The sequence below is a fragment of the Enterococcus sp. DIV0008 genome (assembly GCF_050542615.1).
Lineage (GTDB): Bacteria > Bacillota > Bacilli > Lactobacillales > Enterococcaceae > Enterococcus_D > Enterococcus_D innesii.
The window spans coordinates 2,805,910-2,863,580 of the sequence record NZ_CP172937.1 but is presented as its reverse complement, the minus strand read 5'-3'; the positions used below and the strand labels follow the sequence as shown (position 1 = coordinate 2,863,580).

The following is a 57,671-nucleotide window of genomic DNA, read 5'->3' as shown; positions in this document are numbered from 1 at the left end:
ATGGGATCAGTAACACCTATATTATCAATGATGAGTACCAGTTATTAGCCAGTACCACCAATGATGAGTTAGCGCGCTTTTTAAATCATCCCGAACGCATGAAAAAAGGCATTCAAACAGGACGAATGCGGTTTGAACAATCGACGTATTTTGTTCAAGCGATTGCCAACAAAGAATTGAATATTTCGGTCGTAGCTGTCGCCAATCCGAATCAAGCATTGGCTTCAGTCAACCGTGTCCAAGAGCAGTTCGTCCTAGTATTTATTGCCATATTGTTTACGGGGATCACCGCAGTCGTGATGCTTGGTTTACGCAGTTATCGGCCGATTCGCAAAATCGAAAATCTAGTTCAGGAGTTTCATCGGGACCCCAAAATGACCCTTCATTCGATGGATGATGTCCATAATACCTTGGCGGCATTTTTGGTTGAGCACCAAGAACTGCATCAGGAAGTCCGCCTGCAAACACCTCATGCCAGAGAGCAAGTGTTGCGCAAATTAATGAGCGGACGTTTTCGGTCCGAGCAAGAATTGGGTCTGCTTTTGGAAGCAGTTCATGTCTGCTTTCCTAAGTCAAACTACTTTGTGATCGCCATTGATACGAAAACTGTGGATTCCAAAGCCAAGCAAGGAGATAAAAAATTTCTGATCGATTATATCGAGGAAATCAAAGAGGCAGATTATACGGCATATGCGACGGAAATTTTATCCAAAGAAATGCTAGCGTTGACCGTAGGGTTTGTTGATGGCAAAGAACAAAAAGAAATTGTGGATGCCATTGCGGAAAAAATAACCCATGCGATCTCCCTAACACCCACAATGGGTGTCGGTATGACGGTGGATCAACTAACGGCTATTAATGAATCGTATATCGAAGGATTGGCGGCACTGGAAAATCAAGGAAGTCAAGGGAAACAAATCAGCTACTATGCGGAGCTTTCCAAAGAGACCAATCATTTGCCAATCAATTATCCAGACAATCAAAAATTAAAATTGATCCAAGCCTTGAATCAAGGAAATATTGAGATTGCCAGTGAAACGATCCAGCGGTTGATCGAAGAAGGCGAGAGTAAACAGACTTCGCCGCGTGTCCAAAAAATGTATGGTTACTACTTGTTGAATACGATCGCACAAGTCGGCGGTGAATTGGTGGGGGCAGAAGTACTGCATACCGCTTCTGAAAGTGCTGATTTCAACAGCTTGAATCAATTGCAGTCTGCCCTGTTAACGATTGCCCAGCAGATTTGCACGAAGGTGCAGAAACAGCCGCTGGATGATGAGTCGGAAATGAATGAGAAAATCTTCAGTTTTATCCAAGAAAATTACCATTCCTCACAGCTCTCCTTGGAATCGGTGGCAGAAGAGGTTGGTGTTTCTGTTTCTTATGTCAGCCGTTTTGTAAAAAAAGAAAGCGGCAAAACCTTCTCCAAATATATTCAAGAACTACGGCTGAAAAAAATCAAAGAGGAACTGATTGAAACAGATTTGCCGATCAAAGAAATTATTCGCAACAATGGGTATTATGATGTTTCCAATTATACGAGAAAGTTCCGAAAAATAGTAGGTGTGACACCAGGGCAATACCGTGAAATGAACCAAAAAATGAGAAATTATTGAAAGTATGAGGGGAAATGAGATGAACAAACAAGTTGATTTAACAGAAGCTCAGCAACGAGCAGCCGTCTTTTTTGAGGAAATAGGTTGGCAGTCGGCGAAAGATCCGTTACCGAAAATAGTGGTCGATCCGCAGCTGGATGCTGATTTTCGATTTGAAAACCAAACAATCAGTGTGTCCTCGCCAGAACATGCCTTTTACGCGTTAACCAAATATGGCCGAGATCAGGCGACGGGTCAATTAGCACAGAAAAGCTATCTAGCAGCGCTTAAAGAACGCTGTCTGATGATCGATATCGGGCGCAAATTCTATTCGCTAGCTGATTTGAAAGCAATCATCCGCAGCATGGCTTGCTTCCAATTCACGCATCTGCAACTTCATTTTTCGGAAAACGAAGGCTTTCGGATTGAATCCCAGCAATTTCCAGAAATTGTTTCGGAAGAATATTTGACCAAGCAGGAGATTCGTGAATTGATTGCGTATGCCCAAAACCATGAAATTGCCATCATCCCTGATTTTGATTCTCCTGGTCATTTGCGGCAAGTATTGGCTCAAAAACCCGAGTGGCAATTACCGACAGCCGATGGCACGCGTGATGATCGAGCACTGAACATTTTGGATTCAGAAGCGGTAGCCTTTATTCAGGAAGTTTATCGGGAATATGCGCAACTGTTTGAAGACAGCACTTATTTTCACATCGGGGCCGATGAGTTTATTGATTTTGACCAGTTAGAAAACTTTCCACAAATGATCGAAGCAGCCCGCGAGCGCTATGGGGAAAAAGCCAGCGGAATCGAAGTCTTTATTGATTATGTCAATGAGCTGGCGGTCTTTGTTGAAAGTCTCGGCTTTGTTGTGCGGGTCTGGAATGATGGTTTTTACCGCTTGAATCGCCAAGAGCAGACAACGTTGACGGAGAATTGCCAAATCTCCTATTGGACCCGTTGGAACCAAAATATGGCGCCGGTGGATGTCTTTTTTGAAAAGGGCTATACCATGATCAATCACAATGATAATTTTTTCTATTATGTCTTAGGAGAAGCGGCAGGGTATACCTATCCAACTTACGAAAAAATCAGCAATGAATTCCAGTTGACGACGTTTGCCAATGGACAACAAGTTGCACAGGAACAGCTTGCCCAAACACAGGCGATCGCCTTATCCGTCTGGGCGGATGTACCTGAGGCTCAGACTAGCCGTGAAGTGATCCAAGCGTTTTTTTGGCTCCAAGCGGCCATTAGCCAAAAAGTTTATAATGAGCCAAACCGACCAAAAGAGACATTTCAAAAGCTTTATGATGGGTGGGAAGCGACATTCAGCTGATTGTTAGAGGAATTGGGTGAAAGGGCGCATCGCTAACGATCACTGTTGCTTTCTTTATGCTGAATAAGTTTAGCGACAAGTGAAACAACAGCCAATAGTATTTTTGATAAAATGAACGTAACTCCGAGTGAGGGGAGAAATGGAGCAAATAAGTGATCATAGATATTCAACCGTTGAAGAGAAAAGATATTCTTGAAATGGATCAAATGTTTTTAAAGCAAGGGTGGCCTTCTCGCCAGCAGCTCTTGATGGAGTATTTAAATGAGTAAGAAGCGGGGGAGAGATACGTTTTGCTTGCCAAAATAAACAACAAAACTGCCGGGTATTTGACTTTGGTCCCTCTAGCAAAGCACGGGCCATTTAAAGGCTTGTATCCAGAAATTGCGGATTTTAATGTTTTTGAATCCTATCAAAAACAAGGGGTAGGCAGTCAGCTTTTAAAAGCAGCCGAAGAAAAGTCACGAGAAATAGCTGCCGTGGTGACTTTGGGGGTAGGTTTACACACTGGTTATGGATCGGCCCAGAGACTGTATGTAAAACAAGGCTATATTCCAGATGGATCTGGTGTTTGGTTCAATAATCAGAATTGTGCGATGAATGCGCCTTGTTGTAACAATGACGATCTTGTTCTTTATTTGTCCAAGAAACTTTGACCCTCCCGTGGTAAGTACCTTTAAGGAAGGAGAAAACACACAGCTTGTTTGCATATTCTCATCACCTGTTCAACAAACTAGTTTGCTACTTTCGTATAAGCGAATTTGGGGAGTTCTTGAAAAAATAGCCATAAAAAATGACTAGAAACGATCAGTTTCTAGTCATTTTTTTGTAAAGAAAGTAAGGACAGTGTTTTTGTATCAATAAAAATATTCATTTAGCACAGTGCAATAGGCGCTTACGTTTCTCTTAAAGTGATTTCGACCACTGGTACCAACACATCTGGTGGGCAGACGGGTAAGCTGAGAACAAGGTCCTCTTTGTTGATGATGGCTTCCGTTGAAGTGAGAACTTCCTCGGGATCAAATCCTCGATAAAACAACTCGGAGCCATCATGTAAGAAACGGATATGCTTCACGCATCCTGCAAGCCCCGGAAGATGCAAGGATTTGTAGGGGTAGGAGAAGAGGTGCAAGTAAAGTTTAATCCCGTTTTGGGTGTAGCGACTGTCAATAGGCGGTTGAAAAGAGCTGGCACCACAGCCGATAATCGCTTGCTGATGATAATGCATCCATGAACCGATGGCTTCTAAATGGCTGCGAGTTGGTAAGTTGATTTCTCCACGAGCAGTCGGGCCGATATTTAAGAGAAAGTTCCCATCTTTTGCTACTGTGTCAATCAGCATTTTGGTCATCATTTCACTGGATTTCCAGTGCTGAGCATCACGATCATAGCCCCACGTTTCGTACATCGTTTGGCACGCTTCCCATATTAAAGGCAATCCATCCGCTTCTAATGGTTTGTCTGGTTGGAATTGCTCAGGGGTGGTAATCCCGCGGCCCAAATCCAAACGGTCATTCAGCAGCATGTTCGGTTGCAGGTTTCGACAAATTTTTTCGATCCGTTCGCTATCCCAATCGGCGGCACCTTTGCCTTTTGACCAGCCCCAATCTCTATGACTATATGGAAAATCAAACCACATATAATCAATGGTCCCATAATTGGTCAATAGTTCGGTGACTTGACCAGCCAAAAAATCTTGATAACGGCGCATGTCCCGCTGGTCATTGGTTTGACGGGCTTGAATAGTCTCTCGTTGCGGATGCAGGCCGTCGGGCGTGAAATCTGGATGATACCAATCGATCAGCGAATGATACAGTCCGACCTTAATGCCGACCTTGCGAAATGCCGGCAGCAGTTCTGCTAAGAGGTCTCGCTTGAATGGGGTGTTGGTTACTTTGTAGTCGCTGAGCGCGGTGTCCCAAAGGGCAAAGCCTTCATGATGTTTCGTCGTGAAGACCATGTATTGAAAACCGGCCTTCTTTGCGGTTTGAGCCCATTCCTCCGCGTTGAAAAGATCAGGATCAAACTGAGAAAAATAGTTCTCGCGATAGGTGGTAGGTTCAATTTTTTCTGTCGTCATAAACCATTCGTGTCGAGCGCCAATACTGAATAGGCCGAAATGGATGAATAAGCCAAACCGATCATGGAGAAACCAGTTTGGGTCAGGGTAGTTGGCAGGCCAATTCCTATACGTTCTCATTAAAAATCACTCCTTTTTCACTCACTTAAAGAAATTCTGTATTCATCATGACTGTTTCTTGAATTTTCCAGCCATCTGCTTCCTTAACGAAAGTATGGTAAGCCTCTGTGATGTGATCACGGTAGGAAGAATCTTTTGGGCTGATCGTTTTCTGTTGCGCCGCGACCAGCATGGATTCTGTCTCTTGTTTAACGACTTCAAAAGAAAGCAGCGTGTGCTGCAGCTGTTCTTCTGCAAAAAAAGCAGCCAATTCTTGGGTCGTCTCTGCTCGCGCCGCTGCCACGAGCGTGGCGGCATAAGCTGTCGCGTCTTGGTCAGAGGCTGCTTGTAAATTTTCTTTCAGCACTGCCAAACAAGCCTCCGCCGCTGCTTGATTTGTAATATTACCTGTCATCTCCAGTTTTTCTGAAGGTTGGGCATGAACTGGAGCAGAAGAATCGGTTGTTAGAAAATAGAGAAAGAATAGGCTAACAACAGCCAGCAAACTCACGAGGATGGTTCGGCGCAGCAAGGATGTTTTCATAATTTCTCACTCCTTCTTTTAAACATCAGAAATTTTCCCCGCACTATAGATTCCATGAAATAAATTGCGACCCACAGAAGTGTTGCCGCTGAAAGGGGTCACCATTGGTAAGGACGGTTGAGTCAATTCTTCCAAAGTATCGAGCTCCCCGTCCAAGAAGGCAGTAAGCCGCCAGAGTGTCGTGTCGCAGCGCATCAGCAAGGCGCCGTAGCGCAGATCGATACTCTCAAAACCGAAAGGTCGATTCCAGTCAAACCAGACTTGACGATGGGCTTCATAAAGGGATTGCAAGGCGGATTTATAGACACTGAGCTCATCGACTGCTTGGCGCAATTCCGTGAAGTCCTTGCTTTTATAGGCACTGGTGATTTGGTCGGTAATACAAGCTTTTTGTGCCAAAACATCAGCCAGCTGCTGATAAAAGGCAAACATCGTTTGTGTGTCCCGTGTTGCTTTCACAGCGGCCAACTCTTGAGCCAATGCTTGATAGTGGGATGCTAAAGAAAGATCGGTTAAGTTTTCCTGATACAAACCATACAGCAAGTCTTGGTAGAGCAGCAGCTTGCTGGGGTTTTCTCCGTGAGGATTGTTTTCTGGTACACCTGCAGTTTGATCAAAGCGATCAAGCAGTAAAAAATCGCTGGCTATTGATTGGTGAAAGAACTGAAATTTTTTAGTTAAATTCTCTAACGAAAGGTCGTTTCCAAACTGCGCTTCACTGAAATATTGTAAACCTAGTAGCGCAGCAATCAACGGTGTTTCAGCTCCGTCGTCGCCCCAAAGTGTGGCATAGACTTCCTGAACATCGTTTTCTTTGGCGGCTTGCAAGGCATGACGCATGGTGGCGAAACTTTTGCCATAGTTCGGCGCCAAACCGTTCCAAGTCCAGATACCTCCAGCAAAGACGATTGGCTGTTTTAATTCCCGATGTTTCGCAAACATTCGCTGATAAGAGGCATGATCATGGTGGTAATAATCCCAGTAAACCATTTTGACAGCAGGAAGGTCAGCAAACAATTCTGTTGGAAAGCACACGTCTGGATCGTAATAATCACTAGTAGGTGCACCGATCCTAAAAAACATATCGCTCCACATCATCGGCTTAAAACCCACGTTTTGACAAAGCACAGCTACCCGCTGCAGATGTTCGGCCATAATCGAGAAACGGTCTTTTAAACCGTGCAATACCAAATATTTTCCTTTCCCCAATTGGTGTGCTTCATCCATGCCAATGTGTAGCTGATCCGTCGTAAAACACGAACGGATCGAACGGATCGCTGCTTCCAAAAAGGTATACGTTTCTTCTTCTCCCACCAGTAAAATATCTTCCGTGTCCCGAATGTTTTTAGCAAATCCCCATTTTAAGGGATTCGTTAAGTGTGCCAATGTTTGAATCGCCGGAATCAAAGTTACACCTATAGATTGCGCATAGCTATCAAGCTTCTTTAACTCAACTTGTGTATAAAGGCCTCGTAAATGACCAAAATAAGGATACTCTGGAATTTCATAAGTGTCTTCCATATAAAGCATGAGGCGATTAAGCCCCATCTTGCTTGTCAATAGAATAACGCGTTGCAGTTTTTCAACGGTCATTACTGCATTGCGGGACAAATCGATCATTGGTCCAATTGCTTCAAAATGAGGGTGTTCCTCCAGGATATAGACAGGGCGGTCCTCATGCAACCACAAGGTCAACGCCCGAAACAAATGGGCTTTTTCTTGATAGTAAATGATTGTTTCTAGCGGACCGTGGCAAATTTTCAGAGAACCGGGCCGTTGAATCAGCTGTAATGGATGCCCTTGCGGTGATTCTCGCAACGCTAGTTCCGGTAGTATGTGACTAAAAAAATCATCAAGATTTTCATTACTTTGGATAAAAATGTCTTTCATTACGAACGCCCCTTCTTAAGTTTCTTTTATCAGCAATGATTCTGAACGTTGGATCGCTTGAAAAGAGAACCAACTATTGGGAAAAAGGAAAAAAGGAACAAAGCCGATGACTAATAAAATCGGTAAAAAAGTCAAAATGATTGTAGTTACTAAGATTCCCAAAATCATCGCAATCGTTTGGGGAACACTGATAACCATCAGTATTACTGCTTGCTTAAAATAGTGAAGAAGGGGCAAGTCATAACGCAAATACACTGGCAGCAGATACAAGCTGATCAAAAGGGCACTGATAAACAACAGCAGCAAAAAAAAGTGAAGCAAGCTATTTTGGATAAAGGTACTAGAGATGCGCAATTCTAGCCATAAGAAAAGCAGCAAACCCACTTGCATGGCTCCTAATTGATTGGCGCGACGGAAATTTTTTTTCACGACAGTTCTGAACCAAGGCTTCAAAGCCGCTGGTCGTCCCTTTTTTTGGAAACTGTCGAAAAAAGCTTGGATGATCGTAGCGGTGGCAGGAAAATTCCCTAAAAATATCCCGTATCGCAAAACCCAATAGAACCAAAGAAACTGCAATTTTAGGCAATGGAGGAGCCATTCACCGACTTGATAGGAAACATGATAAAGACCATTGGATTGTTTCATAAGATCCTCACTTTCTTACGGATAACCATATTGTATCCGCTTTAATTGTTGCCCTTATCGTACCATTGATCCATGGATAGTGGGCATGGATGAAAAAAAACACACATCCCATACAGGAAAAACACAGCAAATATGTTTGACCCGCTTTATTTCTCCTAACGTTTTTATGGAAGGAAGCTTTCTTCATTACAAATTTTGCAAACGCTCTTGCTTGGTTTAACACAGTGAAAAAAGTTACATATTGTTAGATGGACTTTTTTTCGCTTACATTTAGAACAAAGAAAGGAGTGCAAATGCATGACAAAAATTCGCGGCGATATTGAAGAAGCCAAGGAGAGAGAGCAAGCAGCGTGGGTCCCAGAAACAGAAATGCTCAAGCAGCGTCTGGAATGGTTTCAAGACTTGAAATTCGGAGTGATCTTCCATTATGGGCTGTATGCCGAAGCGGGGATCGTTGAATCATGGCAATTATCTGAAAAAGATGAATGGGCTAGAGAAAACCAGCCCTATCGAGAAACTATCGAAGCACTACGTTTGGATTATTGGCAGTTGATCAATCAATTTGAGCCGAAGAAGCTGGATACCCGCAAATGGGCCAAGATCTGTAAGGATGCAGGATTTAAGTACTGTTTGTTCACGACAAAGCATCATGACGGGTTTTCGATGTTTAATACTATGGAATCAGAGTTTAAAATCGGTGGGAAATTAAGTCCCTTTAAACGCGATATATTGCAAGAAGTGTTTACGGCATTTCGAGAAGTAGGGATTGCAACAGGAGCCTACTATTCTAAAGCTGACTGGTATTCTCCTTTTTACTGGTTGGATGATGATACGGTCAAAGGCCGTCATGCCAGCTACGACACCCACCTTCATCCAGAAATTTGGGCGCGCTATGTGTCGTTTGTGCATCGCCAGATTGCAGAGATTACTTCCAATTACGGAACAGTCGATTTTCTTTGGTTAGATGCCGGTTGGTGCGGACAAGGCAAAGAAGACCTACAAATGGATCGTTTAGCTGAGATTGCGCGTGAGAAACAGCCGGAATTGATCATCGTTGATCGGATGATGGGTGGCCGTCATGAAAATTATGTGACACCGGAACGCAAAATTCCTGCATTAGCAGAAATTCCTAAAAAAGTTTGGGAAAGCAATATCCCGATTGGGAATGATTGGGGCTATGTGCCGAATGATACTTTTAAGAGCAGCCAAGAACTGCTGGAAACCTTGATTGATGTAGTCAGTAAAGGGGGAAATTTGATTTTAGGTGTTGGCCCAACACCTGAGGGCGAATTTACATTCGAAGAGACCCAACGCTTAGAAGAAATCGGCCATTGGTTGGCGCTATATGGTGAAGGCATCTATGAAACGCGGGCGAGACCAACAGCTTGGCCAAATGAATGGCATTTGACCTATCAAAAAGACGGCAAGGCTCATTTTGCATTTCGCAGTATCGCGGCAGTGGTTTGCGAACAGATTCCTTTAACAGAGATCGGCGCAACTGAAGAAGACGAGCTAATTGATCTAGCCACTAAAAAAGCGTTACCAGTCTATAAAAATGCTGATGAACCGTATCTCTTATGGTCGGATATCAGCCACCCGAACGTTGGGGCAGTTGGGATTCGCGTTTCGACACATAGGGAAAAAAATACACATTGATTTGAAAGCGAATACAATTCATGATAAGGCTAACACCAAGCAAGGAGGAGGAAGAATGGAAACAGCGCCAATCAGACAAACCGTTTCAGTACCTAAAACAAAGAAACAAGATATAAAAATGAAGATCAAGAAAAATCGGCAATTGTACTTGTTTGTGTTGCCAGCGTTTTTGATTATTTTGATTTTCTCTTATGGACCGATGTATGGAATCATTATTGCATTCAAGGATTATATGCCATCATTAGGGATTTTGGGCAGTCCTTGGGTTGGATTTAAACATTTTCAACGTTTCTTCGATTCCTATTATTTTTGGGAACTCATCAAAAATACTTTAGGAATCAGTATCTATTCATTGGTTGTCGGTTTTCCGCTGCCGATCATCTTGGCATTGGCTTTGAATGAGATCAAAGACGGCCCGTTTAAAAAAATTACCCAAACAGTCACTTATGCCCCAAACTTTATTGCTGTGGTGGTCATGGTTGGTATGGTCATTGCTTTCTTATCTCCCTCAACAGGGATCATCAATCACCTATTAGAATTTTTGGGTTTCGAGCGGATCAGCTTTATGACCAATCCCCGTTGGTTTAAAACGATTTATGTCCTGTCGGGGGTTTGGCAAGGAACGGGATGGGGGTCGGTGATTTATCTGGCAGCTCTATCTGGAGTCGATACGCAACTGCACGAAGCGGCAACGATTGATGGCGCGTCTCGTCTGCAACGCGTTTGGTATATCAATATTCCAACGATCATGCCCACGATGGTGATCTTATTGATCATGAGCTTCGGCAGCTTGATGTCAGTTGGGTTTGAAAAAATCATCTTGATGCAGAATCCTTTGAATATGCAATCCTCGAATGTGATTGCGACCTTTGTTTACCAGCAAGGGCTGTTAGATGCGCAGTACAGTTTTGCTGCGGCAGTCGGCCTATTCAACTCATTGATCAATTCAGTCTTGTTGATCGTAGTCAATCATATCGCCAAACGTTTAAGCAACTCTAGTCTATTGTAGGAGGGAGGACCAAAAGTGAAAACAACTTCTTTAATAAAAGATACCCGTGCTGATAAAATCTTTTTGATCTTTGTTTATGTGTTTTTAGCAATTTCATTGCTGATCGTTTTGTATCCGCTGATCTATATCGTCAGCGCTTCGATCTCAAATCCGCATCTGGTAAACTCAGGTGAAATGTGGCTTTTACCAAAAGGAATCACCTTCGAAGGCTATCGAACATTATTGGGCAACAGCAGTATCTGGCGTGGCTATTTGAACACGATCTACTATACAGTGTTAGGAACATCGATCAATCTATTGGTAACTTTGCCTTGTGCCTATGCGTTATCGCGAGAGGATTTTTATGGGCGACGGGCCTTCACCAATTTTATGCTGGTCACCATGTTCCTGTCTGGTGGCTTGATTCCCAGCTATTTGCTGATTCGCAGCTTAGGCATGCTGAATACCGTTTGGGCATTGGTGATTCCAGGGGCCGTCTCAGTTTACAATGTGGTTGTTACACGAACGTTTTTTCAATCCACAATTCCGCGAGAGATGGAAGAAGCAGCGATTGTGGATGGTTGTTCCGATTTTCGGCTATTCATGCAGATCGTTTTACCATTATCAACGCCGATCATTGCGGTAATGGCTTTGTTCTATGGCGTCGGACATTGGAACAGCTTCTTTAACGCATTGATCTATCTTTCTGATCGATCGATGTACCCGCTGCAGATGATTTTAAGAGAAATTTTGATTCTTCAAGATATGTCTTCAAATACCGTCAGCAATGTGACTTCAGAAATGGCGAACATGCTATACAGCAAACAGCAACTCGCTCAAGTCATCAAGTACGGTGTCATGATCGTTTCTTCGTTACCGGTAATCATCGTCTATCCGTTCTTACAAAAGTATTTTGTCAAGGGCATGATGGTCGGTTCAATTAAAGGATAAAAAAATCAAAGGAGGAAGAAAATGGGATTAAAAAAGAAACTTTTAGGAATGGCGGGTGTCGCTTTATGCAGTACCCTCGTCTTGGGTGCCTGCGGCAATTCTTCAGATGAGGGAACTGGAGAAAAGAAAGAGGTTGCTATCAATCATGACAGCCAATTTCCAATCATCAAAGAAGGCGAAGAGCTGACCTTGAATATCATGGCACCAGGTGTGGGAATGGCCGAGTGGGAAGACATGCCGACGCTACAGGATTACCAAGAAAAAACCGGTATCAAACTGACTTATACGACACCGCCATCGGCTGACTTTAGTACGAAACTGAACTTAGCCTTTGCTTCCGGCGACTTGCCGGATATCGTTTACGGTGCTGGTTCGCAAGCACTGACTGCTTCGATGGAGATCGATTACGGTTCACAAGGGATTTTACTTCCCTTAGAGGAGTATATCACGCCAGAAATCATGCCAAATCTTTATGCACTGACGCAAGAAGATCCTTCTATTTTAAAATCGATCACCACGCCAGATGGGCACATTTACTCCTTACCGATGATCTCGCGGAATGCGACTTCAATCTGGTGGCAAGGCCCGATGTGGTACAACGGCACGTGGCTAGATAATTTAGGGGTATCAGAACTGCCGAAAACCACAGAGGAACTGCAAGAATTGTTGACGCGTTTCAAAGACGAAGATCCTAACGGAAATGGTCAAGCAGACGAGATTCCATTGACGGATGTCGATATGAACTCGACACGTGTTTGGTTGATGGCCGCCTTTGGCTTACGGACTCGCGGGATTCAAGTGGACGATGATGTGGTCTCCTACACACCGACATCAGAAAACTACAAAGCATTCTTGGAATACATGAATACACTGTACGATGAAGGATTACTAGATAAAGAAGTTTATGGACAGTCCGATGAGCAGAAAAAAGCGAAGGGTGAAAACAATCAACTAGGGCTTTTTGCCGACTATTTCAGCTTCTTTACTACTGGCCGCAGTGAGGCAGAGGCAATGAACGATCCAATGTTCCAACCGTTGACCTCTGAATGGGCACCAGAAGCCAAGATTCCTGGCAGTCCACGAATCTCCCGGGGAACTTTTGCATTGACCAATGTCAATCCTTCCCCAGAAGCTTCCATGCGTTGGGTGGATTACTTCTATTCGGAAGAAGGCACAAAATATATTGAACAAGGGCCAGAAGGTGTTCTTTGGGAGTACCAAGAAAATGCGGATGGCGAAAAAGTCCGGGTTTATGTGGATGGCATTGATACAGACAACACGGAAGACGAACGCGGCAAAATCACGCCGGCGTATGGATTGACTACACCAAACATTGTCATTGATACAACAGGTGAATACCATATCCGCAAAACGGCTGATGAAGAACCAGATACTCGTTTTAGTGATTGGGTTGCACAAGAAACGGCAGAAAAGATGGAAGATATCGCTGAAGTACCATTCCCGCTACTGTATTTAACGATTGAAGAAAATGACAAAGTAGCAGCCACTGCCACTGATTTGACAACTTATGTAGAACAAATGGAAGCGAAGTTTATCACAGGTGTCGAGCCATTAGACAATTGGGACGATTATGTGAAAACGATCGAAGCAATGGGCATTGACGAATATGTCGAAGTCTATCAAACGGCCTATGACCGCTGGAAAGCAAACTAATATCATACGATAAGGGAAACGGGTCGAGACAATCAATCTCCACCCGTTTTTTTTCAAAAAATAGATAGAGGAGTCAAAAGAAAAATGAGAGTTATGCAGCCTTACGAGTTTGAACGCATCCGAAAAATTTTCTACAAATTAAAACAGTACCGTGTACGCTACCAACAGCCAATAGACCTGCTTTTTTTAAAGCAAGAGGATTGGGTACCGTATGAACAAGGGAGTTATTTCGGAGAAAAAAACACCTATTATCAGTTGAAAGGCAGCTTTCAAGTTCCCGCTGACTGGGTAGGGAATCCTTGTGTCGTCTTACAAGTCTATTCAAGTCTCTCAGAGTGGGACAACACCACCAATCCCCAAATCAAAATTTATTTGGACGATACCTATGTCCAAGCTATCGATGTCAATCATCGAGAGGTCACTTTGACTGAAGGATATCAACAAAAAGCAGTCAAACTGAAGATTGATCTGTTCTCGGGCCGTTCCGATAAACCATTCCCACTGCATATCAACTTATTGGCATTGGATCCTGTCGTCAATGAACTCTGGTTTGATTTTTATACGCTGTTTGATAGTTGGCGTGCCATTCGTGCGTTTGGCGGTGACGAAGCATTTTATCAACAAGTCCTTGGTCAAGTCGCCAATGTCTTGGATTTTCGTACGCCCTACTCAGCGGCATTCTATGAAAGTCTCGCAAAAGCAAAGCAGCTGCTTGCGTCATGTTACTTACCAGCGCATACACCAAAACAAAAAGTGACGGCTGTCGGCCATACCCACATCGATCTGGCGTGGCTTTGGACGGCACAGCAAGCAATTGAAAAAGGTGAGCGCAGTTTCCAGACGGTCTTGAAATTGATGGAGGAGTATCCAGATTACACGTTTTTTCAAAGCCAACCACAACTGTATCTCTCCATGAAAACACATTATCCTGAACTTTACGCTGCAATCAAAGAAAAAGTTCGAGAAGGAAGATGGGAAGTTGACGGGGCGATGTGGGTGGAAGCCGATTGCAATTTGACTTCAGGGGAATCGCTGGTTCGTCAGATCCTTTATGGCAAACGGTTTATGAAAGAGGAATTTCAAGTCGATAGCCGCATCTTATGGCTACCGGATGTCTTTGGTTATTCAGCCGCCTTGCCGCAAATTTTACGCAAAACAAATACGCCCTACTTTATGACGACGAAGCTGTCATGGAACCAGTTCAATCAAATTCCTTATGATTCCTTCTATTGGCAAGGAATTGATGGCAGCCGCGTTTTGACGCATTTTATTACCACCATCAGTGAAGGATACAGTCCAAGAGATTATTATACGACGTATAATGGATTGCTAGATCCGTATACGATTAAGGGGAGTTTTGAACGTTATCAGCAAAAAGATCAGCACGACGAAATTTTGATTGCCTATGGGTACGGTGACGGTGGCGGAGGCCCGACGAAAGAGATGCTAGAAGTCCAGAAACGGCTGCAAAAGACACTGCCAGATATGCCGACGATTACTGGCAATCATGTGGGGGGCTTTTTTGATCGACTGGCAGATTCTTTTGTGGAAGAACCTGGCCCGGTCTGGTACGGCGAATTGTACTTTGAATACCATCGTGGAACACTGACTTCGATTGGTAAAAACAAGAAGGCCAATCGCCAAGGAGAATTTTTCTTACAGACGATTGAAAAACTTTATAGTATTTGTGCAATCAATCGTTATCCGCAAGCTGAATTAGAACAACTTTGGAAACAGCTGCTATTTAATCAATTCCATGACATTCTGCCGGGAAGCTCGATCAAAGAAGTTTATGATCAGACGGATCAAGAGTATCAACAGCTCTTTGATAAAGGCTGCAAGCTGATCGAAGCTTTGATTCCAGCGGCGCAAGCAGCCGAAGCTACGTCATGGCATGTCTTTAATCCGCTGGGACAAGAGCGGACGGGTCTGGTCTATTTAGACGATCAGACAGGGATCAAAGAAGCTTACCTGACTCAGCGGACCCATGATGACCGGCTCTTAGTCAAAATTCCCGCTATGGCTGGGTTGAGCAGCAAAACATTGACTCCTGTCTCAGCTGTGCCTCAATCAAAGCAAGTGGCAATGCGGCTGGAGGAATCGTTTGAAACGGTTGATTTTAAAGTGATTTTTGACGAACACTTTGACATCATCTCTTTATTTGACAAACGGCAGCAGCGAGAAATCGTGCCAAAAGGCGAGCGGTTGAATCAGTTAGTGGCTTACGAAGATCTGCCAATGGATTATGATGCGTGGGACATTGATATTTATTACCAGAAGAAGCCTTATCCTGTGAAGCAAGTTCTCTCAGCTGAGGTTGTTGAGCAAGGGGAGATTCGCGATACCTTGAAGATCAAACGTCAGTTTGAAGATTCTTTTATTACGCAATGGCTGCATTTTTACCATGGCACCGGAAGAATCGATTTTGAAACAACGGTTGATTGGCACCAGCATCAACTGCTGTTAAAGGCATTGCTGCCGATTGATGTTAACACATTGGAAGCAACGTTTGATATTCAATTCGGGCAGGTAAAACGGCCTGTGCATCAAAACACGACATGGGACCAAGCGCGTTTTGAGAGCTGTGGACAAAAATGGGTAGATCTCTCAGAAGGGAATTATGGGGTTAGTATTTTGACGGATTCGAAATATGGGTTCAATACGGATTATCAAAAAATCGGGCTTTCTTTGATTAAATCGCCGATCGATCCGTATCCTGAAGCGGATCAAGGCCTTCATGAGTTTACCTATTCCTTGTACGCCCACGAAGGAACTTGGCAAGACGCGCAAACGATGGAAGAAGCATTGGCATTAAATGTTCCCGTTCTGACGGTTCCAAGGGTGTCACAACTATCAGGGGATGCTTTTCTAGCAGTCGACCAAAAGAATGTCTTACTGGATACGGTGAAAAAAGCCGAAGATGAAGAGGCACTGATCGTGCGGTTGTATGAATATCACAATCAAACCACCGCCTGTCAAATGCGCTGCCAGAAAAGAATCAAAAAAGCGGTTTTGACGAATCTTTTGGAAGAAACCGTCGCTGAACTGCCGGTCGAGCCGCTGGATGCCCAAAGCATCACAATCCATTTCCAGCCTTTTGAGATCCAGACCATCATGCTTTATTTAGAAGACTAAATAGAAATGGAGAAGCATATGATTGAGACACTTTTACGGCAAATGACATTGAAAGAAAAAATCGGCCAGCTGAATCAGCGTCTGTATGGTTGGGAAGTTTACGAAAAAAACAATGGAAAAATTATTTTAACTGAAACCTTTAAAAAAGAAGTAGCTCGTTTTGACAGTCTTGGCTGGATCTACGGCGTCTTTCGGGCTGATCCTTGGTCAGGTAGAAATCAGCAAACCGGCCTGACGACCACGGAGTCCTATGAGCTATCCCTTATGATTCAAACTTATTTGCAGGAGCACACTCGGCTGGGGATTCCGGCCCTTCTCAGTGAAGAGTGTCCTCACGGTCACCAAGGTTTGGAAGCGACGACGTTTCCGGTCAATTTTAGTGTTGGTTCTAGTTGGAATCCAGAGCTGTATCAAGCGGCCCAAACCATCACTGCTCAAGAGATTCGGGCAAAAGGGGCCCATGTCGGCTTGGTTTCCGCATTGGACATTGCTAGAGATCCTCGTTGGGGGCGAACAGAAGAATGTTTCAGTGAAGATCCGTTTTTGACCAGTAGCTTTACCAAAGCAGCCGTCAGAGGGTTACAAGGATCAAAAGCAACGATTGAAAAACAGAACGTTTTAGCAGTGTTAAAGCACTTTGCTGCCCAAGGTGCAGGAATGGGGGGACACAATGCAGGGCCAGTCGCAATCGGTGATCGGGAATTCCGCGAGATCCATCTGCCACCAATGAAAGCAGGGATTGCTGCCGGAGCTTTGGGGTGTATGGCTGCATACAATGATCTAGATGGTGTTCCTTGCCATGCTAATGCTTATTTGTTACAAGAGGTTTTACGAGAAGAAAGTGGCTTTACGGGAATTGTGATGGCCGATGGGTGCGGGCTGGATCGGATTGCTGACTGGCTGGGGAGCCGCCCGCAAGCGGCCGCCAAATCCTTGACCAGCGGTGTGGATGTTAGTTTATGGGATGAAGTTTTCCCAGTGTTAGAAGAAGCTGTCCTTGAGGGGCTGATTGCGGAAACGGCGATCGATGATGCAGTCCGCCGTGTGCTTCTTTTGAAAGAAAAACTTGGCTTGTTTAAAGAAGCAACGCCCCATGTTTCATTGCCCCGTAAAGAAAAGGCGCAACAAGTTGCCTTGAAATTGGCGGAGGAATCGATTGTTTTACTAGAGAACAATGGCATTTTGCCTTTGAAGAAAACGCGACAAAAGATTGCCGTCATCGGTCCTCACGTTAAACAGCTCTATCATCAGCTGGGGGATTATACGCCATTCAAGGAAGAAACAACATGTACGACCCTTTGGGAAGGTTTGACCAGTTTAAGTACGCATCAAGCTGACTTCTTCTACGAGAAAGGCTGCGAAATCTCTAGTGGCACACTGGCTCAACGAAGGCAAGCCTGTCAAATTGCAGAAACAGCGGATGTCATCTTAGTGACGATCGGCGGCTCCAGTGCCCGTGATTTCACAACGGATTTTGACAAAAACGGTGCCGCCTTAAGGGGATCTCAGGAAATGACCAGTGGAGAAAACATCGACTTGGCTACCCTCGATTTGCCGCAATGCCAGTTGGATTTACTGTTTGCGTTGAAGAAGAGTAAAAAGCCGCTGATTGGGATCGTGATTTCCGGTCGACCACATTGCTTAGCACCTTTGCAAGACTTGTTCGATGGGTTGCTTTACGCTGGCTATCCCGGACAATATGGAGGAGAAGCGATTGCTCGGATCCTTTTTGGTGAAACGGTACCTAGTGGAAAATTAGCAGTTTCTATTCCTGATACGGTTGGACAGTTGCCTGTCTGTTATAATTATCGCAACACAGCGTTTCAAAAAGACTACCTCGATCAAAAAGGCGCACCAGTATATTCTTTTGGTTATGGGCTTAGTTATGCTTCTTTTATTTGCAACTCGGTTTCGGCTGAATATGCAGGAGAAGGCATTATCGTCAGTGGCACACTTGAAAATCATTCTACTGTGTCTGGTAAAGAAGTGATCCAATGCTATCTAAAAGAGTATACAAAAGCATATGTGCCGAGGAAAAAAGTCTTATGCGGCTTTCAAAAAGTATGGGTGCCTAGTCAAGGACAAGCAACTTTTCAACTCGTAATCGGTGAAGTATCATTGCAGCAGCTGGCAATTTCTCTGGAAGAAACAACATCATTTTGTTTAGAAATCGAGGCAGCTGCGCAGCGGTATCAGTTTGCATTTCAACGATCCAACCCTGACCGCACGTGGCAGGTAATTCAGAAAGGAGCAAAAGAATGATTCAATTTCCAAAAAACTTTTTATGGGGAGCGGCCGCGTCAGCACCGCAAACCGAGGGGGCCGCGGCGGTTGACGGCAAAAGTCCCTCTACATGGGACAAATGGTTTGAGTTGGAGCCGTCACGCTTTTACGATGGTGTCGGACCAAGCGACACCTCAAATACCTACTATCAATACCGGGAAGACGTAGCAAACATGAAGGCCATGAACTTGAATTCCTATCGGACATCGATTGCATGGACCCGCTTATTACCAGATGGAAAAACATTGAATCAAACAGCAGTCCGGTTTTATCGGGCATATTTTCAGGAAATGCTGGATCAAGGCATCGAACCGATCATTAATTTGTTTCATTTTGACATGCCTTGGTGGCTGATGGAAAAAGGAGGCTGGGAGGCGCGGGAATCCGTGGACCATTTTGCATTTTATGCAAAAACTGCTTTTGAACAATTCGGCGATCTAGTGAAAAAATGGGCGACCTTTAATGAACCGTTGGTGCATATTGAATGTGGGTATTATGGAGATGCTCATTGGCCGCAAGTGCGTGATTTCAAGCGGGCGATCCAAGTGGGTTATCATACTTTGCTAGCTCATGCGAAGGCGGTTGCTGAGTTTCGTAAACTCGCACTTCCTGATGGAGAAATCTGTATCATCTTAAATTTGTCACCTGTTTATCCAAGAAGCCAAGAAGCGGTTGATCGAGAAGCCGCTGAATGGGCAGATCTCTTGTATATTCGCAGTTTTTTGGACTGTGTCGTTTATGGACAATTTCCTGAAAAGCTAACGAGCTTATTCAAGGAGCATCACTTGTCCCCTGAATATGAAGCAACAGATGCGGAAATTTTTCGTGAAAATACCGTAGATTTTATTGGTTGCAATTATTATCAACCGTTGCGGATCCAAGCACCACTTCCGCAGAAGGCAGCATCCGGTCCCTTTGAGCCGCGTCAGTTATTTCGTGGGTACGATTGGCCAGAGAAAAAAATCAATCCTCATCGCGGCTGGGAAATCTATCCAGAAGGGATTTACGATATTGCGATGCGTCTAAAGAACGATTATCAATTCATGCCATGGTTTGTTTCCGAAAATGGCATGGGGGTATCTGAGGAAGAACGATTCATGGACGCCACGGGGCAGGTCAATGATACGTATCGGATCGCCTTTGTTGAAGACCATTTGCGTCAGCTGCATCATGCAATCGAAGATGGGTCACCTTGTTTCGGCTACCATATGTGGACCTTTATGGATTGCTGGAGCTGGTTGAACGCATATAAAAACCGTTATGGGTTTTATCGAGTGGATTTGAAAAATGACTTCAAGCGTTATCCCAAAGCGTCCAGTTTTTGGTTGGCAGAAGTAGCTGCCAAGAATGCCCTTGATTGATCAAAGTGTCCTTAGAAGAAAAAATACCGCAGGAAAACTTTCCTGCGGACTTCTTTGGCTATGAGTATTTTATAAATACTTCTCACGAAAATAGGCAATGGCTTGGCGTGAGGCATAGATATTGCGTGCCAGCTTTTCATTCTTACTTAAAAAGACATAGAAAAGGACATCGACCGCCAATAGGTGGGCGATAATCGAATTCGTAGCAGCACTACGTTGGTTGGCTTCTTTGGAACGGGACACTTGCAGGGGAACATCCGCCAACTTTGTTAACGGATTACTGCCAAATCGGGTGAGTGACAGAATCGGGACGCCAAGATTTTTAACGATTTCTGCTAAGTGAACCATCTCAGGCGTGTGTCCACTGTTGGAAATGACCCAGAGGAGACTTTTTTTCTCGTTTTTGACGAGTTGCGGCAACAAGAGATTGTAGTCATTTTCAAACACGACGATCTTGCCTAAACGGGTCCATTTTTGTTGGATATCTTGTGCGATCAATGAGGAAGCGCCGATCCCGCAGACAAAGATGCGCTCACGAGTCGCGATCAGTTCAGCGGCAGCCAACATCAGCTGTTCTTCTAACAATTGGGCCGTCTCATTCATAGTCACCTGTGCATTGTGGCTTAATTTAGATGTGATGGCATGAAAGGGCTCATTTAATTCAACATCGGCATAGCCCAAGTGTTCATTGGCATTTTGGCGCAAGCCGGATTCCGCAGATAATTGTATTTTTAAATCTGTCAAACTAGCAAAGCCGGTTTTTTTCGCAAAGCGTACGACAGTCGGCGCACTGATCCCAGTGGCTTCTGCTAATTGACTCGCAGTCATCGACGGCACTTTTTCAGGATTGGCCTCCATGAATGCGAAGAGTTTCTTCTCAGAAAGCGATAATTCATTTTTCATGCTCTCGATTCGGGAAAGAACGCTCATCCTTACACTTCCTTTAGATAGAATAGTATCCTAAGTATAACATAAGTTTTGGAGGAGCTTTCAAAAGAAACGAAAAGAATAGGTAGATAAACTTGCTTTTTTACTTAGAATCAAGTAAAGTAATTACGTGTGAAAAGCACAGTACCTGTTACTTGGTTTAACGAATCACCAACGTTTTACTCAGTCGCAGGGGAAAAAGAAAAAGAGGTGAAAAACATGGCAATTTCAAAAGAACGCAAAAACGAAATCATCAACAAATTTGCACGTCATGAAGGAGATACTGGTTCTCCAGAAGTTCAAATCGCTGTTTTAACAGAAGAAATCAACCATTTGAACGAACATGCACGTATGCACAAAAAAGACCACCATTCATACCGTGGGTTGATGAAAAAAGTTGGACATCGTCGTAACTTATTAGCTTACCTACGTCAAAAAGACGTACAACGTTACCGCGAATTAATCCAAGCTTTAGGATTACGTCGTTAATCAAACAAAGAAAAGTGAGGTTCAACCCGAATCTCACTTTTTTGCTATGAATCACTGCGACTGGGCGGCGCAAGCCGCTCAGAGCAGATGATGAATAGTACTAGGCGAGAGCAGCGAGCGTAGTGACCAAGCAGCGGAATCACTGCGACTGAGCGGCGCAAGCCGCACAGAGCAGATGATGAAACCTACTAGGCGAGAGCAGCGAGCGTAGTGACCAAGCAGCGGAATCACTGCGATTGCATTGTCGGCTAAAACAGCTGATGCAGTCTGACAGGTGATCTCGAGCCATCTAAAAAGTGAAACACCGAAAGAGCGGCCTTTTGACTGGTGAATCAAAAAGCGTAGCTAAAAAGAATTTTGGGTCCTTGTAAGCAGCATCCTACTAACCAAATGAAAGCAGCGGAACGACATTCCGATTTTTTCATTTGTTTAGTAGTGACTTGCTGGGATCCGATGAAAAGGAGCAGAACATGACAGAAAAACAAGTATTCAAAACAACTTGGGGCGGCCGCCCATTAGAAGTAGAAGTTGGCCAATTAGCCAAACAAGCAAACGGAGCTGTATTGGTTCGTTATGGCGATACGGTTGTCCTAAGTGCAGCGGTTGCATCTAAGGAAGCAAAAGATACCGACTTTTTCCCATTAACAATCAATTACGAAGAAAAAATGTATGCCGTAGGGAAAGTACCTGGTGGCTTTATCAAACGTGAAGGACGCCCAAGTACGGAAGCAACCTTGACCGCCCGCTTGATTGACCGTCCGATCCGTCCAATGTTTGCGGAAGGTTTCCGTAACGAAGTACAAGTAACAAACATCGTAATGAGTGTTGAACAAGATTGTACGCCAGCAATGGCGGCAATGTTAGGTTCTTCTTTAGCATTGTCTATTTCAGATATCCCGTTTGACGGACCGATCGCTGGTGTTGATGTTGGTCGGGTCAATGGCGAGTATGTCTTGAATCCAACAGTAGAACAAGCAGAACAAACTGATATCGAATTGACAGTAGCTGGAACGAAAAAAGCTATCAACATGGTTGAATCAGGAGCGAAGGAAGTTTCTGAAGAAGACATGTTAGGTGCGTTATTATTCGGTTTTGATGCTATCAAAGAATTGGTTGCCTTCCAAGAAGAAGTTGTCGCAGCTGTGGGCAAACCAAAAATGGAAGTCAAATTGTTACAAGTAGATGCTGACTTGAAAAAAGAAATCTTCGACGGCTACTACCAAACAATGAAAACTGCTGTTATGACTGAAGAAAAATTGGCTCGTGAAGACGAGATCGATAAAGTCAAAGACACAGTGAAAGAAGTGTATGCAGAAAAATTTGCTGGACATGAAGAGGAAGCACAATTCTTGAAAGAAGTGAAACAAATCGCGGAAGATCTTGAAAAAGATGTGGTTCGCGAATTGATCACCATCGACAAGATTCGTCCGGATGGCCGTCAATTAGACGAAATCCGTCCATTGGCATCAGAAGTTGGCTTATTGCCACGTGTTCATGGTTCTGGTCTATTTACTCGGGGACAAACCCAAGCATTGTCTGCTTGTACATTAGCACCTTTAGGCGAACACCAAATCATTGATGGATTAGGGGTTGAAGAATCAAAACGGTTCATCCACCATTACAACTTCCCTCAATTTTCTGTTGGTTCGACTGGTCGTGCCGGCTCACCAGGACGTCGTGAAATCGGTCATGGTGCATTAGGCGAACGTGCCTTAGCACAAGTGATTCCTGATGAAACAGACTTCCCTTACACAATCCGTCTCGTTGCAGAAGTATTAGAATCAAATGGTTCTTCTTCTCAAGCAAGTATTTGTGCTGGAACTTTAGCATTGATGGATGCAGGGGTACCAATCAAAGCACCAGTTGCAGGTATCGCAATGGGACTTGTATCTGATGGTGAAAACTACACGATCTTAACTGATATTCAAGGCTTAGAAGATCACCTTGGCGATATGGACTTTAAAGTTGCTGGAACCAAAGATGGGATCACTGCGTTACAAATGGATATCAAGATTCAAGGAATCACTGAACAAATCTTGACAGAAGCATTAGATCAAGCGAAAAAAGCACGGATGGAAATCTTAAATGAATTGACATCAACATTGGCTGCTCCTCGTGAAGAGTTAAGCCAATACGCACCGAAGATCGAAATGATCCAAATCGATCCTGCGAAGATCAAAGATGTAATCGGTAAAGGCGGCGACACCATCAATGGCATCATTGATGAAACTGGCGTGAAAATCGATATTGATCAAGACGGAAAAGTTTCGATTGCTTCTGCTGATGCAGAAATGATCCAAAAAGCTATCAAGATCATTGAAGAATTGACGAAAGAAGTAAAAGTTGGCGAAGTGTACCTTGGGAAAGTTGTCCGTGTTGAAAAATTCGGTGCGTTTGTCAACTTGATCAAAGGCAAAGACGGCTTAGTTCACATTTCACAACTTGCGAACGAACGGGTCAACAAAGTAGAAGACGTTGTCAAAGAAGGCGACGAAATCTTAGTGAAGGTCACAGAAATCGACAAACAAGGCCGTGTGAACCTTTCAAGAAAAGCACTATTGAACGAAGATAAAGCAGAACAAAAATAAGCTGCTACTTCTAAATTATCGCATTGAAAAGCAAAGTCTAGGAAACTAGACTTTGCTTTTTTTTGTCTAAGTAGCAGCTCTTCAAAAGGGTCTTACTTGACAGGAGTTATTTTTTGCTTTAGTGCGAAAAATAAGAGATAATTCAGAATATTGTCTTTGCCATGCAAGCAATAATTCTAAGATGTTAAACGCATCTTATTTAGGATAAGGAGTACGATATGAAACAAACATTTCCAACTGATTTTTTATGGGGAGCATCGATTTCCGCTCACCAAACCGAAGGGGCATATCAAACCGACGGCAAGGGGCTGAGTGTCCAAGATACTCGTCCAAGAGACAACCACAAGATCGCGGATTTTACTGTGGCTGTCGACCATTACCACCAGTACAAAGAGGATATCGCCTTGCTAGCAGAAATGGGGATCAAAATTTTCCGTTTTTCGATCGCTTGGTCGCGAATTTTTCCAGAAGGGCGCGGTACTATTAATCAAAAAGGATTGGATCATTACAGCGATGTCATTGATGAATTGCTGAAACACGGCATTCAGCCCTTTGTAACGTTGAACCATTTTGACTTGCCGCAAGCATTGGAAGACGAAGGCGGCTGGACAAAACGCAGCACCGTTGAGGCATTTGCCGCATACGCCAAAACGCTGTTTACAGCCTATGGGGATCGAGTGACGCACTGGCTGACGATCAATGAACCAAATATCATGCTGTTGGTGGATCAAAAAATATTAGGGAAAAAGATTCCATTATCAGAAAAATACCAGCAATTTCATCACCTGATGATTGCTGAAAAATATGCCTTCGAAGCGTGTCATGAAATCGTTCCGAATGGCAAAATCGGACCGGTGCCGAATATTTCGTTGGTCTATGCGGCAACTAGTCGGCCAGAAGACAATCAAGCAGCATTGTATTTCAACAGTGTCCGGAACTGGGCGTACCTTGATTTCGCCTGCTTCGGTCGTTACAATACGGTCTTTCAAGATTATTTGAACCAAAACGGCCTCACGATTGACTTTGGTCCGGAGGATGAGGCGTTGATGAAACGGGCTCTGCCTGACTTTGTCGCAATGAACTTCTACACCACGGTGACAGTGGAGCAGCCGACGGAAACTGGAGACATGAAAAACGGCATCAGTGATCAGCAAAGTGAAGACATTATGGAGCGTGGTTTTTACAAAGGGTTCACCAATACGTTCTTGAAGAAAAATGCCTTCAATTGGACCATCGATCCCTTAGGACTGAAAACGACGTTGCAAACACTTTATGATCGTTACCACTTGCCGATCATCATTACTGAAAACGGCTTAGGGGCCGAAGACCATCTAGAAGCAGATGGCACGGTTCATGATCCGTACCGTATCGATTATTTGTCGCAGCATATCAATCAATGCTTAGCCGCGATCAATGCTGGGGTGGATCTGATCGGATATAGCCCGTGGTCTGCCATTGATTTGATCAGTGTGCATGAAGGGATTCGAAAACGGTATGGTTTTATTTACGTAGATCGCAATGATGCAGAGGAAAAAGAACAAAAACGAGTGAGAAAAGACAGCTTTTATTGGTATCAAAAGCTGATTGAAGAAGGGGCGATCCCTTCGTTGGAGGAGTAACGATGACAAGTGTTTTTACCTTTTTAGAAACGCGTTTGATGCCGCCTTTGAATAAGTTGGCGAATTTACGCTTTATTCGCGCAATCATGCAAGCAGGGATCATTACGGTCCCTTTTACGATCGTCGGATCGATTTTTTTGATCATTAATAATTTACCACAAATCATTCCGCCACTGGCTAGCTTTTTCGAACAAACGATTTTACGATTTTCGCCGCTTTATAGTGTCGTAACTACCATGTCTGTCGGTTCGATTGCTGTTTTTTATTGTTTAGCAACAGGGTATTATTTAACTGAGATTTATCATAAAGAAGAGCATTTGACTATGAGCAGTTTTGTAGGAGCGTTATTAAGTTTGTTTGCCTTTTTAATGACGATCATTCAAGTCGATATCACAGATGGTACTGCACAATTGCTACAATCAGAAAGCGAAACCGCCATTGTTTACAATGGGGTCGCTTTAGGCGGTTGGATCACTCGCTTCAGTGGAGTAGGGATCTTCATCGGGATTATCACCGCAGTAATTGCTACGTCAGTCTATCGTTTTTGTGTAAAAAGAAAGATCACCATCCAGATGCCTGAAGGGGTTCCTGATGGAGTCAGCAAAGCATTTGCGTCATTGATCCCAGCGATTTTGATTGCCTTTTTGATGGTCGTGATCAATGGAGTACTGGCGGCTTTCCACACGGATCTTCACGGATTGCTATCCAAACCCTTTGAATTCGTGAAAGAGTTGACGGGTTCTTGGTTAGGAATCATCGTGATTATGCTTCTTATCCACCTCTTATGGGCAGTGGGGGTTCATGGGACGGCAGTTATTAAAAATAGTTTCATCAATCCCATCCTATTGGTGGCTCTAACGGAAAATATCGATGGTGCCAATAATATTTTTGCTGGGGATTTTGTGAACATGTATATTTTTATGGGCGGAGCAGGAAGTACGCTTGGATTGGTTTTATTGATGCTGTTTGTGGCAAAATCACAACAGCTCAAAGTCTTAGGAAAAGCAGCAATCTTACCGGGGCTTTTTAACATCAATGAACCAGTGATCTTCGGGGCACCGATCGTCTACAATCCGTATTTGATCATCCCCTTTGTCGTAACCCCTTTGATCAACGTGACGATTGCTTACTTTGCTAGCTCGTTTGGCTTTGTCGATAAAGTCATTACGGGAATTCCCTGGATTTCACCAGTCGGAATTGGGGCGTTTTTAGGAACCGGCGGTGATTTCCGAGCCATCCTGATCGCTTTGATCAACTTAGGGGTTTCCATTCTCTGCTATTATCCATTCTTTAAGATGTACGATGGCAAACTCTACACGGAGCAACTTGCCAATCAAGTATAAGTAGAAAAAATACAGTAAAAACGCCCATTGTTGGACTTCTAGTGAAGTGCCAACAATGGGCGTCTTTGCTAGTGCAAATAGTGGTCACGTATGCAAAGACTGTTGATACAAGACACAATCATCGCAATCTTTGTGGGTTGGTTTGGCTTGCTGGGGTGTTTCTTTGTGTAATGGCAAAAGCATACGCAACCCGTTTAAGATAACTAAGATCGTGCTTCCTTCATGACCCACGACCCCTAGAGGCAGCGTGAGAAATTCAAGGAAGTTTGAAGCGATCAGCAACAAGATGACACTGATAGAAAAGACGATGTTTTGTTTGATGATCCGCTGTAATTTCTTAGCCAAACGGTGACTGTCGACCAAACGCAGCAAATCATTTTTCATCAAGACGATGTCCGCCACATCCATTGCGACATCTGTTCCTTCGCCCATCGCGATCCCTACACTTGCGGTCGCTAAGGCTGGAGCATCATTGATCCCATCACCGACCATAGCATTGATTTGGTAGGTTTCTTTCATTTCTTTGATACGAGTGGTTTTCTCATCAGGCAGGCAATCACTTTCGTAGTCAGACAAGCCGATTTCTGCGGCGATCACTTTGGCAGTACCTAAATGATCACCCGTCAGCATCGTCGTGTGAATTCCTTGCTTATTGAAGTAGGCAAGACTTTCACGAGCTTCAGGACGGGGCTGATCCAATAGCGCTAAATATCCTGCTAATACACGGTCACGATTGATATAAATCAAGGTTTTTCCAGCTGCTTTCAATTCTTGGATGCGGGTTTGCTCACTGGCAGCAACAGAGGCTAGATCGACTTCTTTTCCAATCGTCCAATGGGCAGCTTGGTAAGTAGTAGCTAGACCGACCCCCGCTTGTTCTTCCACTGCTAATTCTAATGGTTTTTCATCATGAAAATACGCTAGAATCGCTTCAGCCAATGGGTGATTTGATTGTTTTTCCATCCCGACGATCAGTTGGGGGATAAAGGGTTCATCTAGCAACAGATGAACATCAGTGACAGCAGGTTTGCCGCGAGTCAGCGTCCCCGTTTTGTCAAAAGCGATCGCTTTGACATTGGCAAAGGCATCCAAGGCTTGTCCGCCTTTGCATAAGACGCCCAAACGAGCAGCGTGAGAAATGGCTGCTAACGTCGCAGGAGTAGCAGAGGCAACTAAGGCACAAGGAGATGCCACCACCAGTAAGACCATGCCACGATAAAAACTTTCTTGGAACCCCCAATTCGTGAAAAACGTACACAAAACGATCATTAGTGGGACGGCGATCAAGACGATCGGCACATAGATCCGTTCGATTTTTTCAATCAGGGTCGCCGTTTGACTTGGCATTTGCTGTGCTTCTTCCACCAATTGAATGATTTTTGCAAAGCGGGTGTTTTCACTCGTTTGAGTAACTTCAATGTACAATGGCTGTCCGAGGTTGATGGTTCCGCCAAAGACTTCACTGCCTAAACGTTTCTCGACAGGAATGGATTCGCCACTGATAGCCGCCTCATCGACGCTGCTGTTTCCTTGGATTACGATACCGTCGATCGGGATCGCACTGCCTTTTGCCACCATAATCGTATCTTTTAACTGAAGAGCTTCGACTGGTACTTCGACGAGCTCCCCAGATTCAATCATTTTTAAGGCAGTCGTTGGTTGCAGTGCCATTAATGAACTAATTTCTCGCGTACTTTTGTTGGTCGTATATTCCTCAAGGGCACCGCTCAAACAAAAGATAAAGGTCAGCATCGCCCCTTCAAACCAATGACCAATGATACAGGCACCAATGGCGGCTAACGCCATCAGTAAATCGACGTTCAACCGTTTGTCGTGCACCAATTCTTGCGTGCCTTCCCAGGTTTGTTTCCAACCCCCGGCAAGAATCGCTAACAGATAAGGGACAAAGCTATAAGGAATGGAAAAAGATGCCATAAGAAAGCCAGTTGCCATCAATAGCAAACAAGCGATCGTTGAAAAAACAGCCGACGATTCTGATTTACTCATAAGAAACGCCTCCTTTTGAATGTAGTCTAGGAATGAAAAACCGATCCTTTTCTCAAGAAACAATCGATTATTCCTCTCTCAACTTGAGCATAGCACATTCGAAACCAAGATGGTAAAAAAACAACGTACCTGATAATGAAAGTGATTATCAAGTAGCGATTAAATAACGTTTATGTCCGGATTACAAATGGAGAATCTGTTATTATAGAAAAATAAACACAAAAAAAGCAGTACAATAAAAAACGAATTGTACTACTTTTGCTTGTTCGATGTGGTAGTCAGCGACTGGAGCGCTTAACGCAAACTATACTTTGCTAAGGGAATTTGACGTGCTTCACACCACTCTTTGACAGCACCAGAAAAAATCAGCTGAACCTTGGTAAGGTCTTTGGTGCTTGTCTGTCCTGCCATTGTGTAGAGCAGCTGCAGCTGTTCCTTCCATGATTGTAAGGTGGCGATGGTTTCTTCTTTGCCTTTTGACAAAAGCAGCACGAGGATCGTGGCGGATAGTCCTACGCTATCGGCACCAAGGCAAAGTGCTTTGAAGATATCGTAAGCATCCCGAACTCCGCCTGAAGCGATGCGGGTAAAGGGCTGTTGGATCTCATTTGCTTCCAGCAAGGAAATCACGGTGGATTGACCAAAGGTGTCTAAATACGCCAATTCACGTTTTTTTCGACGAGCATTTTCGATTTGAGTAAAACTTGTGCCGCCGCTGCCAGCAACATCAATCGTTTGTACGCCAATCGCCAGTAACTGCTGGATCGTTTCACGGGACATCCCAAAGCCGACCTCTTTGACGACAACAGGAACGGCAACGGAAGCAATCGTTTTTTCCAATAAGGACAGCCATTGGCTAAATTGACGATCACCTTCGGGCATCACTAATTCTTGCGGTGCATTAAGATGGATCTGCAAGGCATCGGCACCAAACAATTCCACTGCCCGTTGTGCATTTTCAACGGGACTGCCCGCACCAATATTGGCTAATAAGAAGCCGTCAGGATTGGCTTTACGGACGATGCGGAAAGAGTCGGCGACACTTGGGTCTTTTAAGGCAGCCGAAACAGAGCCGGTTGCCATCATCAACTCACAGGCTTGTGCGATCTCTGCTAACTCTTGGTTGATTTTTAAGGTTTTTTCACTGCCGCCCGTCATGGCATTGATGAAAAAAGGGCTGGAAAATGAGCGATCAAAGACAGTTGTCGCAATCGACACATCAGCCACATCAATTTGTGGAAATGATTGGTGGACCAAGCGAACTGCATCAAAATCATTGCTGTGTTCTTTATGGAACGCTTTTGCTAAGGAAACATGTTCATCTTTTCGATTCATGATAGGTCCTCCCGGTAATGGTAAACATGCAGCGGCAATGGGGTGATCTCGGCTTTTTCCCACGCACTCATCAATGGTAAAATACCGGTTTTCTGGTCAACGATCACGATGCCGCAATCGCCGCCGCCGGCACCAGAAGATTTGGCTGCGCCACAATAATTTTCTGCTAGATCACAAAGCTTTTTAAGTGCGGGGGTTTCAATCGGTACACCAGTCAGTGCAGACAACTCCCGCAGCAGCTTTCGATTTTCCGTGATCATTTTTTTGATCGTGCGACTGTCTTCATTTAAGAAGCCGTCGATCAATCGATTGACGCAGTCTTTGCTGGCAGCTAAAAAGGCAGCATAGGCGTTTTCTTTTTCTTCTTTGGATTGATAGACTTGATCCACTAAATCAGAAGTAGAGGCAGGAGAGCCTGTCCAACCAATCAGCAGTCGAAGCGATTTCGGAACAGTCAAGGGACGGATCGATAATCCTGGCCAATCGAAAGCGATCAATTCAGTTAAGGTATGTTCTTTTTGTTTGGCTAAGACCCAATCGTGGTCGAAGGTTGAAAAAGCGATCCAGCCGCCATAACAAGAGGCTGCAATATCACCACACGACCCATTGCCTTGAACAGCGAGATGAGCAAGAGCCGCAATTTTGAATTGGGTCAACCGATCCATTTCCATTTGATAGTACAGATTCAATGCTTTGACCGTGGCAACAGTCACGGCGCCGCTGGAACCAAGGCCATATTTGCGGCCGTTCGAGTTATCCAGTTCACTGGTCACTTTTAAATCGTAAAAGGAAAGGGGGATGCCTTTTTCTTGGGCATATTTTTCCGCCAGACGAATGGCTGCCAAAATATAGTGGAAAGGATTATCCCGATGGTCTAAGACTAATTCGCCTTTGCGACGCGTCCAGCGAATCGGCAGGTCGCTGTATTGGGCAGACTGGATGCTGCCGTTTTTACGGGCCTCTTCCACAGTGACCGTAATAAATTGGTCAACGGCAACGATGATTGCAGGATGACCAGGTTCGACAACGGCGTATTCACCAGCAATAAATAGTTTTCCAGGAACGGATAGTTCAATCATTTCGACACTCCTAATCGATGGCTTCTTAATGGCTTCTTAGTTGATGGCGGAAGATTCTTCCACCGGTAAAAAGGCTAATCCTTTACCCGCATGAGCAGTTACTAATTGTTCTGAGGCAAAGTGAGCACTTAATTCACGTAAAATCGTTTGTTCTTCTTGTTTTTGGCATAAAACTTTGACATTGGGACCAGCATCCATCGTGAAATAGCAAGCCAATCCTTTTTTTCGCAGCATTCGGACACATTCCATAGCTCGTAAAGATTCAGAAGACCAATAAGTAAAAGGTGGTTCGGCGGCTAAGGTCGTTCCATGCATTTTCAAGGCGTTGGCCTCGGTCGTTTCACCTAAAGAAGTAAAGTCTTTCTCGGCAATCGCTTGTTTCATTTTCACGAGATCGGTCGCAGTGGCAGTAAGCCAACCCGGATAAAAGCTCGAGGTTTCAACGGTTCGGCGCATCCCCTCACGACTGGAAACTTCTTTGGCTTGTGCGTTGATTAAAATAAAGATCATACTCAATTCTTCTTCCCAGCCATTCGACGGCACTTGGGTGGCAAAAGAAGTCTCATCGGTGCCTTGATGCCATTCAGCAAAGCCGCCGTAGATACTCCGACAAGCCGAACCAGAACCGCGACGGGCCAAACGTGATAATTCTTGCTCCGAAAAGTTTAAGTCCAGTGCTTCACTACAGGCACCCGCCAATGCCGCTAATCCACTGGCAGAAGAGGCAAGTCCGGCAGCGGTTGGGACGAAGTTTTGACTTTCCACCGTGGCATACCACGGGCAGTCCGCTTTTTTTCGTACCAGATCCAAAAAGTCCGTAACTTTTTTGGTGGCAGCGTCTGTTTGCACCACGCCATCCAGCGTAAAGCGATCCTGCGTAAAATCGGGTGAAAAAGCCACCGTTGTTTCTGTGTAAAAGGCATCGAGGGTCAGGGACAAACTATTGTTCATCGGTAAAATGAAGGTTTCATCTTGTTTTCCCCAATACTTGATCAATGCGATATTCGTGTAGGCGCGAGCCCTTCCCTTATACATGTTCATAAACTCCTAATCCTTGTATCCATGCCGCACGAGCGCCATCGGACAATAAAATACGGCTGATATTCTCAGCCTGTTCCTTCGTTTTGGTTAGTGCGATCATACAGCCGCCCCGGCCCCCGCCGGTCAGCTTTGCCCCGTAAGCCCCGTGTGCCAACGCTAAGGAAACCAACTGATCCAGTTGCTGATTGCTGACCCCTAGCTGCTGCAGGGCCTGATGGGCGTTGTTCATGCTTTCACCCAATGCTTCTAATTGATTGGCTATGATGGCCTCTTTAGCTTTTTTGGTTTCGATCCCTAAACGCTGGATTGCTTGACTAGCCAGCTGCTTGCTGGTTTCAAAAAGATGGGCGACACTTTTGACTGCTTCTCTCGTTTGCCCTTTGATGCCAGTATCAGCGACGAGCAAATAACCGTCGATCGTGAGGGGAAATGAAGTGATGGGATGTCCTTTGATAAAGTAAATGGCATCTGTCCCACTGGCTGCCGCAGCATCGATCCCGCTAGGATTGCCGTGAGCGATTTTTTCAGAAAAGTTGACATAGGTCATCAATTCTTCTTTTGTAAAGTCTTTTTTGATCCAATCAAAAAAAGCGCGAGTCAGTGCAACAGCGACCGCCGCGCTAGAACCCATTCCCCGTTCAGAAGGGATGGTGCTGACGATGGAGGTTGCAAAAGGACCCGTGTGGAAATCTTGTTGCAGACGATGCAGCAAGTCTTTGACATTTTTTAAGTGGCTGGGGACTTCTTCAAGCAGACCGTGATAGTAACTTGAAATCAAGGTGTTTGTTTCATTTGCTGTGATCTCGACTTGTACTTTTGCTCCCGCAAAAGGGAAAGCAATTGCTGGTTCACCGTAAACAACTGAATGTTCACCCATTAAGATGATTTTTCCTGTAGCTATGCCAGTACCAATTGACATTATTTTCCTCATTTCTCTAGGGAGCTTACCCCACATGATTCATTTATCGTTTGTCAGTCAATTGTAACTATCTCCTGACGAAAACACAATTTAATTAAAGATCCTTTCCTATTTTACTAGAAGAAGGCTCTTTCGTTAAGCATTCCGTATGAGATTTCAAAAAAAAGCAAAAATCTTTAAACTTTTATTGAAAAAAATCTTGATCTGTGCTTCGAAAGTTTCAGTTGACGGCACAAGATATAGTATTGTATAGTTGGTATCGCAAAGGCAACATACAATATTTAGTGATGAGTGAGTTGGGGGATATGAGCGTGATCGTATTAGCAGGAACGATTGGTGCCGGTAAATCAAGTTTGACCGCATTGATCGCCAATCATTTTGGCAGTCAAGCCTTTTATGAATCGATCGATGACAATGAAGTGTTACCATTATTTTATGCAGATCCAAATAAATATGCGTTTTTACTGCAAATCTATTTCTTAAATAAACGATTTGAAAGTATCAAGCAAGCCATGAAAGATGACAATAACGTCTTGGACCGTTCCATTTATGAGGATTCACTATTGTTCCATTTAAATGCGGACCTTGGGCGAGCAACCGATACCGAAGTCAAAGTCTATGATGAATTGTTAGCCAATATGTTAGAAGAGCTGCCGTATGCAGCCCACAAAAAGCATCCAGATCTCTTGGTGCATATTCGCGTTTCTTTTGAAACGATGCTGGAGCGTATTGAAAAACGCGGACGGGAATACGAACAATTGACCTTTGATCCTTCGTTATACGACTACTACAAAGAGTTGAACAAACGCTATGATCAGTGGTACGAAGAATACAATGAGAGTCCAAAAATCCAGATCGATGGCGATCAATTCAATTTTGTCGAAGACCCACAAGCGGCACAGGCCGTTTTAACGATGGTGGAAGAGGCCTTGAAAGACGCCCGTAAATAAGTAATAGCCGATACAGCCAGGAAAGTCCTTTGATTGGGCTTCTGGCTGTTTTCTTTTATAATAGAAGAAAGCAAGAGTGGAGGATGGATTGTGGAAAACAAACATGTCTTTTATGACGGAAACTATGAATGGATTCAAGTCGACCAACAAGACGCAAAAAGCGTGATGGCACTGCAAAAACAATATCATTTGTCTGACGAGATGCTTACGTACTCTTTAGATAAAAATGAACGCGCACGGGTCGAATACGATGCCGAAGAAGAAGCACTGCTGCTGGTTTTCAATGTACCTCAGCAAGAAAAGCGTGACAATCATTTTGAGACCAGCCCGATGACGTTTATTTTAAAAAGGAAGCAACTCTTTACTTTTGCATCCCACAATACCCGTTATGTGATTCCAATGATGGAGCGCTTGATCCTGCAAAATCCGCTGCAAACGCCCATTCATTTTTTGTTTCAAAGCTTATTCTTGATTTCTGGCACGTTTTTTCCGCTAGTGGAAGAAGTCAATAGTGAGCGGATTCGCTTGAATCAGCGACTACGGGAAAAAACCACCAATAAAAACCTACTGCAAATGTCTGATTTGGAAGTTGGACTGGTTTTTTTAGTGTCTGCCACGAAACAAAATGCGGTCCTCTTGGAGCAAATCAAAGCATTGTCCATTTATCGTTTGATGGATGATGATGAGCGGGAACAACTGGATGATGCCTTGATCGAAGCCAAACAGGCAGTGGAAATGACCCAACTGGCATTCCAAATTTTGGAACAATTATCTGGTACCTACAATAATCTATTAAACAATAACTTGAATGATACCATGAAGTTTTTGACCGTTTGGTCCCTCTTATTGACTGTGCCTTCCATCGTCACCAGTTTCTTTGGCATGAATGTTCCGCTGCCTTTTACCAATAGTATTTTCGGTTGGGGCATTGCCTTGCTGATTAGTTTAGTATTATCCGTCTGGATGTTGATTGCTTTATGGCGCAGAATTCGTTAGTCGATCACCAAACCTAGACCGGCGGCAATGACCAAGGCTTGTTCTTGATCGACTGTTAGTCCCCGCAATTGTTCAATGGACAACGCGATCTTTTGAAATTGATTGGTCCGAAAATCTAAAGTTGCTAATTTTGTGTGAAACCAGTTGCTATTGTTCAACTGGTTTTCTTGTAGCGTCAAGTGCTTCCAATCCATCTCATAAAACTCACTGTCGTTTAGTTGGCACTGACGAAACAGTATCGTCCGCAAATTGGTATTGCTAAAAGAAGCAAAATTCGCCACGCAATCTTCAAAGGTACAGTCACGGAAATAGCTTTCCGCAAAATTCGTACCAGTCAATTTACACTGTTTAAAGTGAACGCGATGAAAGCTGGCGCCAAAACATTCCAGATTAGAAAAATCGCAGTTCTCAAAGAGAACGTTTTGGCATTCCCATTGACTCAAGCGTGTTTTTTGCATCGTCACTTTCTTGAAATGACATTGCTTCAAGATGAGGTTTTTGCAAGCATCATAGCTATAGTCACCGCCTTCGAAGAAAGCACCTTCGAAAAGCAGTTCTTCTTCTAAATAAAAATCCTGTGGCTCTAATGCCGACAATAAGGGCGGTACTGGCAATACGATTTTTTTCTTCATCAAGATCCCATCCTGTATGTTTTTCTCTCAGTATAACACGGCGAATCGATGCCGCGATAGTTACGAAAAAGCGGTGGGGCATTGTGAAATTTATTCAATCGGTTTGCAGAATGCTTTTATAACAAGGAAAACCTTTGATTTTGAATACATATTTTTTCACAATCTTTTTGCTTGCAAGACGAAAATAATTTTGATATAGAAACTTAACCCGCTGAAAGTGACGTATATCAACGAAAAACTGTCACAAATTTTTAAAATCGCGAAAAAGTTGATAGTTTTCAAATTCACAAGCGAGCTATAATGACAATGTAAACAAAAGGAGGAAATTTTCCATGACAAAAACAGTTATTATCGGTGCAAACCACGCGGGGATTGCTGCTGCCAATACACTATTAGATAACTATAAAGACCAAGAGGTCGTAATGATCGACCGTAATACAAACTTAAGCTACCTAGGTTGTGGGACTGCTTTATGGGTTGGACGTCAAATCGATTCATACGAAGGCTTGTTCTATACAAAACGTGAAGATTTTGAAGCAAAAGGTGCAAAAATCCATATGGAAACTGTGGTTGACCATATCGATTTTGAGAAAAAAGAAGTACACGCTGTGACCAGTGAGGGTGAAACGATCGTTGAATCTTATGACAAAGTTGTCATCGCAACTGGTTCTGTTCCGATCTCACCCAAAGTACCTGGACGTGACTTGAAAAACATCCATTTCTTGAAAAAATTCCAAGACGGACAAACGGTTGATAAAGAGTTAGCCTCAGAAGACGTGAAAAACGTTGCCGTTATCGGTGCTGGTTACATCGGTGTTGAAATTGCTGAAGCAGCAAAACGCCGTGGTAAAAATGTGTTGCTTTTTGATGCAGCGACACGGGCATTGCCAAACTACTACGACAAATGGTTCACAGAAGATATGGACAAAAACTTAGCTGACAATGGCATTGAATTGCATTTCGGTGAATTAGCACGTGAATACAAAGGAACAGAGAAAGTAGAAGCAGTTGTAACAGACAACGGCGAATACCCAGTTGATCTAGTGATCAATGCGATCGGTTTCTTACCAAACAACGAGCTAGGCAAAGATCATTTGGAATTGTTTGCTAACGGCGCGTACTTAGTGGACCGCCATCAACGGACAAGCGATGCAGATGTTTACGCAGTCGGTGACTGTGCAACTGTGTACTCAAATGCTTTGCAACAAACAACGTATATCGCATTAGCAACGAATGCCGTACGTTCAGGGATCGTCGCTGCCCATAATATCGGCGGAACGTCTCTAGAATCAACGGGTGTTCAAGGATCAAACGGGATTTCGATCTTCGGCTACAACATGGTTTCAACTGGCTTGTCAGTCGAAGCTGCCGAACGTAATGGCATGAAAGTGAAATACTCTGATTACGAAGATACCCAAAAACCAGGCTTCATGAAAGAAAATGCGACAGTTAAGATCCGCATCGTCTATGAAGAAGAAACACGCCGCATCGTTGGTGCACAAATGGCGTCACGTACATCTGAAATCGCAATGGGCATCCACATGTTCTCACTAGCGATCGAAGAAGGCGTAACGATCGACAAGATGAAGCTATTAGATATCTTCTTCTTGCCTCACTTCAACCAACCATACAACTACATCACGATGGCTGCGTTGAAAGCAGAATAAGAAACACAAAAGTCGGAGCGTATGCTCCGGCTTTTTTTTTGAAACAATCATGAAAACTGTTGACAATAAGAGGGAAAAGCAGTATACTATAAAAGTTGAGAAATAAAAGCAGAAGCACCCGCTTCTCGCCTGAGTGAAGATATCGCTGGGCAGAATAGGATTCCTACCATTTATTTGTGTGGAGTACGTGCGGGTTCGTGAAGAACTCGTTTTTTTATTGTCTGATTTCGAATCGACAAGCTTTTCTTTCTCTCAAAAAACTCGGAGGTGAATGACCATAGCAAAGGATATGATGGTAAACGACGGCATTCGTGCACGTGAATTGCGTTTGATTGATCAAAACGGCGAACAACTTGGTGTAAAGAGTAAAGCTGAAGCATTGCAAATTGCAGAACGAGCAAACCTTGATGTGGTATTGGTGGCACCAAATGCTAAGCCGCCAGTAGCAAGAATTATGGATTACGGGAAATTCCGCTTTGAGCAACAGAAAAAAGACCGTGAAGCTCGTAAGAAACAAAAAGTAATCAACATTAAAGAGGTTCGTTTAAGTCCAACGATCGACGTCAATGATTTCAACACAAAATTGCGTAATGCACGTAAATTCCTTGAAAAAGGGGACAAAGTGAAAGCTTCGATCCGTTTCAAAGGCCGTGCCATTACCCATAAAGAAATTGGTCAGAAAGTGTTAGATCGTTTGGCGGAAGAAACTGCTGATTTGGCAACTGTTGAGCAAAAGCCAAAAATGGATGGCCGCAGTATGTTCTTAGTATTAGCACCAAAAAACGATAAATAATGACTCACTGAGTTTCAGTTTAAAGTCAGATAACGAAAGATTTTGAGGAGGAAATTAGTTATGCCAAAACAAAAAACACACCGTGGATTAGCAAAACGCGTAAAACGCACTGGCGGCGGCGGATTGAAACGCTTCCGTGCCTTTACCAGTCACCGTTTCCACGGCAAAACAAAAAAACAACGTCGTCAATTGCGTAAAGCTTCAATGGTTTCAGCTGGCGATTACAAACGTATCCGTCAACAACTAGCACGCATGAAATAATTGCGTAACCCAAGCTTCACGTATACAAACAATTATCGATTTTCATATTAGGAGGAATTATACATGGCACGTGTTAAAGGTGGAACAGTAACTCGTAAACGTCGTAAAAAAGTGCTTAAATTAGCAAAAGGTTACTACGGTTCTAAACACACTCTATTTAAAACAGCAAAAGAACAAGTAATGAATTCATACAACTACGCATACCGCGATCGTCGTCAAAAGAAACGCGACTTCCGCAAATTGTGGATCGCTCGTATCAACGCAGCGGCTCGTATGAATGGCTTAAGCTACTCAAAATTGATGCACGGCTTGAAATTAGCTGAAATCGACATCAACCGCAAAATGTTAGCTGACTTGGCTGTAAACGATGCAGCAGCATTTACTGCATTAGCTGACCAAGCAAAAGACGCTTTAAACAAATAATCAGATAACGATTTATCTAATAATGCAAAGGCCGCTCATTCGAGCGGCTTTTTTGTCCTTTATCAATAATAAATGGTCGCTTGTTTTTATTTCAATCGGACCAAGGAATATTATCAGACTGTTGGTACCTCTTCCTGGATTGGGAGAAGTTAAAGCATATCCTAATTGTATTTGTAAAAATTTGAAGATGCCCCTTTAATAAGTAAAAAAAGTAAGTTATCTGATGGCCTCAAAAGAAAATCACACTTTCAAAAGCGCTGGAAAGTAAAATAACCGACCATTCATTCTCGTTCAGTGAGAAGTAGGCACTTAGTTGTATAGAAGCTTTGACAAGTTTTTTGTTGATAGAGCTGTGTTTCCATCGTTCTATCAATATTAGTACATTCCATATTAGTATTTTAGTCGTATATTGCATCAACTAGGTATAGAATTTTAGTGAAAAGCCATTTGAAAAGTAAAAACTCTCTCTTTCCGTATGCTATATTTTTTTTATTGAATCATTTGTTTTTGTTCATCACAATCACGCTCTTTTTTTTTACATTTTTTGAACTAAAAAAAATTGGTTATTCGGTTTGAAAGCGCTTATTATTTACTGAAGGAGGTCTGCAAAATGAGTAATCGTGATCAGGAAATACTTCGACAGCTGATAAAATATCGAAGTTTAAAGGAAGAAGATTTATTAGCTCAGTTTGAAATATCTTCAAGACAATTGGCTTATAGTGTAGAGGCAATTAATGAAAAGTTGCTTGAAAAAAAACTACCTATGATAGAAAGAAGAAATGGCTACTATTATGCAAAGAATGAAGTCGCTGATTATTTAACGATTCATCAATCGGTGCAGGATATTGTTTTCTCAAAAGAAGATCGGGTGTACTTACTACTGATAATGATTTTAACAAGAATTGAAGAACTATCGCTTGATCATCTCTGCATTGAACTTCAAATCAGTAAAAATACTGCCTTAACTGATATAAAAAAGGCGAAGGAATTACTGGGAAAGTACCATTTGAATATAGAATTTTCTCGAAAAAAAGGCTATGTGATTATTGGGGATGAATGGGATAAACGGATTATTCTGTTTCACTCGATCATTCGAATTTATAAAAATTATGGAGATCATGTTACCGTTCAATTGTTAGAAAGCTCGCAAAGATACATGGATCATGTTACCAATGATGTCTTGAAGATAGAGAAGTTTTTAGGTGTTAAGTATACGGATGAAGATTTTTATCCATTGATTTATTTTATTTCTTCCATATTTGTAAGAATTGAACGTGGACAACTAATCGACAGTTGTCGTATTGATGATCGGAAAGAAATCGAGAATACAAAGGAATATCAATCTCTTTCTTATATCACGACAGATTTTCCTGATTTACCAGAAGATGAAAAAGTCTTTATCTCTCTACAATTGTTAAGCTCAAACGTTAGAAACAAAAGAATGGTTTCAGAGAAGGATTTGCCTTTACTGGCTAATTCTTTATGGGAATTCTTGACTGAGTTTGAGATGAATACGCTGTTGGTCCTGTCTGATAAAAAAGATCTGTTAAAAAAATTACTGAATCATTTTAAACCGGCCTATTATCGTATAAAATACGATCTTTCTACAGGAAATGTTCTTTATGATAAAATTCGTTCTGAGTATAGTGTTTTACATGATTTTGTACGACAATCTATTTCACCTCTAGAAGCGTTCTTTCAAACCGAAATAGCGGATGAAGAGATCGCATATATTACCTTATTTGTAGGTGGTCACCTAATCAGTACAGAGCATAGTGACTTGGAAGACAAAATCATCAAGGCGGCTATCTTATGCCCAAATGGAATTTCCATGTCAAAATTGATTGAACAAAAGCTGAAAGAAATCTTCCCAGAATTTCTTTTTTATCCAACAAATTCCCTTCGAGAATACGAAAAATTTTTACTCCCACATGACATTGTTTTTTCTACAGTCCCTGTGAAATCGGATAAGAAAGTTTATGTCATTAACGAAATTTTAAATAGAAGCGATCAGTTGCAATTACGGCAAGATGTAATAAAAGATGTTTTTCAACTTGATTTTGATAGTATAAGATCTTCACAGATTGTGGATGTTTTGAAGCAATATGTCTCAGTTGATAAAAGTATTGAAACAAAGATTATTGAAGATCTAGATTCTTTATTGTTAATCGATCGCAAGTCTGGACAGGAAAACAAGAGCAATTCTAATAGTGAGATAGCTGACATTGTTTGCGAGAAGCATGTCTTGTTTGTAGAAGAGCAACTATCCTGGGAAAACATTCTTGAATTGGCCAGCCAAACGTTGATCAAGGATAATATTGTGACGGATGAATATACGAAGATGCTAAAGAAAGAATATAAGAATCAACCAGCATATATTATGCTTCGACAACGGGTCGTCCTGCCTCACTTAGATCCAATGCGAATGAAACAGAATCTAGGCGTGTGTATTTTAGTATTAAAGCATGGAATCATTTATCAAAGTGAGCGAGTCCATGTTGTCGTTTTATTGACGACACCTGATAAAACGAGTCATTTACCAATTCTTTATCAGATCAATCGTATTGCCAAAGATGCTGAATTCATTGATAGAATAGTTAAATATGGCGATGCCAAAAAGATAACTAAAGCAATACAAAACTTTTCAAGGGAACAAAACGAGGCTTAAAAGTACAATTCTTTTTAATCAGAATGACTTGAAAAGCGAGACAAATCCGATTGTCTTGCTTTTTCTATGTACATCACAATTGAGCCAGATTTATTTACACTTTTTGTGAAAAACAGAAATAGTAAATCTGATTGAAAGCGCTTATGATTTAGTCAAGGAATGAAACACTCACCAAAAAAGTAAAGGAGCTAAATTCATGTTAAATGATTATGTCAAAGAAGAACTAATTATTCTTAATTTAGATAGTGCAGATCGTACAGAATTATTTAAGCAGATGGCTAAAACTTTTAATGATAAAGGTTATGTCAAAGAAAAGTTTTACGACTTCATTGTTGAAAGAGAAGAAAACTATCCGACGGGATTAGATTTAGGAACACACACAGTTGCTATTCCCCATGGTGATCCAGAGTATATCAACCATTCATTTATTTCGGTAGTCACATTAAAACGACCAATTAAAATAAAAAAAATGGAAGATGCAGATGAAGAAATAGATGTTGATTTATTCTTTATTTTAGGGCTAAGTGATGGGACACAGCATTTACAAATCTTGAAACAAGTGATTGGCCTGATTCAACAAGAAGCATTTGTAAAAGCTATTCAGTCAGCAACGTCAGCAAAAGAAGTAATGGAGAAAATATCAGCAGTCGTTGCTGAAAAATAAGAGGAGGAAACAACGATGAAAAAAGTAAATGTTTTAGTAGCTTGTGGAAGTGGTATCGCAACGTCAACCGTAGCAGCAGATGAAGTGAAGGCTTTATGTAAAGAAAACAATATTCATATCAGTTTAAGCAAATGTAGCATGACGGAATTACCGTCCATGAGTCAAAATGCTGATATTGTCTTGACAACAAACAACTATAAGGGCGATCTTGATGTACCAGTGATGAGTATCATGGGATTTGTTACAGGGATTAATGAAGCCAAACTAAAAGCAAATCTGTTAGAAAAACTAAAAGAGATTCAAAACGCTTAAAAAGTATACCAGTTCCGCTTTGGTTTCGAGGCAAAAGCGGAATAGGCATACAATTCTGAAACTGACTTCATAATATCATATTCTACAAAAAATATTCTGGTTGAACATGAAGAAAATAAGAAAAATAGTTTATATAATATCAGATGCTTCAATTTTATGTTCGTTTATTACATTAAAAGGAGAATTGAAATGGATACATTAATTAATATCGTACAAACCATTACGGGTATGGGTGCTTCAGCAATCTTACCGATCATAATCACGATTTTAGGATTAGTCTTCCGAATGAAATTAGGTGATGCTGTAAAAGCTGGTTTAACAGTTGGCGTTGGGTTTATCGGACTAACTTTAGTTGTAGGATTGTTGAATACGTCATTAGATCCAGCAGTTGATTACTATTCAAAAATGGGTTCAGGATTTACGATCACGGATATTGGTTGGCCAGCTGTTGGGGCGGCATCGTGGATGGCACCTTTTGCCGGCTTGGCGATTCCTATCGGTTTAGTTATCAATTTAGTTCTTGTCCGTTTGAAGTTAACTAAAACATTAAATGTTGATATTTGGAATTATATGCATTTTCTAGTACCTGGTGCATTGGCTTACTTTATTTTTGATAACTTCTTTATTGGTCTTGGTGTAACAGTTGCTTTGTCAGTCTTAGCCTTGTTTGTTGGTGACTGGGTAGCACCAATGTGGCAGGAATACTACGGTTTAGAAGGCACGACTTGTACGACGATCATTCATACTGGCTGGACGTTGATCATTGCTTGGTTATTGAATAAGTTGATTGATTTTATTCCTGGTTTAAATAAATTGGATGTTAGCTTAGAAGGCGTAAATAAAAGGATCGGTGTGCTGGGAGAACCGGTGATCATTGGTACGATTGTGGGTGTTCTCTTAGGATTGCTGACGCGTCAAGGAATCACTGAAATCATTCCAATGGGGATGGGCGTTGCAGGTGTAATGGTTCTAATGCCACGAGTAGTAGGCGTGTTGATGGATGGTTTATCGCCAATTGGAAAAGCTGCGAAAGACTTTATGACGAAACAAATGGGTGAAGATGCTGATTTGAATATCGGGATGGACGTAGCACTAGGATTAGGCGACCCGACAACAACGACGACAACTGTTATTTCGATCCCCTTAGTAATGCTTTGTGCATTGGCTTTACCTGGGATCAAAACATTCCCAATCGGAATCTTGATGTCGATTATTTATATGTCCGTCATGACAGTTATGGCGAGCAAAGGAAACTTATTGCGATCGATTATTACAACAGTATTATTTTGTGTCATTGTTATGTACTTGGGAGGTTATGTCGCTCCGGGAGCAACTGAAATGCTGAATGGGGCAGGTGTTGGCCTGCAAGGTCAAGGAACTGACTTTGTATTGACAGGGCCTTGGAGTATCTTCACTTACTGGTTATCGACAATTTTTTAAAAAAATGTTCTAGATAAAAAAAGAAAGAGGCGTATATAAAAATGGCACAAATATTACCATCGATTTTTGGAGCAGATATCATGCATTTACAAGACGATATCCAGTTTTTAGAAGAAGAAAAGACAGAAATTTTACACGTAGACTTGATGGACGGCAATTTCGTTTCTAATATTGCGTTTGGCCCGAATCAGATCGCTGAAATGAAAAAGAATTCAAAAATGGTCTTCGATGTCCATATGATGGTTCAAAATCCTAAAGATCATATTGATGATGTGATTGCTACAGGGGCAGAAATGATCTCTGTTCACTACGAGTCAACACCACATATCCATTCGATTTTGCAAAAAATTCGTAAGGCTAGAAGAAAAGCCGGTGTAGTCATCAATCCTGGCACGCCAGAAGCTATTTTAGAATATTTGCTGGATGACATCGATTATATTTTGATCATGACCATCAATCCTGGACAACCAGGTCAAACATTCATTCGCAAAAGCCTAGAAAAAATTCGTCAGACAAAAGAGCTAATTGGTGATCGCAAGATTCAAATAGAGGTCGATGGTGGTGTAAACAAAGAAATTGCTAAAGAATGTGCCGAAGCTGGGGCAGAAATGATCGTAGTCGGTGGCGCACTATTCTCAGGAGATAAAAAAGCACAATATCAAGCGCTAAGAGAAGCGATTAAATAGCTGATTCTTGATGCGATTCCCACTTTTTGTTTTAAGTGGGAGTCGCTATCATCAACAAAAATAAGAAATGAGGAGAAAGATCAATGGGAAATTTTAAAGGAAAAGTTGCATTAATAACAGGAGCAGCACACGGAATTGGAAAAGGGATTGCCGAAAAATTTGCGGCCGCTGGAGCGAACACAGTGATCGTGGACTATAATCCAGAAACAGGGACGAAAACGGCTGAAGAAATTACTGAAAAATACGTTCAATCATTGTTTGTTCAAGCGGATGTCTCGAATCCGGATGCTTTGGTAGAAGCTCGTGAAAAAGTTTTCAAAGAATTTGGCCGAATTGATTTCTTAGTGTTAAATGCGGGTGTGGCTTTTGCCAATAAAATGAATGATATTTCTTTTGAAGAATGGAATAAAACGTTAAGTATCAATCTTACAGGGTTGTTTAATACAGTCAAAGCTTTCTACAATGATTTTTTGACAAACGAAGGGGCGATCGTCTACATAAGTTCAGGTTCTGCATTGAGCGGAACGGGTGGCGGTGTTTCCTATCCGGCCTCTAAAGCAGGAGGAGAAGGACTAATTCGTGGATTAGCAAAAGAATTAGGACCAAGAGGTGTCAATGTCAATGCGATCGCTCCACGTTTGATCGATACTGGTGAAATGATGCGAGTGAACTACCCAACGCAAGAAAGTTTAGATGCAGTTATTCAAAAAATTCCGGTTCGCCGTTTTGGTACGATCGAAGATGTTGCGAACTTAGCAATCTTTTTAGCTGATCCGGCGAATTCATATATCCAAGGACAAACGATTTTGATGGATGGCGGAAGAACGATCGCTTAGAGGAGAGAATAATCGAATGAAAAACTACACACTGGATATACTGAATGAGCTAACTCAAAATGTGAAGAAAATTGATCTCTCTGAAATTGAAAATTTTGTTCATCAAATCAAAGCCGCGAACCACATCTTTTTAAATGGTGCCGGCCGTTCGGGTATCGCGATTCAAGCTTTTGCAAATCGTTTAATGCACTTAGGGTTTTCTGTTAGCTTAGTTGGAGAAATCAGTTCACCCCATTCAAAACCAGAGGATTTATTAATCATCTGCTCTGGTTCTGGAGAAACTGGCAGCTTGAAGAGTTTGGCGGAAAAAGCCAAACAAAGCGGTGTTGACTTAGCATTGGTTACAATGAAGAAAGAGTCGACAATTGGGAAACTTGCCGATGCTGTATTAGTCTTGCCCGGAACGACGAAAGAAGAAAATGAACGCAGCGAAGATGATTTCGCTCAACCAATGGGTTCAGCTTTTGAGCAGCTAGCGTTTTTGATATTTGATGGCATGGTATTGAATTTAATGGAAGAAACTGGAGAAACATCAGAAAAAATGTTTGGTCGGCATGCGGATTTTGAATAGGTTGTTGAAGGGTGAATCTGTTTTTTTAAACAGTTTCACCTTTTATTTATAAAGAAAACTCAGAATTGTTATAGATTTTATGATAGCTAAAGAGTTGATTTTTTAAATTATACTGCAGAGAAACTTGAAATCGGGCCTGTGAAAGCTTACATTGGTGAAGATGAAAAAACACAGGGTGCAGCTGCTCATTTATGAAAAGCAGCTGCACCCTGTGTTTTTTGTCAGCGCATCAGTAAATACGGCAGTGTACTAAGCAATGCAAGGATGCCAACAATCAAGGCAAAGGCCAAGACGATGACTGTTTTTGAGAGGATATCTTTTTTGATGTCCCGCTTTTTCCTAATGGCATCGAGGTCTTGATTTTCCATGAAGGCAACGATCTCTTTATACGTTTTGATATTTTGGGTTTTCTTGATTTTTTCGATCTTCAATGCGGCATACATGGAGACGAGCCAAAAACATAGAGGCGGGGCAATCCACCAGTGTCCTGGTAAAAAGAGAGCAGGCCCAACAGATAATGCGGCCAACAATGTAAAGACCAACATTATTTTCGTGTAGCGATCCATTGCTGTTTTCTCAATCGTTTCTTTCATTTGTTCAACATCCCCTTTGACTAATTCATCTAAAGAAACATCAAATAGAACACTGAGCAATAATAAGTTGTGAACATCAGGATAACTTTTTTCATTCTCCCAATTTGAGATCGTTTGTCGGGAGACATAGAGTTTTTCTGCCAGCCCTTCCTGAGAGAGACTTAATCGTTCCCGATGTTTTTTTATTTGTTTGCTTAAGTTCATTTTATCCGCTCCTTCTACCATTAGTGTAGGACAATGTCTGCGTTCTAACGATCAAATGTCTTTGACAATGCCTTGAAATCAAGTGTCAAAATGTTTTTACAGTTGGTTTTATGCTGTTTACATAGCACAACAGCATTGATTTTCTTCAACGAAAAAGCGACAGTCAGCTTGCTTATTGTTTTTTATAGAAGAACCTGCTGGTTTCTTAACAAAGAAAATGATGACGAGTCTGTGCTGATTTTTAGTGTTTGTCCTTATCTATTATTCATTAATTTCGCAAAGATGGGAAGAGGAGAAAACAACTAAGCGTGTGAAAGCATCATTTTCCATTAGTGCATCTTTAAAGGTTCCTGTGTGTTGAAATGGAGCCATTCAGAAGACACCTCTGTTTGTTGGTTCCGTTCTAGAAGAAAATCGACTGTTGATAAGCATATCTCCCCCTAAAAACGTCTGCTTTGTGCTATACTGAGGCTTTGTAAAAATAAGTTTGTACAAGCAAGCAGCAACGGTTTTTTCATTGATTGCTTGCAAGAAGGAGCGTATACGCAGTGAAAAAACTAAAGGTTCAAGATTTAATTGCAGTAGGGATCTATACAGCGATCTATTTTCTTTTAATGAGCGTCTGTTTATTGATTTTGCGTTTTGTGATCCCAGGTTTTCATAATTTATTTATTCCAGCAGTCACCGCTTTGTTTTCTGGCATTATCTATCTGATTTTATTGAATAAAGTACCGAAATTTGGCGCAATCACCATTATGGGTACCGTGGTAGGGCTCTTTTTTTTGATTTCAGGACATTTTCCATTGGCCTTTTTGCCCAATATGATTTGTGCCTTAGCAGCTGATTTGATCCAATACAAAACAAAGCTCAAAGAGAACGTTCGCGTACTGGCGAGTTATATCGTTTTTAGTTTTGGCTTGATGGGCCCGATCTTGCCCCTGTGGTTTATGAAGAATGCCTACATTGATTCATTAGTGGCTCGCGGAAAAGATGAAACCTACATTGCCGGCGTGTTTGCTCATACCTCCAATTTGATGTTAGGGCTTTGTGCATTGGCGGTTTTGATTGGTGCGGTGGCTGGTTTAGGTATTGGTAGCCGCTTGATGGAAAAACATTTTCAACCAACGATCCAATCGCATAAAGGGTGAGGAATGTGTCGAAAACAAGGTTTGATCCCCGCAGCAAATTAGCGGTGATTCTCTTTGCTAGTTTTACTATGATGGTGACCATCAGCTGGATCGATGAGTTTGCCTTTGTCACTTTCTTGCTGCTGCTATTTATAGTCAGCGGCTTTTGGAAAAAAGGCTTGCTGCTCTATGGCGTGTTTGTCTTGCTGACACTGGCAGATAGTTTTTTGTTTCGCCAAGGCAACCACATACTAATCGTGTTGCTGGATTTCTTTTCCGTCGGTTATCGCCGCTTATTACCAACGATCATGGCGGCGGCTTTTGCTATTAGCGGGACGAAGAACAGTGAGTGGATGGCGGCGCTGCAAAAAATGCACGTGCCCAATGTATTATTAGTCCCGTTGGCAGTCTTATTTCGTTTTTTCCCCACACTGGTACAAGATTTCAAAAGTATTCGCCAAGCGATGCGCTTTCGCGGCATCTCGCTGTCGGCAGGATCGATCTTGCTTCATCCACTGCAAAGTGCGGAGTATTTTTTGATCCCATTACTGATGTCGGCTGAAAAGACCGCAACCGAACTGTCGGCTACGGCGCTGGTTCGCGGGTTAGCATCAGAAACTCCCCATACCACCGTCCACGAACTGAAGCTGCGCTGGTGGGATGGCTTGGTCTTTTTAGCATTAGGCGGCTTTATCGTGAAAAGGATGTGGCTTGGATGATCACATTAGAACAAGTGTCAGTGAAACGAGAAAATCGAACCGTATTATCTGAGCTCTCTTTGACGGTCGCAGCTGGGGAAGTCATCGTTTTGTGCGGCGCTAGCGGCAGCGGCAAATCGACCCTGCTCAATGTTTTGAATGGCTTGATCCCTGAGCTGTATCCCGCCGAAGTGAAAGGGAAGATCCGTGTCGGAGAAACAGACTTGCCAGTTGCCGATTTCTCCCATTATGCCCAGACGATTGGCGTCGTCTTTCAAAACCCCAAGACTCAATTTTTCACCACGGATGTCTATTCGGAGTTGGCTTTTTCGATGGAAAATGCGGGCGTCGCACCAGAAAACATTCGGCAGCGAATCACCGAAGTAGCACAGCAGTTTTCCCTGACCCCATTGCTTGATGCTAGTGTCTTTGACCTATCTGGTGGGGAGAAGCAGCTGATTGCTCTCGCTGCAGCCACGATGTTGCCCCATGATGTGTTCTTATTGGATGAGCCTTCCAGTAATTTGGATCAAGAAGCGATCCAAAAGTTGACTCAAGGATTGGCTTCTTTAAAACAACAAGGGAAAACCATTGTGATCGCCGAACATCGCTTGGCGTATTTGGCGCCACTGGCAGATCGCTTCTGTCTATTAGAAGCAGGACGATTGCGGGCGTCTTATCCAGCAGCTCAGCTTTTGTCACTGCCCGAGGAGGCAATTCACGAGTTGGGATTGCGAAAAGTAGGCGAGGCGGCATTGGAAACTCAGCACTGCCGAGAATCTTTGCCAGAAAAGTCTGGATTAAGGGCAACGCATCTGCAGATCAAGCAATCAAAACGCTCAGCAAACAGCAGAAATTGGGCGCTTAACTTGCCTGAACTACAATTGCCGACGAAGCAAGCTGTGGGGATCGTTGGACCAAATGGTGCTGGCAAAAGTACGTTGGTGCAAGTCCTGTCAGGATTGAAAAAATGCCCAGAAGCAGTATTTGCCATCAATGGACAAAAGCGGACCCAAAAGCAGCTGCTGCAGGAAAGCTTTCTTGTGATGCAGGATGTTAACTTGCAGCTGTTTTTTGAAACGGTGGAAAAAGAGCTGCTGATCAAAGCCCAAAACCCAGCGCGTTTTGAAGAAATTGTCTCATTGTTGCACTTAAAACCACTCCTTGCCCGACATCCGCAAAGCTTGTCGGGTGGGGAAAAACAACGAGTTGCCATCGGCAGTGCCCTGCTTTCTGGTAAACGCCTGTTGTTTTTCGATGAACCAACGAGTGGGTTAGATTTGCAGCAAATGGAAGAAGTCGCAAAACTGTTGCGAACAGTCGCTAAGGAAGTTGATCTGTTAGCGGTGATCAGTCATGATCGTGAGTTTTTAGCTGAAACATGTCCTTACGTGCTTCAACTCCAACAAGGGGAACTCGTTGGCACGTATCAGCTAGCAAAAAATATGGAATAACGAAAGACGGAGTGGACCTTGGTTCATGCCGTCTTTTTTTGTTGAACATGAAAAAATCTTCATGTTTTTTTTCTTTCAATCAGTTAGGAAGTTTCGAAAAAATCCGTTATGATAGAAGCAAAACCAGAGGAGGAACGCATATGGCTTTGAAGATCTTGCTAGTGGAAGACGAAGAAAGTTTAGCCAGTTTTATCCAGACCGAATTGACTTTTGAGGGATATGACACGGTCTGGGCCAAAGATGGGCAAGAGGCATTGGCCTTATTCAATCAGCAAGCAAATGCTTTTGATCTGATTTTATTGGATTGGATGCTGCCAATCTATGATGGCATCACAGTGGCACGGCGGATACGCAAAGAAAGCGACATCCCGATTTTGATGATGACCGCCAGAAATCAAACCGCCGATGTGGTGACGGGGCTTGATGTCGGACTAGATGATTATTTAACGAAACCTTTTGAAATCGAAGAACTGTTTGCCAGAATTCGGGTGATCGATCGGCGGCTGCAAAGAGAAGCCCAACAACAAAAGAACCAGCAAAACCAATTAGTGGCTGGGGAGTTGATGATGGACATCGCCAAGCACTTGGTTCAAATTGCTGGAGAGACCATCGAATTGACGCCCAAAGAGTTTGGGATTTTATATGAACTAATGAAAGAGCCGGAAGTCGTCAAAACAAGAGATGACCTATTGAATGAGATTTGGGGTTATGAATACGACGGTCAAACGAATGTTGTAGATGTCTATATCCGTACACTGCGGAACAAGCTAGATGTTTGCGGCAAAGGCAAAATGATCGCAACCGTTCGAGGATTAGGCTATGTCTTGAGGACCGACCATGAAGAATAAGTCAGTCAACCAACGTAGAAAAACAGCCCAGTTTCAATTGACGAGCCGCTTTTCCTTGATACTCTTTGGTCTGTTGATTCTCTTCAATCTGCTGTTTATTCTATTGTCCGTAGGTTATTTGTTTGAACATATTGAAAATCGTGCCAGCAACATCCTTGAAGCCATCGAAAAAGGCGAGGCATCAGGGGATGCTTGGGACACTCTCGTCAATGCCTATGTTTCGGCAGATGAAGAAGACGCCCTGCAAGTGATCTTAGCCGATGGCAGTGTCGTTTCATCAGAAGATGCGGAAGAGATTTTTGCCGATATCAATCAAGGACGAGTGCTGCCATTTCTCGAAGACATCGTTTTTACAGAGGATGGCATCTATTACACGAAAACCCAAGAAGTCGATGGGGATCAGGTGACGATCGCTATCAATGGGGAGGATAGTGTGGAATTAGCCTATGGTCTCTTTATGATCAGCAGTTTCTTGAATCTGATCGCTGTTGTGATTGGCAGCCTGCTGATTTATTGGAGTGTCGGGAAATGGAGTCAGAAACTTACCGGCATGGCGCAAGAAATTGCTGCCATTGAGCAAAGTCGAACAGGAGAACTGACGGTTTCTGAAGAGCCCATCGAGATTCGTTCGGTGGCATTGGCCTTTAATAAATTATTGAAAGAACAGCGAGAGACGATCGAACGGGAAAAACGGTTCGTTGCCGATGCTTCCCATGAGCTGCGAACACCTTTAGCTGCGATTCGCGGACATGTCCAATTGATCCAGCGGCGTGGAACCAAACATCCCGAAGTCATTCCTTCCTCAATGGCGTTTATCGACAAAGAGTCGAAGCGTTTGGAAACATTGAGCAATCAATTGTTGGACCTAGAAAAAAATCAATCCCAAGATGAAATGACCCTTGTTGATGTTTCCCAGATCGTCCGAGAAGAGTGTGAAAAACAAGCGACGATCGTTCCGCAATCAATTGAATATTTTGTGGAGAACCAATGTATGAAACGTGGACATAAACGTGACTTCCAGCAAATCATCCAAAACCTATTAGAAAATGCCGCGAAGTATTCACCTGCCGATCAGCCGATTCATGTGACCTTGACGCAAGAGCAAAGGCAGTTGTCTTTAACCGTCGCCGATTTTGGCATTGGGATTCCCGATGATAAGAAAGCCTTGATTTTTGAACGGTTCTATCGGGTAGAAGATTCTCGTTCTAGCCAGATTGCTGGTTCAGGCATCGGGCTTTCATTGGTAAAACAGCTGGCAGACACGTATCATGCCCAAATTACCGTGACAGACAATCAACCGCAAGGCAGTATCTTTAAACTTGCCTTTCCAAGCGATAGAGAAAGATGAAGATTTTTTTAGATTTTCTTCAAGCAATTTTGATTCTTTTTCTTTGGGAACTTGTTATTCTAAATATATAGAAAAAAGGAATACTCAAACAATTGGAGGAATGAAACATGAAAAAAATAACTATTTTATTCGGAATTGCCGCTTTAGGATTATTGGCAGGATGTACACAAAACAACACTGGAAATTCAGAACCTGCGCAAAACAGCAGCTCAAGCACAGCAGTTGCCTCATCAAGTGAAACAACGTCGTCACAAGCAACAGACAGCTCTTCAAGCAGTGCAGCGATCGCCAATGGGGGCTTACCTACGGTGACCGTAGAAGAAGCGATCCAAATATTCCAAGACAAATACCCAGATGCAGCCATCACTTCGATTGATTTGGATACTTCTTTTGGCAATTACTTCTACCAAGTAGAAGGCGTGGATGACACGAATGAGTTTGAATTGAAGATCGATGCAGAAACCAAAGAAACTTCTGAAGAAAGAACGGAAAAATTGGATGCCGATGAACAAAACGGTGTCAAAAAAGATGCCGATCAATTGGACCTAACCAACTTGCTTTCATTGGAAGAAATTTCTGATATCGCCGTGAAAGAAGCTGGCGGTGGTCAAGCAACAGATTGGTCCTTAGACAAAGAAATGAATGTAACCTATTGGGAAGTCAAAGTAGAAGATGGCAACAAACAAACAGATGTGAAAATCAATGCCCAAACAGGTGAAGTACTAGAAACCGAATTAGATGACTAATCCTGTTTCGCAGTAAAAAAGATAAGCCGCTATCGTCTATGCGCAAAAGACGATAACGGCTTATTTCTTTACGTATGCTGTTTGACTTCAGTTAACGGTTTGACGCGACCACCAATTTTATCTGCAAATGCTTCGGACTGCTTCCGATCTTCAAAGACCCATAACTTGTCTGGAATTTTTTCACGAGTGCGACGACCATCTTTGCCAATGTAACCATGCAAAACTTTAATCACGTACATCGCCATCATCCTTCCCTGAAATTACTTTTGATTATACGAAAGCCGTTTCAAAAAGCAAGGATTTTGACTTAAATGAGTGATCAGAATTGATTATTCCCCTGACAGGGCGGCATAATCAGCAAATCGTTGATGGATTTCAGGAAAACTACGCTTCAGCTGCACGATGCGATTGGTCTCTTTTGCTAAAAAACAATGCTTTGAAGTCCCCGTCGTTGCCAACTGACCATCACTAGTTTTGTAGATCTCATAGCGAAAATCCAAACGCGTGCCAGTATATTTGTCGACCAAAACATCGATTCGCACCTCATCTTCGTAACGAATCATCGTTTTGTATTGCGCACTGACTTCCAGCACGGGAACGATCAAGCCCGCTTCTTCGATGGTATGATACGGTAAATCCAAGAACGCGAGTAACTCCACGCGGGCCTCTTCAAACCAGCGAATATAATTGGCGTGATGGATGATCGCCATTTGATCGGTCTCATAGTAGTGTGGTTGACGGATATAGCCTGAATATAAAGACATAAAAACAGCTCCTTTCATAGAAACAAAACCTTCGTTATTCAGCATAACGCAAAAAGGAAGAAAAGCAAACAGAAGGAGAGCTTCTTTGTGTTGACGACTAAAGAAAATGCTACTAGAAAGCAGCGGAGGGAAAAAGACAGTGAAACACCTTGACTTTTTCATAGCTTTCTTGTAGTTTATAGATAATATCAAAAATCAGTGAAGGATCGAGTACTTTATTCTATTCCTTAAAAGAGAAAACTGCCCCGGCTGAAAGCAGTTTAGGACGTGTAAAGGAAAGACAATCTGGAGATGAACAGAAGAAAAGCTGTTCCGTGACCGAGCGTTAATCGAGAGGAGAAGAACATTTCTCGAATTTAGGTGGTACCGCGTGTAATCAAAACTCGCCCTTGTATAAAAAAACAAGGGCGAGTTTTTTGCTGTGAATCACTATGATTGGCTTGCGGAGCAAGACAGAATAGATGATGAACAGTACTAGGCGACCACAGGGAGCGTAGTAACCAAACTAGGAATCACAATGACTGGTCCGCATAGCGGAACAGAGCAGATGATGAACAGTACTAGGCGAGTGCAGGGAGCGTAGTAACCAAACTAGGAATCACTGGGATTGTCTTTTGGAGCAAGACAGAATAGATGATGACCAGCAGCAACCAACCACAAAGCGTGCAGATACCCAAAAGCCAAGCACGAGAACAACCCACCCACATCAACGAGCAACAAACAATAGGTGAATAAGCAAACAAGTAATGAAAGCAAAGAACATGGGCAACCATGAAACAAATAGGAGGATGCATACGATGAGTTACCAACGTCCAAAAGGAACCAACGATATTTTGCCAGGAGAATCCGAAAAATGGCAATTTGTGGAAGAAACAGCACGCTTAGTGTTTCGCGATTACCAATTCAACGAAATTCGGACACCGATTTTTGAGCACTTTGAAGTGATCGCCCGCAGTGTCGGGGACACAACGGATATCGTTTCAAAAGAAATGTATGATTTCTACGATAAAGGAGAGCGTCATGTGACGTTGCGTCCAGAAGGTACCGCACCGATTGCTCGTTCTTATGTCGAAAACAAACTATTCGGACCAGAACATACGAAGCCTTATAAAGTGTTTTACATGGGACCAATGTTCCGTTATGAACGTCCGCAAAAAGGCCGTTTGCGTCAATTCCACCAAATCGGTGTCGAAGTTTTCGGTTCAGCAAATCCAGCGACCGATGTTGAGACAATGGCGATGGCAATGGATTTTTATCGTCAATTAGGACTGAGTCAATTGCGCTTGGTCATCAATTCATTAGGCGACAAAGAAACACGCCAAAACTATCGCCAAGCGTTGATCGACTATCTAGCGCCCCATGAAGCGGAGCTTAGTGAGGATTCAAAACGCCGCTTGCATGAAAATCCTTTGCGAGTCCTTGACAGCAAAGACAAGCGTGACCAAAAATTCGTGGCGGATGCGCCATCGATCCTAGACTACTTAACACCAGATGCCAAGGCACATTTTGAAACCGTAACGAGTATGCTGGATGCGTTGGAGATCCCTTATGAGATCGATTCAAATATGGTGCGTGGTCTGGATTATTATACCCACACGATTTTTGAGATCATGAGTGAGGCACCAAAAATGGGGGCGCAAGCCACCATCTGTGCCGGCGGTCGTTACAATCATTTAGTGGAAGAGCTAGGGGGACCAGAAACACCTGGTTTTGGTTTTGCTTTAGGGATCGAACGTTTATTGATCACTATGGAAGCCGAAGAAGTTGTAATTCCTGCTTTGAATGAGTTAGATGCGTATGTGGTTGGTTTGGGACAAGAAACCAATTTAGAAGCGCTGAAAGTCGTGCAAGCGATTCGTAATTTCGGTTTTTCTGCCGATCGTGATTTCATGGATCGTAAAGCCAAAGCCCAGTTCAAATCTGCTGATAAACAAGGGGCACGGTTGGTTCTGACTCTAGGCGAAACAGAATTAGCAGAACAAGTGATCAATATCAAATCCATGGCAAGCCGTGAAGAAAAACAATTTCCGTTAGCGGATCTTTATGCCCGCTTCGATGAGATCTACGATGAAATGACAACCAAAATGTTTGAGTGAGGAGAAAAAGAATGACAAAACGTACAGTATATTGCGGGTTAGTAAATGAGACCCATTTAAACCAGACAGTGACACTAAAAGGCTGGGTGCAAAAGCGCCGTGACTTAGGTGGCGTGATTTTTATTGACTTACGCGACCGGGAAGGGATCGTGCAAATCGTCTTCAATCCTGAGGTTTCGAAAGAAGCCTGGGAAATCGCGGACAAATGCCGCAGCGAATATGTATTAGAAGTAACGGGTCAAGTCATCAATCGTGCACCAGAAGCCATCAATCCGAAAATGGTGACAGGTGCCTATGAAGTGATGATCAGCGAAATCACGATTTTAAACACTGCAAAAACACCAGCCTTTTTGATTGAAGATGATCAAACCGTTGGCGACGAGATTCGCATGAAATACCGTTATTTAGACTTGCGTCGTCCAAAAATGACGAACAACATCGTGATGCGGGCGAAAACGACGCAAGCGATCCGCAATTTCTTAGACACGAACGACTTCTTAGATATCGAAACACCTTATCTAGGAAAATCAACACCAGAGGGCGCGCGGGATTATTTGGTTCCTTCACGGATCTATCCAGGTCATTTCTATGCGTTGCCACAATCACCACAAATTTTTAAACAGTTATTGATGGGTGCTGGCTTCGATCGCTACTATCAAATCGTACGTTGCTTCCGTGACGAAGATTTGCGGGGCGACCGTCAACCTGAATTTACCCAAGTCGATATCGAAACCTCTTTCTTGACGGCAGAAGAAATTCAAACCTATACGGAAGAGCTATTGGCAAAAGTGATGCGAGAAGTCAAAGGCATCGAAGTTACCTTGCCATTCCCACGGATGACCTATGATGAGGCAATGGGACGCTACGGCAGTGACAAACCAGATACACGGTTTGACATGGAGCTTATCGACTTATCAGAAGTTGTGAAAGACGTTGATTTTAAAGTCTTCCAAATGGCTCTTGAAAAAGGCGGCGTTGTGAAAGTCTTAAACGCCAAAGGGGCTGCAGACAAATACTCCAGAAAAGACATGGACAATCTAGGTCATTACGCTGGCCAATTTGGTGCCAAAGGATTGGCATGGGTCAAAGTTGAAGAAGATGGATTGAAAGGACCGATCGCTAAATTCTTAACGGAAGCAACCGACGCGATTATTGCAGCAGCCAATGCGGAAGTTGGCGATATTCTGATGTTTGGTGCCGATTCCTTTGAGATCGTTTCAGCAACGTTAGGTGCGATCCGTAATAAATTAGGAAAAGAATTAGGCTTGATCGACGAGAGCAAATTCAACTTCCTATGGGTTACTGAC

At 42.9% G+C, this 57,671-nt stretch carries 48 protein-coding genes, 1 pseudogene and 2 other annotated features (2 of these 51 only partly in view); of the genes and pseudogenes, 35 read left to right on the top strand and 14 right to left on the bottom strand.

Translation table 11 applies throughout. From position 1 onward, the window contains the following. From IGI84_RS13390 to IGI84_RS13380, 3 genes and pseudogenes are all read left to right on the top strand, one after another. Positions 1-1,616, top strand: the 3' portion of a protein-coding gene (locus IGI84_RS13390) for a helix-turn-helix domain-containing protein (protein WP_194195214.1). It extends 652 nt beyond the left edge of the window; the window shows 1,616 of its 2,268 coding nt (coding positions 653-2,268); its start codon lies off the left edge, out of view; the stop codon is at positions 1,614-1,616. A 19-nt stretch (positions 1,617-1,635) separates the two neighbouring features. Then, positions 1,636-2,937, top strand: coding sequence for a family 20 glycosylhydrolase (locus IGI84_RS13385; protein WP_430600448.1), 1,302 nt, complete (start codon positions 1,636-1,638; stop codon positions 2,935-2,937). A 152-nt stretch (positions 2,938-3,089) separates the two neighbouring features. Beyond that, positions 3,090-3,590, top strand: a pseudogene (locus IGI84_RS13380) (GNAT family N-acetyltransferase). A gap of 239 nt (positions 3,591-3,829) precedes the next feature. On the opposite strand, the gene IGI84_RS13375 reads toward IGI84_RS13380, so the two are convergent. From IGI84_RS13375 to IGI84_RS13360, 4 genes are read right to left on the bottom strand one after another with little or no spacing between them, the layout of a single operon-like run. Continuing rightward, positions 3,830-5,134, bottom strand: coding sequence for an alpha-L-fucosidase (locus tag IGI84_RS13375; RefSeq protein ID WP_430600447.1), 1,305 nt, complete (start codon positions 5,132-5,134; stop codon positions 3,830-3,832). A gap of 25 nt (positions 5,135-5,159) precedes the next feature. Then, positions 5,160-5,657 (bottom strand): hypothetical protein, encoded by a 498-nt coding sequence (locus tag IGI84_RS13370; RefSeq protein ID WP_430600446.1) that lies wholly within the window; start codon positions 5,655-5,657, stop codon positions 5,160-5,162. Positions 5,658-5,675: 18 nt separating this feature from the next. Continuing rightward, positions 5,676-7,547, bottom strand: coding sequence for a beta-N-acetylhexosaminidase (locus tag IGI84_RS13365; protein ID WP_220426484.1), 1,872 nt, complete (start codon positions 7,545-7,547; stop codon positions 5,676-5,678). A 15-nt stretch (positions 7,548-7,562) separates the two neighbouring features. Further along, positions 7,563-8,192, bottom strand: coding sequence for a DUF624 domain-containing protein (locus tag IGI84_RS13360; protein WP_430600445.1), 630 nt, complete (start codon positions 8,190-8,192; stop codon positions 7,563-7,565). A 297-nt stretch (positions 8,193-8,489) separates the two neighbouring features. Here IGI84_RS13360 and IGI84_RS13355 point away from each other — a divergent pair, with 297 nt between their 5' ends. From IGI84_RS13355 to IGI84_RS13325, 7 genes are all read left to right on the top strand, one after another. Beyond that, positions 8,490-9,848 (top strand): alpha-L-fucosidase, encoded by a 1,359-nt coding sequence (locus IGI84_RS13355; protein ID WP_220426483.1) that lies wholly within the window; start codon positions 8,490-8,492, stop codon positions 9,846-9,848. A 55-nt stretch (positions 9,849-9,903) separates the two neighbouring features. Then, complete coding sequence (locus IGI84_RS13350; RefSeq protein ID WP_008379472.1) at positions 9,904-10,857, top strand: ABC transporter permease; 954 nt, start codon at positions 9,904-9,906, stop codon at positions 10,855-10,857. Between the two features lie 15 nt (positions 10,858-10,872). Further along, entirely contained in the window at positions 10,873-11,787 is a 915-nt protein-coding gene (locus IGI84_RS13345; RefSeq protein ID WP_008379474.1) for a carbohydrate ABC transporter permease, read from the top strand. Between the two features lie 21 nt (positions 11,788-11,808). Next, positions 11,809-13,461 carry an extracellular solute-binding protein gene (locus IGI84_RS13340; RefSeq protein WP_061053315.1) on the top strand — a complete coding sequence of 551 codons (1,653 nt, stop codon included), beginning with the start codon at positions 11,809-11,811 and terminating at the stop codon, positions 13,459-13,461. 84 nt (positions 13,462-13,545) lie between these two features. Continuing rightward, positions 13,546-16,596 (top strand): alpha-mannosidase, encoded by a 3,051-nt coding sequence (locus IGI84_RS13335; RefSeq protein WP_430600444.1) that lies wholly within the window; start codon positions 13,546-13,548, stop codon positions 16,594-16,596. A 6-nt stretch (positions 16,597-16,602) separates the two neighbouring features. Beyond that, on the top strand, positions 16,603-18,858 hold the full coding sequence (locus tag IGI84_RS13330) for a glycoside hydrolase family 3 N-terminal domain-containing protein (protein WP_220426481.1): 2,256 nt from the start codon (positions 16,603-16,605) through the stop codon (positions 18,856-18,858). Further along, complete coding sequence (locus IGI84_RS13325; protein WP_220426480.1) at positions 18,855-20,240, top strand: glycoside hydrolase family 1 protein; 1,386 nt, start codon at positions 18,855-18,857, stop codon at positions 20,238-20,240. The genes IGI84_RS13330 and IGI84_RS13325 overlap by 4 nt, the downstream gene beginning before the upstream one ends. Positions 20,241-20,309: 69 nt before the next feature. Here the strand turns inward: IGI84_RS13325 and IGI84_RS13320 are convergent, their stop codons facing one another. Beyond that, positions 20,310-21,170 carry a MurR/RpiR family transcriptional regulator gene (locus IGI84_RS13320; RefSeq protein ID WP_430600441.1) on the bottom strand — a complete coding sequence of 287 codons (861 nt, stop codon included), beginning with the start codon at positions 21,168-21,170 and terminating at the stop codon, positions 20,310-20,312. A gap of 216 nt (positions 21,171-21,386) precedes the next feature. Here IGI84_RS13320 and rpsO point away from each other — a divergent pair, with 216 nt between their 5' ends. From rpsO to celB, 4 genes are all read left to right on the top strand, one after another. Further along, the gene (gene rpsO / locus IGI84_RS13315; protein WP_005228072.1) at positions 21,387-21,656 is read left to right on the top strand and encodes a 30S ribosomal protein S15; all 270 of its coding nucleotides are present in this window, start codon (positions 21,387-21,389) and stop codon (positions 21,654-21,656) included. Between the two features lie 470 nt (positions 21,657-22,126). Beyond that, complete coding sequence (gene pnp / locus IGI84_RS13310) at positions 22,127-24,244, top strand: polyribonucleotide nucleotidyltransferase (RefSeq protein WP_077452226.1); 2,118 nt, start codon at positions 22,127-22,129, stop codon at positions 24,242-24,244. A gap of 218 nt (positions 24,245-24,462) precedes the next feature. After that, complete coding sequence (locus IGI84_RS13305) at positions 24,463-25,863, top strand: glycoside hydrolase family 1 protein (RefSeq protein ID WP_220426478.1); 1,401 nt, start codon at positions 24,463-24,465, stop codon at positions 25,861-25,863. A gap of 2 nt (positions 25,864-25,865) precedes the next feature. After that, on the top strand, positions 25,866-27,206 hold the full coding sequence (celB, locus tag IGI84_RS13300; protein ID WP_216682462.1) for a PTS cellobiose transporter subunit IIC: 1,341 nt from the start codon (positions 25,866-25,868) through the stop codon (positions 27,204-27,206). An 84-nt stretch (positions 27,207-27,290) separates the two neighbouring features. Here the strand turns inward: celB and IGI84_RS13295 are convergent, their stop codons facing one another. From IGI84_RS13295 to mvk, 5 genes are all read right to left on the bottom strand, one after another. Next, entirely contained in the window at positions 27,291-29,213 is a 1,923-nt protein-coding gene (locus IGI84_RS13295; protein WP_220426477.1) for a heavy metal translocating P-type ATPase, read from the bottom strand. A 294-nt stretch (positions 29,214-29,507) separates the two neighbouring features. Further along, positions 29,508-30,548: a type 2 isopentenyl-diphosphate Delta-isomerase gene (fni, locus tag IGI84_RS13290; RefSeq protein WP_194195203.1), complete on the bottom strand. Its 1,041-nt coding sequence runs from the start codon at positions 30,546-30,548 to the stop codon at positions 29,508-29,510. Continuing rightward, complete coding sequence (locus tag IGI84_RS13285) at positions 30,545-31,627, bottom strand: phosphomevalonate kinase (protein WP_220426476.1); 1,083 nt, start codon at positions 31,625-31,627, stop codon at positions 30,545-30,547. Before IGI84_RS13285 ends, fni begins: the two co-directional genes overlap by 4 nt. A 36-nt stretch (positions 31,628-31,663) precedes the next feature. Further along, the gene (gene mvaD, locus IGI84_RS13280) at positions 31,664-32,662 is read right to left on the bottom strand and encodes a diphosphomevalonate decarboxylase (RefSeq protein ID WP_430600439.1); all 999 of its coding nucleotides are present in this window, start codon (positions 32,660-32,662) and stop codon (positions 31,664-31,666) included. Then, positions 32,655-33,587, bottom strand: a complete 933-nt coding sequence (gene mvk, locus IGI84_RS13275; protein ID WP_192940721.1) for a mevalonate kinase — start codon at positions 33,585-33,587, stop codon at positions 32,655-32,657. Before mvk ends, mvaD begins: the two co-directional genes overlap by 8 nt. Positions 33,588-33,892: 305 nt before the next feature. Here mvk and IGI84_RS13270 point away from each other — a divergent pair, with 305 nt between their 5' ends. Both IGI84_RS13270 and IGI84_RS13265 read left to right on the top strand, forming a co-directional pair. Continuing rightward, entirely contained in the window at positions 33,893-34,537 is a 645-nt protein-coding gene (locus tag IGI84_RS13270) for a deoxynucleoside kinase (RefSeq protein ID WP_008379503.1), read from the top strand. Positions 34,538-34,627: 90 nt separating this feature from the next. Continuing rightward, positions 34,628-35,533 carry a magnesium transporter CorA family protein gene (locus IGI84_RS13265; RefSeq protein ID WP_081117743.1) on the top strand — a complete coding sequence of 302 codons (906 nt, stop codon included), beginning with the start codon at positions 34,628-34,630 and terminating at the stop codon, positions 35,531-35,533. On the opposite strand, the gene IGI84_RS13260 is transcribed toward IGI84_RS13265, so the two are convergent. Further along, complete coding sequence (locus tag IGI84_RS13260; RefSeq protein ID WP_220426474.1) at positions 35,530-36,165, bottom strand: pentapeptide repeat-containing protein; 636 nt, start codon at positions 36,163-36,165, stop codon at positions 35,530-35,532. The two genes, IGI84_RS13265 and IGI84_RS13260, sit on opposite strands and share 4 nt — an antisense overlap. A 332-nt stretch (positions 36,166-36,497) precedes the next feature. Between IGI84_RS13260 and nox the strand changes: the two genes are divergently transcribed. From nox to hxlB, 11 genes are all read left to right on the top strand, one after another. Continuing rightward, the gene (gene nox / locus IGI84_RS13255; protein ID WP_081117741.1) at positions 36,498-37,832 is read left to right on the top strand and encodes a H2O-forming NADH oxidase; all 1,335 of its coding nucleotides are present in this window, start codon (positions 36,498-36,500) and stop codon (positions 37,830-37,832) included. Positions 37,833-37,932: 100 nt separating this feature from the next. Continuing rightward, positions 37,933-38,056 (top strand) — a sequence feature (ribosomal protein L20 leader region). A gap of 47 nt (positions 38,057-38,103) precedes the next feature. After that, positions 38,104-38,625 (top strand): translation initiation factor IF-3, encoded by a 522-nt coding sequence (infC, locus tag IGI84_RS13250; protein ID WP_005228103.1) that lies wholly within the window; start codon positions 38,104-38,106, stop codon positions 38,623-38,625. Between the two features lie 60 nt (positions 38,626-38,685). Beyond that, positions 38,686-38,886 carry a 50S ribosomal protein L35 gene (rpmI, locus tag IGI84_RS13245; protein WP_003128650.1) on the top strand — a complete coding sequence of 67 codons (201 nt, stop codon included), beginning with the start codon at positions 38,686-38,688 and terminating at the stop codon, positions 38,884-38,886. A gap of 63 nt (positions 38,887-38,949) precedes the next feature. Then, positions 38,950-39,309, top strand: coding sequence for a 50S ribosomal protein L20 (gene rplT / locus IGI84_RS13240; protein WP_010749133.1), 360 nt, complete (start codon positions 38,950-38,952; stop codon positions 39,307-39,309). 610 nt (positions 39,310-39,919) lie between these two features. Beyond that, positions 39,920-41,977 carry a BglG family transcription antiterminator gene (locus IGI84_RS13235; protein ID WP_220426458.1) on the top strand — a complete coding sequence of 686 codons (2,058 nt, stop codon included), beginning with the start codon at positions 39,920-39,922 and terminating at the stop codon, positions 41,975-41,977. 196 nt (positions 41,978-42,173) lie between these two features. Then, the gene (locus tag IGI84_RS13230; RefSeq protein ID WP_201691621.1) at positions 42,174-42,641 is read left to right on the top strand and encodes a PTS sugar transporter subunit IIA; all 468 of its coding nucleotides are present in this window, start codon (positions 42,174-42,176) and stop codon (positions 42,639-42,641) included. Between the two features lie 15 nt (positions 42,642-42,656). Then, entirely contained in the window at positions 42,657-42,953 is a 297-nt protein-coding gene (locus IGI84_RS13225; RefSeq protein ID WP_201691622.1) for a PTS sugar transporter subunit IIB, read from the top strand. 189 nt (positions 42,954-43,142) lie between these two features. Further along, entirely contained in the window at positions 43,143-44,393 is a 1,251-nt protein-coding gene (locus tag IGI84_RS13220; protein ID WP_220426457.1) for a PTS transporter subunit IIC, read from the top strand. A gap of 41 nt (positions 44,394-44,434) precedes the next feature. After that, a complete protein-coding gene (rpe, locus tag IGI84_RS13215) occupies positions 44,435-45,079 on the top strand; it encodes a ribulose-phosphate 3-epimerase (protein WP_201691624.1) in 645 nt (214 codons plus the stop codon). An 83-nt stretch (positions 45,080-45,162) separates the two neighbouring features. Further along, positions 45,163-45,915, top strand: coding sequence for an SDR family oxidoreductase (locus tag IGI84_RS13210; RefSeq protein ID WP_220426456.1), 753 nt, complete (start codon positions 45,163-45,165; stop codon positions 45,913-45,915). A 16-nt stretch (positions 45,916-45,931) separates the two neighbouring features. After that, entirely contained in the window at positions 45,932-46,486 is a 555-nt protein-coding gene (gene hxlB, locus IGI84_RS13205) for a 6-phospho-3-hexuloisomerase (protein ID WP_259280113.1), read from the top strand. Positions 46,487-46,707: 221 nt separating this feature from the next. On the opposite strand, the gene IGI84_RS13200 is transcribed toward hxlB, so the two are convergent. Further along, positions 46,708-47,283 carry a helix-turn-helix domain-containing protein gene (locus IGI84_RS13200; RefSeq protein WP_220426454.1) on the bottom strand — a complete coding sequence of 192 codons (576 nt, stop codon included), beginning with the start codon at positions 47,281-47,283 and terminating at the stop codon, positions 46,708-46,710. A 548-nt stretch (positions 47,284-47,831) separates the two neighbouring features. Here IGI84_RS13200 and IGI84_RS13195 point away from each other — a divergent pair. From IGI84_RS13195 to IGI84_RS13170, 6 genes are all read left to right on the top strand, one after another. Continuing rightward, positions 47,832-48,431 (top strand): MptD family putative ECF transporter S component, encoded by a 600-nt coding sequence (locus IGI84_RS13195; protein WP_016609843.1) that lies wholly within the window; start codon positions 47,832-47,834, stop codon positions 48,429-48,431. Beyond that, positions 48,428-49,129, top strand: a complete 702-nt coding sequence (locus tag IGI84_RS13190; RefSeq protein WP_200125554.1) for an energy-coupling factor transporter transmembrane component T — start codon at positions 48,428-48,430, stop codon at positions 49,127-49,129. The genes IGI84_RS13195 and IGI84_RS13190 overlap by 4 nt, the downstream gene beginning before the upstream one ends. Then, positions 49,126-50,562 carry an ABC transporter ATP-binding protein gene (locus IGI84_RS13185; protein WP_220426453.1) on the top strand — a complete coding sequence of 479 codons (1,437 nt, stop codon included), beginning with the start codon at positions 49,126-49,128 and terminating at the stop codon, positions 50,560-50,562. The genes IGI84_RS13190 and IGI84_RS13185 overlap by 4 nt, the downstream gene beginning before the upstream one ends. A 140-nt stretch (positions 50,563-50,702) precedes the next feature. Then, on the top strand, positions 50,703-51,410 hold the full coding sequence (locus tag IGI84_RS13180; protein WP_220426452.1) for a response regulator transcription factor: 708 nt from the start codon (positions 50,703-50,705) through the stop codon (positions 51,408-51,410). Then, entirely contained in the window at positions 51,400-52,758 is a 1,359-nt protein-coding gene (locus IGI84_RS13175) for a sensor histidine kinase (RefSeq protein ID WP_220426451.1), read from the top strand. Before IGI84_RS13180 ends, IGI84_RS13175 begins: the two co-directional genes overlap by 11 nt. A 107-nt stretch (positions 52,759-52,865) precedes the next feature. After that, complete coding sequence (locus IGI84_RS13170; RefSeq protein ID WP_194195187.1) at positions 52,866-53,504, top strand: PepSY domain-containing protein; 639 nt, start codon at positions 52,866-52,868, stop codon at positions 53,502-53,504. A gap of 68 nt (positions 53,505-53,572) precedes the next feature. On the opposite strand, the gene IGI84_RS13165 is transcribed toward IGI84_RS13170, so the two are convergent. Next, positions 53,573-53,743 (bottom strand): hypothetical protein, encoded by a 171-nt coding sequence (locus IGI84_RS13165; protein ID WP_008379536.1) that lies wholly within the window; start codon positions 53,741-53,743, stop codon positions 53,573-53,575. Positions 53,744-53,833: 90 nt separating this feature from the next. Further along, positions 53,834-54,268 (bottom strand): acyl-CoA thioesterase, encoded by a 435-nt coding sequence (locus tag IGI84_RS13160; RefSeq protein ID WP_008379539.1) that lies wholly within the window; start codon positions 54,266-54,268, stop codon positions 53,834-53,836. A gap of 189 nt (positions 54,269-54,457) precedes the next feature. Then, positions 54,458-54,662: a binding site (T-box leader), on the top strand. A gap of 403 nt (positions 54,663-55,065) precedes the next feature. Between IGI84_RS13160 and hisS the strand changes: the two genes are divergently transcribed. Both hisS and aspS read left to right on the top strand, forming a co-directional pair. Further along, positions 55,066-56,364, top strand: coding sequence for a histidine--tRNA ligase (gene hisS / locus IGI84_RS13155; RefSeq protein WP_060791494.1), 1,299 nt, complete (start codon positions 55,066-55,068; stop codon positions 56,362-56,364). A gap of 11 nt (positions 56,365-56,375) precedes the next feature. Continuing rightward, positions 56,376-57,671, top strand: the 5' portion of a protein-coding gene (gene aspS, locus IGI84_RS13150; RefSeq protein ID WP_074536792.1) for an aspartate--tRNA ligase. 480 nt of this gene lie beyond the right edge of the window; 1,296 of the gene's 1,776 nt are visible here — the first part of the coding sequence; its start codon is at positions 56,376-56,378; its stop codon lies beyond the right edge, outside the window.

What these genes read in the sequence shown, in the direction of transcription:
- IGI84_RS13385 (WP_430600448.1), top strand. Translation starts at nt 1,636, where the DNA reads ATGAACAAACAAGTTGATTTAACAGAAGCTCAGCAACGAGCAGCCGTC.
- IGI84_RS13375 (WP_430600447.1), bottom strand. Translation starts at nt 5,134, where the DNA reads ATGAGAACGTATAGGAATTGGCCTGCCAACTACCCTGACCCAAACTGG.
- IGI84_RS13370 (WP_430600446.1), bottom strand. Translation starts at nt 5,657, where the DNA reads ATGAAAACATCCTTGCTGCGCCGAACCATCCTCGTGAGTTTGCTGGCT.
- IGI84_RS13365 (WP_220426484.1), bottom strand. Translation starts at nt 7,547, where the DNA reads ATGAAAGACATTTTTATCCAAAGTAATGAAAATCTTGATGATTTTTTT.
- IGI84_RS13360 (WP_430600445.1), bottom strand. Translation starts at nt 8,192, where the DNA reads ATGAAACAATCCAATGGTCTTTATCATGTTTCCTATCAAGTCGGTGAA.
- IGI84_RS13355 (WP_220426483.1), top strand. Translation starts at nt 8,490, where the DNA reads ATGACAAAAATTCGCGGCGATATTGAAGAAGCCAAGGAGAGAGAGCAA.
- IGI84_RS13350 (WP_008379472.1), top strand. Translation starts at nt 9,904, where the DNA reads ATGGAAACAGCGCCAATCAGACAAACCGTTTCAGTACCTAAAACAAAG.
- IGI84_RS13340 (WP_061053315.1), top strand. Translation starts at nt 11,809, where the DNA reads ATGGGATTAAAAAAGAAACTTTTAGGAATGGCGGGTGTCGCTTTATGC.
- IGI84_RS13335 (WP_430600444.1), top strand. Translation starts at nt 13,546, where the DNA reads ATGAGAGTTATGCAGCCTTACGAGTTTGAACGCATCCGAAAAATTTTC.
- IGI84_RS13330 (WP_220426481.1), top strand. Translation starts at nt 16,603, where the DNA reads ATGGAGAAGCATATGATTGAGACACTTTTACGGCAAATGACATTGAAA.
- IGI84_RS13325 (WP_220426480.1), top strand. Translation starts at nt 18,855, where the DNA reads ATGATTCAATTTCCAAAAAACTTTTTATGGGGAGCGGCCGCGTCAGCA.
- IGI84_RS13320 (WP_430600441.1), bottom strand. Translation starts at nt 21,170, where the DNA reads ATGAGCGTTCTTTCCCGAATCGAGAGCATGAAAAATGAATTATCGCTT.
- rpsO (WP_005228072.1), top strand. Translation starts at nt 21,387, where the DNA reads ATGGCAATTTCAAAAGAACGCAAAAACGAAATCATCAACAAATTTGCA.
- pnp (WP_077452226.1), top strand. Translation starts at nt 22,127, where the DNA reads ATGACAGAAAAACAAGTATTCAAAACAACTTGGGGCGGCCGCCCATTA.
- IGI84_RS13305 (WP_220426478.1), top strand. Translation starts at nt 24,463, where the DNA reads ATGAAACAAACATTTCCAACTGATTTTTTATGGGGAGCATCGATTTCC.
- celB (WP_216682462.1), top strand. Translation starts at nt 25,866, where the DNA reads ATGACAAGTGTTTTTACCTTTTTAGAAACGCGTTTGATGCCGCCTTTG.
- IGI84_RS13295 (WP_220426477.1), bottom strand. Translation starts at nt 29,213, where the DNA reads ATGAGTAAATCAGAATCGTCGGCTGTTTTTTCAACGATCGCTTGTTTG.
- fni (WP_194195203.1), bottom strand. Translation starts at nt 30,548, where the DNA reads ATGAATCGAAAAGATGAACATGTTTCCTTAGCAAAAGCGTTCCATAAA.
- IGI84_RS13285 (WP_220426476.1), bottom strand. Translation starts at nt 31,627, where the DNA reads ATGATTGAACTATCCGTTCCTGGAAAACTATTTATTGCTGGTGAATAC.
- mvaD (WP_430600439.1), bottom strand. Translation starts at nt 32,662, where the DNA reads ATGTATAAGGGAAGGGCTCGCGCCTACACGAATATCGCATTGATCAAG.
- mvk (WP_192940721.1), bottom strand. Translation starts at nt 33,587, where the DNA reads ATGTCAATTGGTACTGGCATAGCTACAGGAAAAATCATCTTAATGGGT.
- IGI84_RS13270 (WP_008379503.1), top strand. Translation starts at nt 33,893, where the DNA reads ATGAGCGTGATCGTATTAGCAGGAACGATTGGTGCCGGTAAATCAAGT.
- IGI84_RS13260 (WP_220426474.1), bottom strand. Translation starts at nt 36,165, where the DNA reads ATGAAGAAAAAAATCGTATTGCCAGTACCGCCCTTATTGTCGGCATTA.
- nox (WP_081117741.1), top strand. Translation starts at nt 36,498, where the DNA reads ATGACAAAAACAGTTATTATCGGTGCAAACCACGCGGGGATTGCTGCT.
- infC (WP_005228103.1), top strand. Translation starts at nt 38,104, where the DNA reads ATGACCATAGCAAAGGATATGATGGTAAACGACGGCATTCGTGCACGT.
- rpmI (WP_003128650.1), top strand. Translation starts at nt 38,686, where the DNA reads ATGCCAAAACAAAAAACACACCGTGGATTAGCAAAACGCGTAAAACGC.
- rplT (WP_010749133.1), top strand. Translation starts at nt 38,950, where the DNA reads ATGGCACGTGTTAAAGGTGGAACAGTAACTCGTAAACGTCGTAAAAAA.
- IGI84_RS13235 (WP_220426458.1), top strand. Translation starts at nt 39,920, where the DNA reads ATGAGTAATCGTGATCAGGAAATACTTCGACAGCTGATAAAATATCGA.
- IGI84_RS13230 (WP_201691621.1), top strand. Translation starts at nt 42,174, where the DNA reads ATGTTAAATGATTATGTCAAAGAAGAACTAATTATTCTTAATTTAGAT.
- IGI84_RS13225 (WP_201691622.1), top strand. Translation starts at nt 42,657, where the DNA reads ATGAAAAAAGTAAATGTTTTAGTAGCTTGTGGAAGTGGTATCGCAACG.
- IGI84_RS13220 (WP_220426457.1), top strand. Translation starts at nt 43,143, where the DNA reads ATGGATACATTAATTAATATCGTACAAACCATTACGGGTATGGGTGCT.
- rpe (WP_201691624.1), top strand. Translation starts at nt 44,435, where the DNA reads ATGGCACAAATATTACCATCGATTTTTGGAGCAGATATCATGCATTTA.
- IGI84_RS13210 (WP_220426456.1), top strand. Translation starts at nt 45,163, where the DNA reads ATGGGAAATTTTAAAGGAAAAGTTGCATTAATAACAGGAGCAGCACAC.
- hxlB (WP_259280113.1), top strand. Translation starts at nt 45,932, where the DNA reads ATGAAAAACTACACACTGGATATACTGAATGAGCTAACTCAAAATGTG.
- IGI84_RS13200 (WP_220426454.1), bottom strand. Translation starts at nt 47,283, where the DNA reads ATGAACTTAAGCAAACAAATAAAAAAACATCGGGAACGATTAAGTCTC.
- IGI84_RS13185 (WP_220426453.1), top strand. Translation starts at nt 49,126, where the DNA reads ATGATCACATTAGAACAAGTGTCAGTGAAACGAGAAAATCGAACCGTA.
- IGI84_RS13180 (WP_220426452.1), top strand. Translation starts at nt 50,703, where the DNA reads ATGGCTTTGAAGATCTTGCTAGTGGAAGACGAAGAAAGTTTAGCCAGT.
- IGI84_RS13175 (WP_220426451.1), top strand. Translation starts at nt 51,400, where the DNA reads ATGAAGAATAAGTCAGTCAACCAACGTAGAAAAACAGCCCAGTTTCAA.
- IGI84_RS13170 (WP_194195187.1), top strand. Translation starts at nt 52,866, where the DNA reads ATGAAAAAAATAACTATTTTATTCGGAATTGCCGCTTTAGGATTATTG.
- IGI84_RS13165 (WP_008379536.1), bottom strand. Translation starts at nt 53,743, where the DNA reads ATGTACGTGATTAAAGTTTTGCATGGTTACATTGGCAAAGATGGTCGT.
- IGI84_RS13160 (WP_008379539.1), bottom strand. Translation starts at nt 54,268, where the DNA reads ATGTCTTTATATTCAGGCTATATCCGTCAACCACACTACTATGAGACC.
- hisS (WP_060791494.1), top strand. Translation starts at nt 55,066, where the DNA reads ATGAGTTACCAACGTCCAAAAGGAACCAACGATATTTTGCCAGGAGAA.